Annotated in this window: 50 protein-coding genes, 2 tRNA genes and 2 pseudogenes (2 of these 54 running past the window's edge); 22 read left to right on the forward strand and 32 right to left on the reverse strand. The window is 66.1% G+C overall.

Translation table 11 applies throughout. From position 1 onward, the window contains the following. The 3 genes from ACFQEY_RS11660 to ACFQEY_RS11670 form a co-directional block, all read right to left on the reverse strand. Positions 1-1,682, reverse strand: the 5' portion of a protein-coding gene (locus ACFQEY_RS11660; protein ID WP_379768689.1) for a TRAP transporter permease. 1,021 nt of this gene lie to the left of the window's left edge; only the first 1,682 of its 2,703 coding nucleotides appear in the window; it begins with the start codon at positions 1,680-1,682; the stop codon falls past the left edge of the window. Positions 1,683-1,824: 142 nt separating this feature from the next. After that, positions 1,825-2,331: a DUF1850 domain-containing protein gene (locus ACFQEY_RS11665; protein ID WP_379768691.1), complete on the reverse strand. Its 507-nt coding sequence runs from the start codon at positions 2,329-2,331 to the stop codon at positions 1,825-1,827. A gap of 1 nt (position 2,332) precedes the next feature. Continuing rightward, the gene (locus ACFQEY_RS11670; RefSeq protein WP_379768693.1) at positions 2,333-3,409 is read right to left on the reverse strand and encodes a TAXI family TRAP transporter solute-binding subunit; all 1,077 of its coding nucleotides are present in this window, start codon (positions 3,407-3,409) and stop codon (positions 2,333-2,335) included. 166 nt (positions 3,410-3,575) lie between these two features. Here ACFQEY_RS11670 and ACFQEY_RS11675 point away from each other — a divergent pair. The 6 genes from ACFQEY_RS11675 (at position 3,576) to ACFQEY_RS11700 (ending at position 9,776) form a co-directional block, all read left to right on the forward strand. Further along, positions 3,576-3,649, forward strand: a tRNA-Lys gene (locus ACFQEY_RS11675). A 631-nt stretch (positions 3,650-4,280) separates the two neighbouring features. Beyond that, positions 4,281-5,114 carry an MBL fold metallo-hydrolase gene (locus ACFQEY_RS11680; protein WP_379768695.1) on the forward strand — a complete coding sequence of 278 codons (834 nt, stop codon included), beginning with the start codon at positions 4,281-4,283 and terminating at the stop codon, positions 5,112-5,114. A gap of 154 nt (positions 5,115-5,268) precedes the next feature. Then, on the forward strand, positions 5,269-6,840 hold the full coding sequence (locus ACFQEY_RS11685) for a hypothetical protein (protein ID WP_379768697.1): 1,572 nt from the start codon (positions 5,269-5,271) through the stop codon (positions 6,838-6,840). A gap of 119 nt (positions 6,841-6,959) precedes the next feature. Next, positions 6,960-7,865, forward strand: coding sequence for a hypothetical protein (locus tag ACFQEY_RS11690; RefSeq protein ID WP_379768699.1), 906 nt, complete (start codon positions 6,960-6,962; stop codon positions 7,863-7,865). A gap of 503 nt (positions 7,866-8,368) precedes the next feature. Continuing rightward, positions 8,369-8,749, forward strand: coding sequence for a DUF5805 domain-containing protein (locus ACFQEY_RS11695; RefSeq protein WP_379768701.1), 381 nt, complete (start codon positions 8,369-8,371; stop codon positions 8,747-8,749). Beyond that, positions 8,742-9,776, forward strand: coding sequence for a tyrosine-type recombinase/integrase (locus ACFQEY_RS11700; RefSeq protein WP_379768703.1), 1,035 nt, complete (start codon positions 8,742-8,744; stop codon positions 9,774-9,776). Before ACFQEY_RS11695 ends, ACFQEY_RS11700 begins: the two co-directional genes overlap by 8 nt. 341 nt (positions 9,777-10,117) lie before the next feature. Here the strand turns inward: ACFQEY_RS11700 and ACFQEY_RS11705 are convergent, their stop codons facing one another. Continuing rightward, positions 10,118-10,546 carry a universal stress protein gene (locus ACFQEY_RS11705; protein ID WP_379768705.1) on the reverse strand — a complete coding sequence of 143 codons (429 nt, stop codon included), beginning with the start codon at positions 10,544-10,546 and terminating at the stop codon, positions 10,118-10,120. Between the two features lie 170 nt (positions 10,547-10,716). On the opposite strand from ACFQEY_RS11705, the gene ACFQEY_RS11710 reads away from it, so the two are divergent. Continuing rightward, entirely contained in the window at positions 10,717-11,805 is a 1,089-nt protein-coding gene (locus tag ACFQEY_RS11710; protein ID WP_379768707.1) for a radical SAM protein, read from the forward strand. A 108-nt stretch (positions 11,806-11,913) separates the two neighbouring features. Here the strand turns inward: ACFQEY_RS11710 and ACFQEY_RS11715 are convergent, their stop codons facing one another. The 3 genes from ACFQEY_RS11715 to ACFQEY_RS11725 form a co-directional block, all read right to left on the reverse strand. After that, positions 11,914-12,831: a glycoside hydrolase family 71/99 protein gene (locus ACFQEY_RS11715; protein ID WP_379768709.1), complete on the reverse strand. Its 918-nt coding sequence runs from the start codon at positions 12,829-12,831 to the stop codon at positions 11,914-11,916. A 729-nt stretch (positions 12,832-13,560) separates the two neighbouring features. Continuing rightward, on the reverse strand, positions 13,561-13,995 hold the full coding sequence (locus ACFQEY_RS11720) for a hypothetical protein (RefSeq protein WP_379768711.1): 435 nt from the start codon (positions 13,993-13,995) through the stop codon (positions 13,561-13,563). A 173-nt stretch (positions 13,996-14,168) separates the two neighbouring features. Then, a tRNA-Arg gene (locus tag ACFQEY_RS11725) sits at positions 14,169-14,243 on the reverse strand. A 214-nt stretch (positions 14,244-14,457) separates the two neighbouring features. Here ACFQEY_RS11725 and ACFQEY_RS11730 point away from each other — a divergent pair. Together ACFQEY_RS11730 and ACFQEY_RS11735 are read left to right on the forward strand one after the other, a co-directional pair. Further along, positions 14,458-15,060 (forward strand): RAD55 family ATPase, encoded by a 603-nt coding sequence (locus tag ACFQEY_RS11730; protein WP_379768713.1) that lies wholly within the window; start codon positions 14,458-14,460, stop codon positions 15,058-15,060. 97 nt (positions 15,061-15,157) lie between these two features. Then, a complete protein-coding gene (locus ACFQEY_RS11735; RefSeq protein WP_379768715.1) occupies positions 15,158-15,580 on the forward strand; it encodes a CoA-binding protein in 423 nt (140 codons plus the stop codon). 71 nt (positions 15,581-15,651) lie between these two features. Here ACFQEY_RS11735 and ACFQEY_RS11740 read toward each other — a convergent pair whose 3' ends face one another. After that, positions 15,652-16,632 (reverse strand): PLP-dependent cysteine synthase family protein, encoded by a 981-nt coding sequence (locus ACFQEY_RS11740; protein ID WP_379768717.1) that lies wholly within the window; start codon positions 16,630-16,632, stop codon positions 15,652-15,654. 156 nt (positions 16,633-16,788) lie between these two features. On the opposite strand from ACFQEY_RS11740, the gene thrS reads away from it, so the two are divergent. Both thrS and ACFQEY_RS11750 read left to right on the forward strand, forming a co-directional pair. Continuing rightward, positions 16,789-18,765 carry a threonine--tRNA ligase gene (gene thrS / locus ACFQEY_RS11745; protein WP_379768719.1) on the forward strand — a complete coding sequence of 659 codons (1,977 nt, stop codon included), beginning with the start codon at positions 16,789-16,791 and terminating at the stop codon, positions 18,763-18,765. A gap of 84 nt (positions 18,766-18,849) precedes the next feature. Next, positions 18,850-20,022: a pyridoxal-phosphate-dependent aminotransferase family protein gene (locus ACFQEY_RS11750; protein ID WP_379768721.1), complete on the forward strand. Its 1,173-nt coding sequence runs from the start codon at positions 18,850-18,852 to the stop codon at positions 20,020-20,022. Between the two features lie 120 nt (positions 20,023-20,142). Here the strand turns inward: ACFQEY_RS11750 and ACFQEY_RS11755 are convergent, their stop codons facing one another. The 5 genes from ACFQEY_RS11755 to proC all read right to left on the reverse strand — a co-directional run bounded on the left by ACFQEY_RS11755 (position 20,143) and on the right by proC (position 25,454). Continuing rightward, positions 20,143-21,426, reverse strand: a complete 1,284-nt coding sequence (locus tag ACFQEY_RS11755; RefSeq protein WP_379768723.1) for an MFS transporter — start codon at positions 21,424-21,426, stop codon at positions 20,143-20,145. Positions 21,427-21,689: 263 nt separating this feature from the next. Further along, positions 21,690-22,427 carry an SDR family oxidoreductase gene (locus ACFQEY_RS11760; protein WP_379768725.1) on the reverse strand — a complete coding sequence of 246 codons (738 nt, stop codon included), beginning with the start codon at positions 22,425-22,427 and terminating at the stop codon, positions 21,690-21,692. A 61-nt stretch (positions 22,428-22,488) separates the two neighbouring features. Beyond that, positions 22,489-23,826 carry a glutamate-5-semialdehyde dehydrogenase gene (locus tag ACFQEY_RS11765; protein ID WP_379768727.1) on the reverse strand — a complete coding sequence of 446 codons (1,338 nt, stop codon included), beginning with the start codon at positions 23,824-23,826 and terminating at the stop codon, positions 22,489-22,491. Beyond that, positions 23,819-24,685, reverse strand: coding sequence for a glutamate 5-kinase (proB, locus tag ACFQEY_RS11770; RefSeq protein WP_379768729.1), 867 nt, complete (start codon positions 24,683-24,685; stop codon positions 23,819-23,821). Before proB ends, ACFQEY_RS11765 begins: the two co-directional genes overlap by 8 nt. Then, positions 24,675-25,454, reverse strand: a complete 780-nt coding sequence (proC, locus tag ACFQEY_RS11775) for a pyrroline-5-carboxylate reductase (RefSeq protein WP_379768731.1) — start codon at positions 25,452-25,454, stop codon at positions 24,675-24,677. The genes proB and proC overlap by 11 nt, the downstream gene beginning before the upstream one ends. Positions 25,455-26,362: 908 nt before the next feature. On the opposite strand from proC, the gene ACFQEY_RS11780 reads away from it, so the two are divergent. Next, the gene (locus ACFQEY_RS11780; RefSeq protein ID WP_379768733.1) at positions 26,363-27,214 is read left to right on the forward strand and encodes an alpha/beta fold hydrolase; all 852 of its coding nucleotides are present in this window, start codon (positions 26,363-26,365) and stop codon (positions 27,212-27,214) included. Between the two features lie 127 nt (positions 27,215-27,341). Here the strand turns inward: ACFQEY_RS11780 and ACFQEY_RS11785 are convergent, their stop codons facing one another. Beyond that, a complete protein-coding gene (locus tag ACFQEY_RS11785; protein ID WP_379768735.1) occupies positions 27,342-28,424 on the reverse strand; it encodes a glycosyltransferase family 4 protein in 1,083 nt (360 codons plus the stop codon). Positions 28,425-28,464: 40 nt separating this feature from the next. Next, entirely contained in the window at positions 28,465-29,328 is an 864-nt protein-coding gene (locus ACFQEY_RS11790) for a hypothetical protein (protein ID WP_379768737.1), read from the reverse strand. 188 nt (positions 29,329-29,516) lie between these two features. Here ACFQEY_RS11790 and ACFQEY_RS11795 point away from each other — a divergent pair, with 188 nt between their 5' ends. Continuing rightward, on the forward strand, positions 29,517-30,530 hold the full coding sequence (locus tag ACFQEY_RS11795; RefSeq protein WP_379768739.1) for a lysylphosphatidylglycerol synthase transmembrane domain-containing protein: 1,014 nt from the start codon (positions 29,517-29,519) through the stop codon (positions 30,528-30,530). A gap of 162 nt (positions 30,531-30,692) precedes the next feature. Here ACFQEY_RS11795 and ACFQEY_RS11800 read toward each other — a convergent pair whose 3' ends face one another. Together ACFQEY_RS11800 and ACFQEY_RS11805 are read right to left on the reverse strand one after the other, a co-directional pair. After that, entirely contained in the window at positions 30,693-32,345 is a 1,653-nt protein-coding gene (locus ACFQEY_RS11800) for a DUF2070 family protein (protein ID WP_379768741.1), read from the reverse strand. Next, positions 32,346-33,374 carry a glycosyltransferase gene (locus tag ACFQEY_RS11805; protein ID WP_379768743.1) on the reverse strand — a complete coding sequence of 343 codons (1,029 nt, stop codon included), beginning with the start codon at positions 33,372-33,374 and terminating at the stop codon, positions 32,346-32,348. Positions 33,375-33,641: 267 nt separating this feature from the next. Between ACFQEY_RS11805 and ACFQEY_RS11810 the strand changes: the two genes are divergently transcribed. Then, on the forward strand, positions 33,642-35,159 hold the full coding sequence (locus tag ACFQEY_RS11810; protein WP_379768745.1) for an NAD(P)H-hydrate dehydratase: 1,518 nt from the start codon (positions 33,642-33,644) through the stop codon (positions 35,157-35,159). Next, positions 35,152-35,646 carry a cyclic pyranopterin monophosphate synthase MoaC gene (gene moaC, locus ACFQEY_RS11815; RefSeq protein WP_379768747.1) on the forward strand — a complete coding sequence of 165 codons (495 nt, stop codon included), beginning with the start codon at positions 35,152-35,154 and terminating at the stop codon, positions 35,644-35,646. Before ACFQEY_RS11810 ends, moaC begins: the two co-directional genes overlap by 8 nt. A 15-nt stretch (positions 35,647-35,661) precedes the next feature. Here moaC and ACFQEY_RS11820 read toward each other — a convergent pair. Continuing rightward, positions 35,662-35,901: pseudogene (locus ACFQEY_RS11820) on the reverse strand (molybdopterin dinucleotide binding domain-containing protein); the annotation flags it as partial. 109 nt (positions 35,902-36,010) lie between these two features. On the opposite strand from ACFQEY_RS11820, the gene ACFQEY_RS11825 reads away from it, so the two are divergent. Then, positions 36,011-36,685 (forward strand): hypothetical protein, encoded by a 675-nt coding sequence (locus ACFQEY_RS11825; RefSeq protein ID WP_379768749.1) that lies wholly within the window; start codon positions 36,011-36,013, stop codon positions 36,683-36,685. A gap of 52 nt (positions 36,686-36,737) precedes the next feature. Here the strand turns inward: ACFQEY_RS11825 and ACFQEY_RS11830 are convergent, their stop codons facing one another. Next, entirely contained in the window at positions 36,738-37,931 is a 1,194-nt protein-coding gene (locus tag ACFQEY_RS11830) for a glycine cleavage system aminomethyltransferase GcvT (RefSeq protein WP_379768751.1), read from the reverse strand. On the opposite strand from ACFQEY_RS11830, the gene ACFQEY_RS11835 reads away from it, so the two are divergent. Then, on the forward strand, positions 37,930-38,703 hold the full coding sequence (locus ACFQEY_RS11835) for a S26 family signal peptidase (RefSeq protein WP_379768753.1): 774 nt from the start codon (positions 37,930-37,932) through the stop codon (positions 38,701-38,703). The two genes, ACFQEY_RS11830 and ACFQEY_RS11835, sit on opposite strands and share 2 nt — an antisense overlap. 153 nt (positions 38,704-38,856) lie before the next feature. Here ACFQEY_RS11835 and ACFQEY_RS11840 read toward each other — a convergent pair. The 4 genes and pseudogenes from ACFQEY_RS11840 to ACFQEY_RS11855 all read right to left on the reverse strand — a co-directional run. Beyond that, positions 38,857-39,351 (reverse strand): annotated as a pseudogene (locus tag ACFQEY_RS11840) (NYN domain-containing protein); the annotation flags it as partial. Positions 39,352-39,866: 515 nt separating this feature from the next. After that, the gene (locus ACFQEY_RS11845) at positions 39,867-41,009 is read right to left on the reverse strand and encodes a pyridoxal phosphate-dependent aminotransferase (RefSeq protein WP_379768755.1); all 1,143 of its coding nucleotides are present in this window, start codon (positions 41,007-41,009) and stop codon (positions 39,867-39,869) included. Beyond that, complete coding sequence (locus ACFQEY_RS11850) at positions 41,006-41,494, reverse strand: Lrp/AsnC family transcriptional regulator (RefSeq protein WP_379768757.1); 489 nt, start codon at positions 41,492-41,494, stop codon at positions 41,006-41,008. The genes ACFQEY_RS11845 and ACFQEY_RS11850 overlap by 4 nt, the downstream gene beginning before the upstream one ends. Before the next feature lie 156 nt (positions 41,495-41,650). Next, positions 41,651-43,048, reverse strand: coding sequence for an adenylosuccinate synthase (locus ACFQEY_RS11855; RefSeq protein ID WP_379768759.1), 1,398 nt, complete (start codon positions 43,046-43,048; stop codon positions 41,651-41,653). 296 nt (positions 43,049-43,344) lie between these two features. On the opposite strand from ACFQEY_RS11855, the gene ACFQEY_RS11860 reads away from it, so the two are divergent. Beyond that, positions 43,345-43,650, forward strand: coding sequence for a hypothetical protein (locus tag ACFQEY_RS11860; RefSeq protein ID WP_004045854.1), 306 nt, complete (start codon positions 43,345-43,347; stop codon positions 43,648-43,650). Positions 43,651-43,828: 178 nt separating this feature from the next. On the opposite strand, the gene ACFQEY_RS11865 is transcribed toward ACFQEY_RS11860, so the two are convergent. From ACFQEY_RS11865 to ACFQEY_RS11875, 3 genes are all read right to left on the reverse strand, one after another. Next, positions 43,829-46,132, reverse strand: coding sequence for a DUF7527 domain-containing protein (locus tag ACFQEY_RS11865; protein WP_379768761.1), 2,304 nt, complete (start codon positions 46,130-46,132; stop codon positions 43,829-43,831). Between the two features lie 179 nt (positions 46,133-46,311). Continuing rightward, positions 46,312-46,785, reverse strand: coding sequence for an NUDIX hydrolase (locus ACFQEY_RS11870; protein ID WP_379768763.1), 474 nt, complete (start codon positions 46,783-46,785; stop codon positions 46,312-46,314). Between the two features lie 98 nt (positions 46,786-46,883). Continuing rightward, complete coding sequence (locus ACFQEY_RS11875; protein ID WP_379768765.1) at positions 46,884-47,855, reverse strand: transcription initiation factor IIB; 972 nt, start codon at positions 47,853-47,855, stop codon at positions 46,884-46,886. Between the two features lie 314 nt (positions 47,856-48,169). Here ACFQEY_RS11875 and ACFQEY_RS11880 point away from each other — a divergent pair, with 314 nt between their 5' ends. Then, positions 48,170-49,345 (forward strand): M24 family metallopeptidase, encoded by a 1,176-nt coding sequence (locus ACFQEY_RS11880; RefSeq protein WP_379768767.1) that lies wholly within the window; start codon positions 48,170-48,172, stop codon positions 49,343-49,345. A 154-nt stretch (positions 49,346-49,499) separates the two neighbouring features. Beyond that, the gene (locus ACFQEY_RS11885; RefSeq protein WP_379768769.1) at positions 49,500-50,684 is read left to right on the forward strand and encodes an MFS transporter; all 1,185 of its coding nucleotides are present in this window, start codon (positions 49,500-49,502) and stop codon (positions 50,682-50,684) included. A 37-nt stretch (positions 50,685-50,721) separates the two neighbouring features. Here ACFQEY_RS11885 and ACFQEY_RS11890 read toward each other — a convergent pair whose 3' ends face one another. From ACFQEY_RS11890 to ACFQEY_RS11910, 5 genes are all read right to left on the reverse strand, one after another. Beyond that, on the reverse strand, positions 50,722-50,958 hold the full coding sequence (locus ACFQEY_RS11890) for a DUF7120 family protein (RefSeq protein WP_280585598.1): 237 nt from the start codon (positions 50,956-50,958) through the stop codon (positions 50,722-50,724). Positions 50,959-51,033: 75 nt separating this feature from the next. Continuing rightward, positions 51,034-51,636, reverse strand: coding sequence for a CDP-alcohol phosphatidyltransferase family protein (locus tag ACFQEY_RS11895; protein ID WP_379768771.1), 603 nt, complete (start codon positions 51,634-51,636; stop codon positions 51,034-51,036). After that, positions 51,633-52,265, reverse strand: a complete 633-nt coding sequence (locus ACFQEY_RS11900) for an adenylate kinase family protein (protein WP_379768773.1) — start codon at positions 52,263-52,265, stop codon at positions 51,633-51,635. The genes ACFQEY_RS11895 and ACFQEY_RS11900 overlap by 4 nt, the downstream gene beginning before the upstream one ends. Next, positions 52,262-53,356 carry a histidinol-phosphate transaminase gene (gene hisC / locus ACFQEY_RS11905; protein WP_379768775.1) on the reverse strand — a complete coding sequence of 365 codons (1,095 nt, stop codon included), beginning with the start codon at positions 53,354-53,356 and terminating at the stop codon, positions 52,262-52,264. The genes ACFQEY_RS11900 and hisC overlap by 4 nt, the downstream gene beginning before the upstream one ends. A gap of 172 nt (positions 53,357-53,528) precedes the next feature. Then, the gene (locus tag ACFQEY_RS11910; protein WP_379768777.1) at positions 53,529-54,272 is read right to left on the reverse strand and encodes a fumarylacetoacetate hydrolase family protein; all 744 of its coding nucleotides are present in this window, start codon (positions 54,270-54,272) and stop codon (positions 53,529-53,531) included. 216 nt (positions 54,273-54,488) lie between these two features. Here ACFQEY_RS11910 and ACFQEY_RS11915 point away from each other — a divergent pair, with 216 nt between their 5' ends. Next, complete coding sequence (locus tag ACFQEY_RS11915) at positions 54,489-55,211, forward strand: metal-dependent hydrolase (protein ID WP_379768779.1); 723 nt, start codon at positions 54,489-54,491, stop codon at positions 55,209-55,211. A 187-nt stretch (positions 55,212-55,398) separates the two neighbouring features. Beyond that, complete coding sequence (locus ACFQEY_RS11920) at positions 55,399-55,797, forward strand: OsmC family protein (RefSeq protein ID WP_379768780.1); 399 nt, start codon at positions 55,399-55,401, stop codon at positions 55,795-55,797. A gap of 42 nt (positions 55,798-55,839) precedes the next feature. Here ACFQEY_RS11920 and ACFQEY_RS11925 read toward each other — a convergent pair whose 3' ends face one another. Next, positions 55,840-56,562, reverse strand: the end of a protein-coding gene (locus tag ACFQEY_RS11925; RefSeq protein WP_379768782.1) for a PAS domain S-box protein. 1,497 nt of this gene lie beyond the right edge of the window; only the last 723 of its 2,220 coding nucleotides appear in the window; the start codon falls outside the window, past its right edge; its stop codon occupies positions 55,840-55,842.

The raw sequence follows: 56,562 nt of genomic DNA on the forward strand, positions 1-56,562 counted from the left end.
AGGAAGGCGACGCTGATCGCCGTGACGACTGTCGGCAGCGACGCCGCCGCCTCGCGCAACGCGGCGACGACGCCGAGGTTGACTGTCTCAGCGCCGTACAGCAATCCGACCGGCGTGGCCCCGGCGGCGTACAGCGAGACGGCGAACAACGCGTATCCGGCGGCGATTCCGCCTACGAGGTAGGGTCCGGTCCGCTCGTTGTACGCCGCTACCATCGCGATGAGCGCGACCGTCGCGGCGATCGTGAGCCACCCCGCGCGACCAACCGAGAGACGGGCGATCACGAGGTAGTACAGGAGGAGTCCGAGCGGAACGAGATAGAACCACCCGCGCCGCATGTGCGGCCCCATGTCCAGCAGTTCGGACCTATCCAACCCGCCGATCCCCTCCTTCGCGGCCTCGAAGTGGACCATCACCCACATACCGAAGAAGAAGGCGATCGCCGGCAGCGTCGCCGCGATGACGACGTCGCGGAACGGCGTCCCCGTGTACTCGACGATGAGGAACGCGGCCGCGCCCATCACCGGCGGGAGGATCTGGCCGCCGGAGGAGACGGAGGACTCGACGGCCCCGGAGAACTCGGGGGAGTATCCCGACCGCTTCATGAGGGGAATCGTCAGCGCGCCCGTCGTCACGGTGTTCGCGACGGACGAGCCGGACAGCATTCCCATGAATCCGGAGGCGACGACGCTCGCCTTCGCCGGTCCGCCCTTCCGCGTACCCGTGATCGAGTACGCGAGATCGATGAACCACTTGCCGGCTCCGGACATTTCCAAGAACGCGCCGAAGAGGATGAAGATGTAGATGAATCGGACCGACACCCCGACGGGGACGCCGAGGATCCCCTCGACCGTGTACCAGAGGTTCTGGACGATCTGCCCCCAACGCAGCTGGGAGGTGGCGAAGGTCCTCGCGACCGGGACGTCCCGCGGCAGGAGATAGCCGTACTTCGCGTACAACAGAAACAGGCTCACCAACAGGGTGAGAAGCAGGCCGAGCGCCCGGCGGGTGGCCTCCAGCACCAGCAGGATCGCGAGCACGCCCATCAGGTACGCGAGGGAGTACTCGGCGAGGAAGCCGACCTCCAGCGGGGCGAGCCACGAAACAACGTCGCCGAGGGTACTCGCGCCGGCGAGGCCACGAACGCGGATGATGTCCGTGATCTCGTCGTACTGCGTGACGTAGTAGATCGTCGGGAACGTCGAGAGGAGGATCAACACGAGGTCCGACGGGGTGATTCGCGTAGCGTCCTCGTCGACGAAGAGCCACCACGTCGCCGCCCGAAGGGTCTCCGCGGCCCGAGTCACCGGTGACGCGTCAAAACGCGCTTGTAACGCCGTCACGAACGCGTCGATACGACGGGTGACGGCACCGGTCCCCGCCGAGCCGGGGAACAGGAGAAACGCCATCACGAGCGCGAAGTTGACGTGGATCGCGCGGATCTGTAACGACGCGAGCGCTCCGAGTCGAACGGTGCCGTACCCGGGAACTCCGAACTCGAAGACGAATCCTCGCGCGCCGAGCCACAGCTGGAACGCCGAGAAGGCGATCCCGACGAGCGCGACGGCGACCACGGCGGGTCCCGTCAGCGACCGTCGATTGTCGATCTCCTCGAATACCTGATCGGCAGCTTCACTCCCTTCTGAATCCGGTTCGACCGCGTCTGATGTGTTCGTCGTCACAGTTGTGTCATCCTCCGGAGTGTCGCACCGCGTCGTCGATTCGCATTGGCTTCGCCGTCCGAGCCGGGGTCCCGCGAGTACCGCCGAGAGGGGCCGCACCGTCCCGGGAAACCTCACGACTACCGTGCCGTCCCGAGAGCCCTCACAACCTGGGTGCAAGCCGACGTTCCACGGTCAGCTCGACCGCGCCGTTGTCGCTCATCGCAGCGATGTCGTACCGATCGTCGCCGATCAGCAGGTCGTGGTCGGCGACCGCTCCCGTCTTGAGATGCAGTGTCGGATACTCTCCCGACGGAGGGTGATATACATATCGACCGTCGACGACCGTCACGTCCGCACGCGAGGGGAGCCCGGCACCGAACGAACTGAACTCCATCCGTGTCATGACGAGCGCCCCGCCGGACGGAACATACACGTCGCGGACGAGCGTCTTCTCGACGCTGTGGGTGTACTCGATAACGATCTCCGTCTCGCCGTCGACCGGCGCAGTCAGTAGTTCCGTGCCGTTCTCGTCAGTCACGACGAGCGTCTGATCGCCGGCAACGGTGTCCGCCGCGCCGACCGCGAACGCCAGCCCCGTCGCGATCGCGACAGCCGCCACGAGGAGAACCCCGACGCGAGCCGATCGCGTCCGCGACCGAAGCGTCACGTTACTCGAAGTAGCGGGCCGCGCCCTCGTGCAGTTCGATGGACATGCCGTCCTGTGCCGAGTCGACCGTGATGAAGTCGGTCTTGATGCTCAGCTGGTCCAGGTTGTCGAAGATGGCCGCGGTGACCTCCTCGACGGTGTCGGCGGAGAACTCCTCGCGGGTCGCGATCATCGCCTGTACCGAGACGGTGGTGACGTCCTCGTCGATGCCCTCGTAGGTACCGGCGGGAATCGTGTCGTCCGCAAACCAGGAGGCGTCGTCACGGGCCGCCTGCCGCTCCTCGTCGGACATGTTGAGGATCTGGATCTCCGTCGTGGTCGCGAGTTCCTCGACTGCGCCGACGGGCCAGCCGCCGACGACGAACGCCGCGTCGACGTCGCCGTCACGGAGCTGGTTGGCCGCCTGCGTGAAGTCGGTGTTCTGCTCTTCGAAGTCGTCGGTGGTGAGCCCGCCCGCGGATTCGAGGATCTGGAGCGCGTTCACCTGCGTTCCGCTGCCGAGGTCGCCCGTGTTGACTCGCATCCCTTCGAGGTCCGAGAGCGCGCTCACGTCAGCCTCGGGGTTGAGGAGCACGTGGATCGTCTCGGGGTACAGCGTCGCGACGCCCCGGAGGTTCTCGATCGGAGCACCCTCGAACGCTTCGAGGCCCTCGCCGTTGCGCGCGAAGTAGCCGATGTCGTTCTGAATCATCGCGAAGTCGGCGTCGCCGTTGCCGAGACTCCCGACGTTCTCGACGGACGCGCCGGTGGAGGAGACCTCGACCGGATAGTCGGTCTGGTCCTCGATGACGCTCTCGAACTCGCCGGACAGCGGGAAGTAGGTCCCGCCCGTGCCGCCGGCGTGCCAACGGATGACTTCGCCGCTTCCACCGTCACTTCCGTCACTTCCGTCGCTACCGTCGCTTCCGTCACTTCCATCGCTACCGTCGGAACCGTCGCTGCCGTCGTCACCGTCGCTGCCGTCGTCACCGTCGCCGCCGTTGTCCGAACAGCCTGCGATTCCGACGACGCCGGCCGCGGCCGCCCCGCGAAGGAGGGTCCGACGATCGATCCGATCTTCGATTGGGTTGTCTGACATACGACACGTAATACACCCCGGGAGTTGATAACCATTTCCCCATACGGCGATACGATTTCGATCGTGGGATTTATACCGGGAATACGTACCGGGTTGTCAACATTGCACATCCACTCCGCCGCCGAATGAAAAGGCCTTTTAGGGCGACAGCGGAACGATTGGGTGAGGGCCGGTAGCTCAGTTAGGGAGAGCGACGGACTCTTAATCCGTCGGTCGCGTGTTCAAATCGCGCCCGGCCCGCTCCCTATATATACCGTTTTTCACCATATACTGACAGGTTTCGGCGTTTTCGCGCCGTCTCAGGGGTCGGGATCGCGAGTAACGTCGAGCGATTTCTGGAGTTCGCGAATCGATATTACGTGAGATTTTTCATACGTGAGGGATGGATGTCGCTTGCGACTATTTATATATCGTTGGGGGCGCGGTGAACACCGCCAAAGCTAGGCCTCGCGGCTCACTCCGTTCGCCGCGTCCAGCGAGAATCGACAATTCTCTGGCAGCGAGGGACACAGTCCCTCGGGCAACCGGGCTTCGCCCGGTGACAGCCGGACGCAGTCCGGCGACGGCGAGGCGGAAGCGTCTCTGGCAGCCGGCGGCTCCGCCGCCCGCGACGCCACCGCACCGCACGTTCCTTCATAACCAGTCGTCGCTGCCGCGTTCTCCTCTTTAGAAACTACGTCGTTGGCGGCGGCCTGCTACCACTCTCGTACGCTATCGCCGCGATTTCGAGAGTCAATTCCGCCGCCTAAGTTTCTATATAGCGATATACGGTGTATCCGTCCGCGTTCGGGCAGTTATCTGTTGGTAGAAACACGACGGAATTTGTCGCGAGTCCGGAACGATTACCTCGCGCGCCCCCGACGCGTCGGACATGACAGGCTCCGACTGGGGCGACTGGCTGCCGCGCGCGGTCGCGGACGCCGACCCCGAAACGGTGGCGCTATGGTACCTCGGCTGTAACGGCTTCGCGATCAAGGGGAGCGAGGGGACGGTCCTCTGGATCGACCCGTACGTCGGCACCGGCGATCCGCCGCGAACCGTCCGAATGATCCCGATCCCATTCGATCCCGCCGACGTCGACGTGGCCGACGCTGTGCTCGCGACGCACGAACACACCGACCACGTCCATGGCCCGTCACAGGCCCCGATCCTCGCGGCCACCGACGCCGACTTCATCGCGCCCGACGACTCGCTCACGGTCGCCCGTGAGGAGGAATGCTGGACCGATGAGTGGGACGTCGAGGCGGACGCCTTCCTAGAAGTGACGGAGGGCGACGAACTGCGGATCGGCGAGTTCACCGTTCACGTCGTCGAAACGCAGGACGCGGACGCGACACACCCGGTCGGGTACGTGATCGAGCACCCCTCGGGAACCGTGTTCCACGCCGGCGACAGCAAACCGTCGGACTCGTTCCCGGAACTGGCCGAAGCGTTCGACGTCGACCTCGGAATCCTCGCGTTCGGTTCTGTCGGTACGGTTCCCGACAAGGAGACCGGCGAGCCGATCCGGACGAAGTGGTACAGCGACGAGAACGAAATCGTCGAGGCCGCGACCGATCTCGAACTCGACCGCCTCGTCCCGACCCACTGGGACATGTGGAAGGGGCTGACCGCGGACCCCACGGCGCTTCACGAACACGTTCGAAGCTTCTCGCACCCGAACAGGCTCGAGATGGTCGAGATCGGCGATCGAATCGACCTGTGAACGCACGAAACCCGCACAACTGAGCGGCGGATCGTCACAAATCGACGCGGGTTCGTCACGGAACCGTCACAGATTGTCGTGCCGCGGCTGCGGTGGTTATCAACGCCGAAACCCGGCCCGTGGATTTTAAGCCCCTGCTCCGGGAGGAGTCGGTATGAGCGAACGGACGGCAGAAGCGGCGACGACCGTCGACGAGGACGGCATCCGCGTCGAGAAGTCTTTCACCGACGACGCGTTCCCCGTGCCCGCGGTGATGTACGAGCTCTCCTCGACCCGCGAGGACCCCGTACGAGTGCGCATCGTCGACCGTATTCCGGAGGCGTTTCCGATGGATCGAATCGGATTCCACCCGGATTACGAGAGCGAAAACTGGACCGCGTATAAGGATCACCGCGTGGAGTTCGAGCGCGTACTCGACCCGGGCGACGCGGTCGAGACGGTGTTCGGGATCCGCGACGACGACCCCGACCTCGACGGGTTCCTCGGAACGCCCGTCATCGAGCACGTCCCGGTCGGCGAGGAGATCGAAGACGTCCTCGGTACGGGCGACACTGACGCCGTCAGAGAGGTGCTGGCGGGGGATCGCGCCACACTCCCCGGCATGGAGGAGCCGCTCGACGCCGAGGGTGGCGAATCGACACCGGACGCGACCGACGCAGTTGAGACGGCCGACGACGCCAGCGGCCGCGACGATTTCGACCACGACGACGACACCGATCAAGAACCGTCGGAAACACCTTCGCCCCGGACCGTCCCCGAGTCCGGAACGGCTGCCGTCACGCCTCGGGCGGACGATGGAGCGGACGAAGCTGAACTCGGTGCGGAGCCCGAACCCGACGTGGAATCCGAACCCGATGACGGCTCCGCTGATCAGCCTACCAGCGCGCCGGTAGCGACTCCGCGGTCCGGCCTCGCGGCCGAGCTCGCCGCGGAGATCCGGTCCGGCGAAGCGGACGAGTCGGATCTCGCGACGCTTCGGGCCGAACTCGACGTCGGCGTCCCCAAGAGCGTCGACGTTCGGATCGCCCGGCTACAGTCGAGCGTCGCCGACATCGAGGCGTACGCCGACGCGCTTGCAGAGTTCATCGACAGTGAAGGCACGGCACGAGAGATCCTCGACGACCTCGACGAGAAAGTCGACGCGGTCGAGTCCGAGATGGCTACACTCGACGACCGTCTCGATGCCGGGGAGGAAGCGCGCGAGGACCTGCGCGAGGACGTCTCCCGGGTCGACGGGTCGGTCGAGTCGATCGCTTCGGGTGTCGACGATGTCACGGATCGGGTCGATGACGTCTCACATCGCGTCGAGGGGGTGGAAACGGACGTCTCGTCGGTCGACGACGCGGTCTCGGAGGTCGAAGCGTCGGTGGGCGAGATGGCCGACGACGTCTCTCGCATCGACGAAGAGACGGCCGACGTCACCGCAGCGATCGATGATCTCGGCGATGACGTCGAAACGCTGTACGAGGAGGTCGACGACGCCGCGGCCGGGCTCGAAGCGACCGAAGCCCGCGTCGAGGACGTCGAGTCGCGGCTCGGCCGCTTCGACGAGGAGTTCGACGATCTGTGGGACGACCTCGCGGAGGTCGACACTCGCCTGACCGACATCGAGGATCGACTCGGCGAAGACGTCGACGACATCCAGGCGGAACTCGACGGAATCCACGATCACTTGGAGGAGCTTGAAGCGTTCAGAAAACGACTCAACGAGGCTTTCGGACCGTAAATCGAGCGCTCAGTGTGTGATCACGGTACCGAACTTACGGTACTTTTCGAGGGAACCGTCGTCAATTCGACCCAACGGAAAGCGCAACCCGTTTTAGCCGCGGCGACGCACCTCTGATAATGAGCGAACCGGTGCCGGTCGCGGTCCCCCGAAAGGGCCGCCCACTCGAAGCGGTCCTCGAACGGATCGCGACCGTCGGTGACGACGACCGGCTCGACCGACTCGCGGACCGCGTCAGCAACACGCTTCGCTACGAGAAGGCCGTCACAAAAGGGTCCGTCGAGGCCGAAAACGGGCCCTACGAACGATTATCCGAGTACTCTCACCCCGGCGAGCCGAACAATCCCGAATTCACGCTGATGCGCGACAACCGCGACGGGAAACCCCGACGGATCGTCTTCGACGCCGCCACCGTCGACCTCGGCGACGTCCGGCTGAAGCTCGTCGGCCGTGAGGAGCCCTTTCGGGCCCTCCGAACCCACGAGTTCGCGCTCGGATTCGACTCCGCGGACCTCGTTTTGGAAGAAGTCGTCGGGATCCGTTCCGACGGACTCGGGACTATCGCCGACGTAAACGACAGGATCGACCCCGTCGACACGGACGTCCGCGTCGTGAACGGGCTTGGAGATACCGTGTACCACACGTTGATGGGCCGTCCCGAGCATATCGAGCCGGGCGACGACCTCGATCGCGACTTCTGTAACACCTACGAGGGGCCGCTCTGTATCTCACCGCGATACGAACGACTCGTCACGGCCGTGTTGGGAACAGACGCGCTCGACGGCGTCGAGTTCGTCTATCCGGACGCGCACGAGGAGGAGGAAGCCGCCATCGCGCGGGCCGGACTCGGTGTGTACCTCACCGTGACGGGATCGACCGCGCGCGAACACGGACTCGTCGTCGGCGAACACCTGTTTCCCAGCGAGACGGTGTTGATGCGGAACGCCGCCGAGCGTGCCACCGCCGTGGAGCGCGCGCTCGGGACGCTGGAAGTAACCGAGCCGACCTCGGAGATCCGAATCTAAACAACCGAGTTTCTATAGCGGAATGCCATATACTCGTTGGATACTCGACCCGTTCGCGGTCGCGGTCGAGACTGATCCGGATTGTGAGTGCAGAAACTGACTCGGGATGGGTGCCGCCCGGACGCCGTCGGCCACCACCGATCGCTGATGGCTGTCGACTTCCGCCGGCAAGTCCGAACAGGCGAGAGGTATCGGCGGGTCGAGCCAAGCCCCCGTACAGTCGTTGGATCGAAGAGTACCTCGCAACTGCGGTCGTTTCCTGACTGAACCCACCGGCAATCACTCGTCACGGCCGCCGACCGATCCGAGCGGACTCGTGCCGCACTACTCACCGGAAGAATATGATCTAGTATTATATCCCGAGCGGTATCTGAAACGGTACTAGAATACTAGATATATTCATCATTGCCAGCAAACTACGGCCATATATCTCGGGATAAGGTCACTTATCCAGAAATGTGGGATACATTGAAGTCGGCGGCTCGTGAAGTCTCGCTCGAACGATGAGCGACGATAGGCGATCGGTGAAAACGTACGTGCCCGCCGAACAGAAGGAACGGTGGCAATCCCACGCCGACGATCTCGGGATGTCCCAGAGCGAGTTCGTCAGAACGATGGTACAGGCCGGACGTCGGGGGTTCTCGATCGCGGAGTCATCGGATCCTACCGAACCATCGTCTGGGGAGTCCGACCCCGGGGGTGAGGACCTCGAAACGGAGGTCGAAGCGGCTCTCGCCGACGGCCCCCTCTCGTGGGAGGAGCTCGTCGACGCGATGGTCGGTGACTTCGAGGACCAGTTGGAGGAGACGCTCGACGCCTTACAGGAGCGAGACCGCGTCCGACACCGCGGCCGAGAGGGCGGGTACACACTGACAAATGAGTAGTACCCGAGCCGCGTCCGACGTCGACGACCCCATCGGGTACTTCATCGAGGACCTGACGTACCACGGAAAGACGGAACGAACGCGAGAGTCCTACGAGCGCGTTCTCAGGCGCTTCGAGACGTTCTTGCACGCGGAGACGACGCCCGGGACGGCGACTCATCGGGACTGCATGGCGTTCGTTCACTCGCTACGCGGGGAGGTGGCCGATAGCACGGTAGCGACGTACGCCGCCTATCTACACCGGTTTTACGGATACATGACGGAGGTCGGCGCGTTCGAAGGAAATCCGATGACGCTCGTGATGGAGGAGATGGACGAGACGGTCGATAAAGATCCTGCGCGGCGCGACATCCCGATCCCGACGATGCGCGCGTTCGTCGCCGGGATACGCCATCCGCTTCACAGAGCGCTCGTCGTGACGCTGTTGAAGACGGGAATGCGTGTCGGTGAGTGCTGCAATCTCGATCTTCGGGATCTCTCGATCGAAGACGAGGAGTTGAACGCGGCGTATCCGGTGGGGGAACGACCGGTCCTCGCGGATCGACCGAATTCGCTGTACGTGACCTCCGAGGCGACGGTCGGTGAGACGGTGAACGGCGAGGTTCGAACCGCATCCAACAAGCGGAAGCGAGGGACCGTGATTCCGATCGACGACGAACTGTCGCGGACGCTGAAGCGGTGGCTCGCTATCCGCCCCGACAGCCCCTCGCCCGCCGAACCGCTGTTCGTCGGCACCGCAGAGAGGTGGGGGAAGCGACTCGATCCGCAGGCGGTCAGACACGTGGTCGAGCGATACAGCCGCGAGGAAGGATGGTACCGCACGGGAGGAGGTGCCGCCGAAAACGTCACACCCCACTATTTCAGGCACTTCTTCACGACGCACCTCCGGGATCGGACGGGAGATCGCGGGGTCGTCAAATACCTTCGCGGCGACGTCGCCGACGACGTGATCGACACCTACACGCACAACTGGGGCGATCAAGTCCGAGAAACGTACGTGGAAAACGTCTACCGACTGCTAGCGTAGTGTCTCGGATCGATTTCGAGTAAGTTCCAATACTGTTGTTCGAAAATAGTCAGTATTCGATGTCGGACCTGCACCTAATAAATACTATGTCGCTATATACAATATCCTATCGGCCAACGATCAGGGAGAACGCTGCGGGTGACGGATCTGTCTGCGCTGAGTCCGGTGCGCTCGACCGATCAGATCCGGACGTAGCGAGCAATGTCGACGCCGACACGGCTCACCGAGGCGGAACCACGACTTACCGAGGCGGAACCACGACTTACCGAGACGGAAAGACAAAATCTGGTGACGGGTTGACAACGTATCGGACGAAAGGTGGAGTAATCGCCGAGACGAGCTTACCGCACCAGCGTCGTGGGCACGTTCGTCTGTCGTACGACCGCCTCGGCAACGCTCCCGATCAGGAGCCGTGAGAGGCCCTCGCGACCATGGGTACCGAGCACGACGTGGTCGAAATCGCCCCGATCGGTGTATTCGACGAGTCGACGGTCCGCCTCACCGATGAGGAAGGTAACGGAAATATCCCGTCCGTCGGCAACGTCGCGGATCGTCTCGAACACCGACCGTGCGGTTTCGTCTCCGATACCGTCGAGGTCGTCGATATCGACCTCGTACACTTCACTCGTGTCCGCCGGAAGCATGTCGAGCTCTGGGTAGGCGACGTGAACGACGGTCACGTCCGCGTCCGAGAAGGTATCGAGGGCGAATTCGAGCGCCTCGCGACTCAGCGGCGAGTTGTCCATCGCGACGAGAACGCTGTCGACCATGGGGAGTGTTCGACGAGAAACGGTATCAAACCGCGGGGCGACTGACGGTGGACCGATCGAGTTGCGATCGCGGGCCGGAACCGTGCTGCGGCGAGGTCCCGACGTGCTGATCGCGTGCCGAACACGTTCGGGAGATCGGTCAACGTGGAGGGAACGGTACGGAGAATCAGATGTTCGACACCGTCGACACGGATCGACGACCGCTGGTCCTGATCTGGGAGGTGACGCAGGCGTGTGGGCTCGCCTGTCGACACTGTCGTGCGAACGCGAAGCCCGCGCGCCATTCCGACGAGTTGACGACGACCGAGGGGAAGCGTCTTCTCGAAGACGCCGCCGAATTCGGTGACGGTCAGCTCGTCGTCCTTTCCGGCGGCGATCCGCTCGCTCGGGACGACTTACTCGAACTCGTCGCGGCAGGAGACGAGTTGGGCCATCGGATGACTATCACGCCGAGCGGCACCGCGTCGCTGACGCCCGAGCGGGTCCAGTCACTCTCTGACGCGGGGGTCGAGCGAATCGCGCTCAGCCTCGACGCCGCGACCCGCGAGAGCCACGATCGGTTCCGTGGCGAGGAGAGCTTCGAAAGCACGATGGCGGCGGCCAAAGCCGCCGGAGAAGCGGGGCTCCCGCTCCAGATCAACACGACCGTCTGCGCGGAGACGGTCGAAGCGCTCCCGGACGTTCGTGACCGGGTTCGCGAACTCGGTGCGGTCCTCTGGAGCGTATTCTTCCTCGTTCCGGTCGGCCGCGGTCGGATCCTCGATCCCATTTCGCCGGCGCGAGCCGAGGCCGTGATGGAATGGCTTCACGGCGTCGCCGTTGAGGAGCGATTCGGCGTCAAAACGACCGAAGCCCCCTTTTATCGGCGGGTCGGGCTGCAAGAAAGTGGCAACGACTCCGCGATCCGTCGACGCGGGGGCATCACCGCGGGGCGCGGATTCGCCTTCGTGAGTCACGCGGGGGAGACGTACCCGTCCGGGTTCCTGCCACGGTCCGCCGGCAACGTCCGCGAGCGGTCCGTCGTCGATATCTACCGCAACGCGGACCTCTTCGAAAATCTCCGGGAACCGGACCTCCTGCGTGGGAAGTGCGGGGCCTGCGAATTTCGGCAGGTGTGCGGGGGCAGCCGGTCGCGCGCCTTCGCGACTACCGGCGATCCGCTTGAAAGCGATCCCCTCTGTCCGTACGTGCCCGAAGGATACGACGGCGAGTTGCCGGCGGCGACGACGGAGGGAGAAGCCGGCGTTCGAAACGTGTGAGAGCGTTCGGTGCGGGTTCTATGACCCGGTTTCGGATCGATTGGTCGCTGGAAATCAGTGAACGTGCGGATCCGCCAATCACGGTCGTTCCGACCGGAAGAGATTTGCTCACGAATCCTCCGTAACAAACGACTTCACCACCTCCAGATATTCCGTTTCGTAGTCTTCGTTTCGATACGAGCCCGGCTCAATTTGATGGCCCTCACCCCAGTCATTGAAGGAGGCGACATCGACTCGATCCGTCGTTCCATAGTTGTCTGCGACGTCGAACATGGCTTCCAAGTGACCTGGGCTCCGCGGGATGTATCTATTACTACCCCAGCACTTGTTTTGCCGATCGTCGAATCCGGGTTGAACAACGGGGATGAACTCAATATCGAGGTCATCGGCCAGCGCTTCATAGCCGGCAAAATTCTCCTCTTGAAAGGCAATGTGTGCACCTTGCGAGACCGTTTCGTTTGCTGGATTGTCACCAGTCCAATTCGAAACCGCATCGAACGCACGGGCCAGGGAAACGTTGGTCTCCACCCATTCACCCTCTTTGACGTTCGAATAGGTTCGGCCCAATCCACCGAATCCACCGATCAGGAAGGGTTCCGTTCCGTCGACAGTTAATTCCTGACGGAGATATCCTCCGAAGGCTTCGAAATCGTCCCACTCCCGTTCGATAAACTCTTTTACCGCCGCGGACGCGTCGTTGCCTCCCCACGCGGCCCACGAGATGTTCCAGAATTTGACCGTTGGTCTATCGTCCCGTTCCGCGTAGTTTTCCTGCTCGAAAAAGTCGTCCCGTATCGTTCCGAGACACGCATCGAGCTGTTCGCGTAACGTATTGCTCCCTCGCTGTTGCATGGAATTCGAAATGACGTACATCGCTTCGAGCGGCGTCTCTTCGAGGAGCGTATTACTCCGGGTTTCAAGGAAGGGACTCGTTTGTTCTGGTTCGTAGATGTCGAATTGGAGACGTGAGATCCCGAAGCCTTGCATGAGGTCGCCGTGGCGGTGTAACGCCGCTTCAGTTCCCATATCGTATCGACCCACGGCCGGTGTCCCGACGGCGCAGTCCCTCCAGAGAGATTCCGGAGAAAAGAAGGGCATATAGACGGCACCAATTTCCGTTGACCAATCCTGGAGTGGCTCAAACTCCCTCGTATACCCACTCCCGCCGTCCCCTCCCATCGGGATGGGCAAAGAATCCCCCGTACACCCAGCCGTCGATGTCAACCCACCTCCCGCAACCGCTGCTAACACGGAGCGGCGAGTGACAGATGTTTCCGTGCAAACCATACGCTCACGATCCTACCCGTCATTAAAAATCCTACTCCCTGCGAAAATCAGATAAGCATCCCACCGGTGGTTGTTTTCTGATCACTTATTATATTTCAGACACTTCTGAACAGTTGGTTCAGTGATCATTTGGAGGAAGATACGTGGTTCCGTACTGCGTCTATTCCCTCCATTCAACACCCATTTGTCTCAGTTTCTGCGGATTTCAACGAAGTCGATAATCTACAGGTAATCATCCGGTTCCTCGGACGGCAGGACCTCGACGAACACGAGGAGATCTACGACGAACTCGCGACCGAATAGGACGCAATCCGACGCCGACTGCTTGCAGCGTTCACCAGAACATCACGGATCAGATACGGTACGGTGGCGTCTGTGCATGTGAGACCAAAATTAGAACACGACGACTCGGTGTACGACGAGCCACAACCGTCGACATCGTCGAGGGCCTCCTGGCGCTGTTTCATTTTATCCTCCTTCGACCGAACGCTCTTTCGTGGAACTCTGCCGAACCAGACGCTCCAGCATCACCTCTACGGCTGCGATCAGCGGCTGGGATCCGCGTGAAACGGTTTCCTCGACGGCTTTCTCTTGTGTCTCACCAGCTTGGCCGGTACGGGGTACGGCTTCAGACTCTTCGAACACTTCATCACGAAGCTTCCGACCGTGGACGGTCGAGAGGGGTTCGATGATTCGATCCTCGTAGCGATCGATGATTCCGGAAACTCTATCTTGGACAATCAGGTGATCGGCCGGCCGCTCAGGGGAGTCGAGCGCGTGCCCGTACTCAGTCCCGGAAATCTGGGTGCTGGTACGTCTCTGTCCGCAGACGGGACACCAGAACTCGCCCGGACCATCAGCAGTCAGATGACATTCAGAGTTCGAACTCGTCCCGAGGCTCACTGCAGATCACCCTGATTTGCGGAGCAAATCGGACGACTGCGAAGGGCCGTTTTTCGGAACGAATTGGTCGCTAGAAAATCAGCGAATTTGAGAAACGCGATTCCGCCGAAATGGGAGTCGTAGACGACTCTAGCGGTTAGTTTTATTTTACTCCGTTTCGACTTAATTTCGGATGGGCGCTGCAGGATTTGAACCCGCGACAGCTTGGTCCGAAGCCAAGCACTCTATCCAGACTGAGCTAAGCGCCCGTGCTCCACGCTATTCCGCTGAAGATGTTAAGTCCCGCGATCCGAAATCGGGTGGGCGCGAACGCGGCGCGTCCGTCGCCCGTCGGCCTCGCGGGCGATCAAAAAGAATATTATTCGGACCGGGTATGGTTTCCGTAGTAGATGTGTCTTGGTCGCACGGCATTGCAGCCGAACGAGTGGCCCGAATCTTTCTCGCCGTCGCCGAGGTACCTCCATGTATGACCTGAGGCCACACTTCGACGAGGAGGTCGAACCCGGAACGAACCTCCTGCTCACCGGGCCACCACTCACCGGAAAGCGGTCGCTGATGATGGACCTGCTGGCTGACGGGACCGAGCGCGGAGACGGCGCAATCGTCGTGACGACGAAGGACGGCGGCGATCGCGTGCTGAAAGACTACGCGAAGCGAACTCCGTACGAGGGCAAGCCCGTCGCCGTCGTCGACTGCGTCACCCGCCAGCAGGGGGTGAACGACGTCCGCGAGTCCGACCGGATCAAGTATGCCTCGTCGCCGGTGGACATGACCGGAATCGGGATCAAGCTGTCGGAGTTCCTGCAGGCGTTCGACGATCGCGGGATCGAACGAAACCGCGTGATGGTCCACTCGCTGTCGACGCTGTTGATGTACTCCGACCTCCAAACCGTGTTCCGGTTCCTCCACGTGTTCACCGGACGGATCCAGAGCGTGAACGGCCTCGGGTTGTTCAGCATCGACTCGACGTCACACGACAACCAAGCGATGAACACCGTCAAGCAGCTCTTCGACGGCGTCATCACCCTCTCCGAAGACGGCGAGAGCGACATTCGATTGGCCTGAGCGAGTCGAGCTCGAGAACGGTATTTCGTTCGCGGAGGTGAGTCATTTCGTTCGCGGAGGTGCGTCGTTTATTTCTCCCGGGCGCGTACGATGAGGTATGCCCATCACCGACGACGAGGGGATCGATCGACTGCTCGACGCCGAGACGATAGCCGTCGTCGGCTGTTCGACGACGCCCGGAAAGGCGGCTCACGACATACCGGCGTACCTCCAGCGGTACGGGTACCGGGTGATTCCGGTCAACCCGTTCGCGGACGAGATCCTCGGCGAGCCCGCGTACGACGACCTCGCCGCCGTGGACGAGGAGATCGATCTCGTGAACGTGTTCCGTCCGAGTGAGGAGGTTCCGGCCGTCCTCGACGCCGTACGCGAACGACACGCCGAACGGGGGGATGCCGATGCGGTGTGGCTCCAGTTGGGTATCAGCCACGACGAAGCGGCCGCCGCCGCGGAGGCCGACGGGATCGAGGTCGTGCAGGACCGTTGTATGAAAGTCGAACACGGTCGGCTGCGGAGGTAGGCCGCAATCCGACCGCAATTCGACAGAGAGAAGCGATCCGCGTCAGACTACGCTCCCCACTCTCCGCGAGATCACCCTTCCCACTCCTCGAAGGATCGGTACACGCCCTTCGAGAGGTATCGCTCCGAGGAGTCCGGGAAGACGGTGGCGACGGAGTCGTGAGGGGCCGTGATCTCGCCGTTCCGAATCCCGCGGGCGACCCGCTTGGCGGCGATCGCGTTTGCGGCTGACGACGAGGCCACGAGGTGCCCCTCCTCGGCGGCGAGCCGGGCCATCTCCTCGTGGACCTCGCGGTCGGGGATGGCCCGGATGTCGTCGACGAGGTCGGGATCGAACAGTTCGTTGGTGTCGATGTCGTGCGTGCCGATCCCCTCGGTCTTGTACGCTTCGTGTTCGACCTCTTCGCCGAGGAACTCGCGGTACGCGGAGCCGGCGGGCTCGACGGCGACGACGTGAGTATCGGGATGTCGCTCACGGAAGTAGCGGGCCATTCCCATCAGCGTGCCGCCGGTGCCGCAGCCCGCGACGATCGCGCCGACCGCGCCGTCGAGCGCCTCGTCGACTTCGGGAGCGGTGGTCTCGTAGTGGGCCTCGACGTTGAGCGGGTTCGAGAACTGCTGAGGGACGACCGCATCGTCGAGCTCGTCGGCGATCTCGCTGGCGCGGTCGATGGCGAATCCCATCCCGTCCTCGCTCGGGGTGTTGACCACCTCGGCGTCGAGCGCGCGCATGAGCTGCTGTTTCTCCACCGAGAACCGCTCGGGGACGACGAACACCGCGTTCAGCCCCAGCTGCTTTGCGGCGACCGCGAGCCCGATCCCGGTGTTGCCCGCGGTCGGCTCGACGACGGTGCCGCCCTCCCCCACGTCGCCGCGTTCCAGCATGCGTTCGAGCATGTACTTCCCGATGCGGTCCTTGACGCTCGCGCCGGGATTGAACGACTCCAGTTTCGCGTACACCGGAACCGCGTCCGGGGAGTCCCGTACCCGGACCAGCGGCGTCTCCCCGATCGTCTCCAGCACCGACGACAAGGGCTCCCGATGGGTCGTCATGTTCCCGCAATCGTTGCCGGATGGTTTGTGTGTTTCCATGACCGCGACGGCGCTTCGTGTCGATGGGCGCGGCGGGAATCGTCGGAGGCGGCGGGAATCGTCGGAGGTGGCGGGAATTGCCGGGGGCGGATGCGCTACCGCGGATCGAACAAACTTATGCCCCTCGTCCGGTTCCGAAGAGGTATGAGCGAGACCGATGCGCAGGCCGACGTGACGGTCGTCCTCCCGGACGGATCAGAGTTGAACGTTCCGGCGGGGTCGACAGTCGAGGACGTCGCCTTCGAGATCGGCCCCGGGCTCGGTCGCGACACCGTGGCGGGGAAGATCGACGGCGAACTCGTGGAAAAGCACGCGACGGTCCACGACGGCGCGCGGATCGAGATCGTCACCGACCAGTCCGACGAGTACCTGACGGTGTTGCGCCACTCCGCGGCGCACGTCTTTGCGCAGGCGCTCCAGCGGCTCCATCCCGAGGCGACGCTCACGATCGGCCCGCCGACCGACGAGGGGTTCTACTACGACGTGACCGACGTCGACCTCGACGAGGACGACCTCGACGCCATCGAAGCGGAGATGGACGAGATCATCGCGGCGGACTACGACATCGAGCGCGAGGTGCGTTCCCGCGAGGAGGCCAAAGAGATCTACGCCGACAACGAGTACAAACGGCAGATCCTCGACGAGGAGGCCGACGATGAGGAGGTCACCTTCTACGTGCAGGACGGCTGGCGAGACCTCTGTCAGGGCCCGCACGTCGAGTCGACCGGGGAGATCGGCGCGGCGACCCTCCTCGAAGTGTCGGCGGCGTACTGGCGCGGCGACGAGGAGAACGACACCCTCACGCGGGTGTACGGGACGGCGTTCGCCTCCGAGTCCGACCTCGAAGCGCACCTGGAGATGCGCGAGCAAGCCCAGGACCGCGATCACCGGAAGATCGGCCAAGAGATGAACCTCTTTTCGATCCCGACGGTGACCGGTCCGGGGCTCCCGCTGTACCACCCGCCGGGCAAGACCGTGCTCCGCGAGCTGTCGAACTTCGCGAACGAGCTCAACCGCGAGAACGGTTACGAGGAGGTCGAGACGCCCCACGTGTTCCGGACCGAGCTGTGGAAGCAGTCCGGCCACTACGAGAACTACAAGGACGACATGTTCCTCCTCGACGTCAACGACGAGGAGTACGGTCTCAAGCCGATGAACTGCCCGGGCCACGCGACCATCTTCGACCAGCAGTCGTGGTCGTACCGCGACCTCCCGCAGCGCTACTTCGAGAACGGGAAGGTGTACCGGAAGGAGCAGCGTGGCGAACTCTCCGGCCTGTCGCGCGTCTGGTCGTTCACCATCGACGACGGCCACCTGTTCGTCCGGCCCGACCAGATCCGCCAGGAGATCGAGTCCGTCATCGAGATGATCTTCGAGGTCGTCGAGACGTTGGATCTGGACGTCGAGGTCGCCTTGGCGACTCGCCCCGACAAATCCGTCGGTGGCGACGAGATCTGGGAGTCCGCAGAGGAGCAGCTCCGCGAGGTGCTCGAATCCGGCGGCTACGACTACGACGTCGAGCCCGGCGACGGCGCTTTCTACGGCCCGAAGATCGACTTCGGCTTCGAAGACGCGCTCGGCCGGGTTTGGGACGGTCCGACGGTCCAACTCGACTTCAACATGCCCGAGCGGTTCGACCTGACCTACACGGGCGAGGACAACGAGGAGCACCAGCCGGTGATGATCCACCGGGCGCTGTACGGCAGCTACGAACGCTTCTTCATGGTGCTCATCGAGCACTTCGACGGGGACTTTCCGCTGTGGCTCGCGCCCGAGCAGGTCCGCATCCTTCCGGTCTCCGACGAGACGCTCGGCTACGCGCATCGCGTGAAAAACGCGCTGGCTGACGCCGGCTTCCGCGTCGAGGTCGAGGACCGCGACTGGACGGTCGGCCGGAAGATCCGCGCTGGCCACGACGACCGGCTCCCGTACATGGTCGTCGTCGGCGACGACGAACAGGAGGCCGGGACCGTCTCCGTCCGCGATCGCTTCGAGAACCAGCGCGGCGACGTCACCCTCGACGCGTTCGTTGAGCACCTCGTCGACGAGCGGGACGACAAGCGGACGGAGCCGGACTTCGTCGACGCGTCGTGACGGGCGAGCGGAAATTGTGCCATTGAATAGCACGGGGTCGACCGTTCCGCTGCGCTTTTGACGGTCACCGCCGCGATATCCGGTATGAGCGAAACGCCGCAGATCGATACACCGGTCGAGCGGGCACCGGACGTGGGGGAGCTGACGCCGCCGGACCGGACGCTGATGGGTCCCGGTCCGAGCGACGTTCACCCGCGCGTGCTCCGCGCGATGAGCACGCCACTCGTCGGGCACCTCGACCCGTCGTTCGTGGAGATCATGGACGAGGTCCAGGAGCTGCTTCGGTACGCGTTCCGGACCGACAACCGGTGGACGATCCCGGTCTCCGGAACCGGCTCCGCGTCGATGGAGGCCGCGATCGGGAACCTCGTCGAACCGGGCGAGACGATGTTGGTTCCGACGAACGGCTACTTCGGCGGACGGATGAAGTCGATGGCCGAGCGCGCCGGCGGCGAGGTCGCCGAGGTGGATGCGCCGTGGGGCGAGCCCCTCGACCCCGTCGACGTCGAGCGCGCCTTCGACGAGCACCAGCCGGACGTGTTCGGGTTCGTCCACGCGGAGACGTCGACGGGCGTCCTCCAACCGAACGTCCCCGAACTGACCGACATCGCGCACGCTCACGACGCGCTGGTGATCGCCGACACCGTCACGTCCCTCGGCGGCGTGGAGCTTCGCGTCGACGAGTGGGACGTCGACGTCGCCTACTCCGGCCCGCAGAAATGCCTCTCCTGTCCGCCCGGTGCGAGCCCGCTCACGCTCAACGACCGCGCGATGGACAAGGTGCTCGACCGCAAAAAGGAGCCGCGCTCCTGGTACCTCGACCTCTCGCTGCTCGAAGGGTACTGGGGCGACGACCGCTCGTATCACCACACTGCGCCGATCACGAACGTGTACGCGCTGCGCGAGGCGCTTCGGCTCGTCGCCGAGGAGGGGATCGAAGCCCGCTGGGACCGTCACCGCTCGATCGCCGGCGACCTGAAGGAGGGCCTCCAGAACCTCGGATTGGAGATGAACGCCCCCGACGAGTACTGGCTTCCGAGTCTGAACGCGGTTCGGGTTCCCGACGGCGTCGACGACGGCGCAGTCATCGAGTATCTGCTCGACGAGTACGACCTAGAGATCGCCGCCGGGCTCGGCGATCTCGCGGGCGACGTCTGGCGGATCGGTTGTATGGGCCACTCGGCCCGCCCGAAGAACGTGGAATTCCTCTTGGCCGCGCTGGAAGACGCGCTGGCCGAGCAGGGATACGACGCGTAGTTCCGTCCGCTCCGCGAATCTGATTTCTCCCGCCGGGTGCGATCCGAGGGGTCGTCCCGTGACGACGGGTGTCCCACGCTCTTCGCGTCGGACACTCATTGCGCCGCCAGCGATGCGCGTTCACCACGTTTTCAGCGCCGCTCGCCCGTGATCGCGTGCGAGCACCGCGAGGAAGGTGACAGCGCCGGTGACTGCGAACGCGCCGCCGACGTAGAAGACGGACGCCATACGTACCTCGACCATGAGCCAGCCGGCGATGAGGGGCCCAGCCACGGATCCCGGCCGCCAGATCAGCTCGCGGACGCCGAAGCTGGAGGCGACGCCGCCGTCATCGGTCCCCTCGTCCGCGAACAGCGCCATGCTCGCGGGCTCGCGGAAGGAGTCGGCGACGCCGAGCAGTCCGGAGAGCGCCACCAGCGGGAGGTACGCCGAAGGCAACTCCCCGAGGAACGGCACCGTCAGATCGGCACCTACGATCTCGCCGACACCCGGCGCGAACGGGATGAGAAGCGCGATCACGCCGTACGCCCCGCCGCCCGCGAAGACGAACTGCGAGCGCCCGTAGACGTCCGAGAGTCGACCGGTGAACAGCTGTCCGACCATGTTCGCCGCCTTCTCGACGGTGACCGTGATCGCGACCGCGGTCGCGCCGACGGCGAGCCCGCCGGACGCCGTCGCCGTCCCGGCGTAGATCGGAACCCACGTCCGGACCATCGTCACCGCGAAGGCGTACTGGGCGCGGAACGTCGAGATCGTGACGATCCGGCGATTGACCGCGAGATCGGAGAAGGGGAAGCCCTCGACGCGGGTCGGATCCGGATCGAGGACGAGCCACGTGATCGTCCACGCGAGCACCATCAGGACGGTGATGACCGCGAACACCGCGTCGAATCCCACCGCGTCGTAGATCACCCCGGCACTGAGCCCTCCGACGATCGAGGCGGCGAAGGAGGCGGCGTTCGCCTTGCCGATCTTGTCGGCCCGGGTACCGAAATCGGCGATCTGGCCGACTAGCGAGAGCGTCATCAGCCCTGCGCCCGTGACGACGACGCCCTGGAGTCCCCTGACGAGGACGAACGACCCCGACGAGTCGACGAACGGGAAGAGGGCGTAGACGACCGCTCCGGAGCCGAGGACGAAGAGCAGGACGAGCCGCTTGTCGAAGCGATCGCCCGCCCACGCCAGCGGGACCACGGCCGCGGTCTGTGCGAGCGTGAATCCCGAGGTGTACATCCCGATGATGAACCCGGCGGAGATCGTGACGCCGAGGACCGTCGTCGCCTGCGGGTCCAGCTCGTTGATGTACGTCGGTAGTAGCGTCAGGAGCGTGACGAAGCCGAACCCCTCGGCGAATCGAGCGAGGTAGAGGGCCCAGAACTGGGACCGCGCGTCGGCATTGCTCACACCGAATGGGCGCGAGGGGCGAAAAAAATCGGTTTCGATTCGACCGGTCTCACTCCCCGCACCGGGATTTTTGTCGACGCGGCGCGTTCGCGCGGGTATGGGCGATCCAGCCTGCGATCGTCGGTTCTGTCCCGAGTGCGACCTCGCCGTTTCGCGGAGTGACGACACCTGCCCTGAGTGCGGCGCGCCGATCGATCCCTGACGCTCCGCGACGCGCGGACCGCAGACTCGCGCGAGTGCACGACTTCAACACCACACATCCGCTACAGCGTCTCGGAGTACTTGTCCCGCCGGTAGAGGTCGATCTCTTGAGCGGACGATCCGGTTCGCGTCGCCGCGAAGGCGACCGCGTCCGCGATCTCCGACGGCTCCGTCACGGTACCGGGCTCGAAGCGCTCCTCGAACGGTTCGCCGTCCTCGCTGCCGAACTCGGTTCGGACCTCGGAGGGGTTGATCACGCTCACGGCGACGCCCTCGTCGCCGACCTGCGCCGCGACGCTGTGGGCGAACCCCCGGACCCACCACTTGGTCGCGGCGTAGACCGGATTGAACGAGCGGGGGAATCGCCCCGCGAAGCTCCCGATGAAGACGAGCGTTCCCTCGCTCTCCGTCACGTGCGGGAGCGACTCGCGCGTCAGGAAGAACGTGCCGTCGACGTTCGTCTCCTGCATCGCGAAGTACTCCTCGTCGGTCATCGTCGCCACGTCGCTTCCGCGGCCGACCCCGGCGTTGGCGACGACGACGTCGAGTCCGCCGAACGCGTCGACGACCGCCTCGACCGCGGCCTCCGAGGTCGCTCGATCACGGACGTCGCCGTCGACGACGAGCGTTCGAGCGTCGTACGCGGCTTCCAAATCCTCCGCGATCGATTCGAGCGTCTGGCGGCGGCGGGCGAGCAGGGCGACGTTCGCGCCGCGCTCCGCGAGCGCGTGCGCGGTCGCCTCGCCGATCCCGGAACTCGCGCCCGTCACCAGTGCCGTCTCGCCGTCGAGTGTCGTCATGTCCGCGAAGTCGGCGAGGGCGAGCATAAAAGGTCGCGTCGATTCGGAAGGGGGCGTTCGGCTAGCGCCCGCCCACAGTCCACTCGTCGTCGAGCTCGCGGTGCGTGAACGGGAGCGCGTCCTCGCCGCTGTAGCTCGCGACGAGGTGACCGTCTCCCTCCAGGTAGTACTTGTACGTGGTCAGCCCCTCCAGGCCGACCGGACCCCGCGCGTGCACCTTTCCGGTCGAGATGCCGACCTCGGCTCCGAGCCCGTAGCGGTACCCGTCGGCGAACCGCGTCGAGGCGTTGTGGAAGACGCTCGCGGCGTCGATACCGGTCATGAACGCCTCGGCGGCCGCGTGGTCCTCGGTGACTATCGACTCTGTGTGCTTGGAGCCGTGCGCGTTGACGTGCTCGACCGCCTCGTACACGTCGTCGACGAGCGCGATCGACAGTTCGAGGTCGCCGTACTCGGTGTCCCAGTCGTCCTCGGTCGCCGCGCCGACGTCGACAATCTCGCGGGTGGCGGCGTCGCCGCGAAGCTCGACGCTCGCGTCCTCGTACCGCTCGACGAGGTCGGGAAGGAGGTCGGGGGCGACGGACTCGTTCACGAGGAGCGTCTCGACCGCGTTACAGACGGCCGGGTACTGAACCTTCGCGTCGAAGGCGACGTCCGCGGCCATCTCGAGGTCGGCCGCCTCGTCGACGTACACGTGACAGATCCCCTCGGTGTGTCCGAGTACGGGGATCTGCGTGGCGTCCTGGATGTACGAGACGAACTCCGATGAGCCCCGCGGCATCACCAGATCGACCTGGTCGTCGAGTTCGAGCAGTCGATCGACCTCCTCGTGGGCCTCGACGAGCCCCGCCCACCCGTCGGGGAGATCCGCGGTCGCGTCGCGGATGACATCGTAGAGGGCTCGGTTCGACTCGCTCGCCTCGCTCCCGCCCTTGAGGATGACGGCGTTACCGGACTTCAACGCGAGCGCGGCGATCTGAACCAGCGCGTCCGGCCGCGACTCGAACACCGTGGCGACGACGCCAATCGGGACCGAGACCCGGAAGAGGTCGAGCCCTTCGTCCAGCTCGCGAGCGGCGAGGGTCCGTCCGAGGGGGTCCTCCTGTTCGGCGACCGACTCGACCATCTCGGCGATGTCGTCGAGCTTCGCCGCGTCGAGCTTCAGTCGGTCGACGAGCGCGCGCGAGTACTCCCCGCGTTCGAGCATCGCCTCCGCCTCCTCGACGTCCCGCTCGTTGGCCTCGAGGATCGCCGTCTCGCGGTCGCGGAGCGCGCCGGCGATCGATCGGAGCGCGTCGTTCCGCGTCACGTCGTCGGCGTTGGCGAGCCGGAGCGCCGCGCGCTGCGATCGGCTGACCAGTTCGTCGGTGTCGCGTTCGATCTCGCTGGAGTCACTCATCCGTCTCACCGGTGGTTGGGACGAATAGCGTCCCCGTCGGTTTACCGGCTGCGATCCGCGCCAAGACGTCCCGATCGGCCGAACCGGCGATGATCGCGGGCGTTCCGCTCTCCGCGACGTCGCGGGCCCCCTCGACTTTCGTCTGGATTCCGCCGAAGTCGGTCGTCGTGCTGTCGCCGATGATCCGGCGGACGTCGTCGTAGTTCCCGCCGACGGCCTCGATCACCTCCGCCGCCTCGTCGCGCTTCGGATTCCCCGTGTACACGCCGGACACGTCGGTGAGGGTGACGAGTAGGTCGACGTCGAGCGCAGCCGCGACGGAGGCGGAGAGCATGTCGTTGTCCCCGATACGCAGCTCGTCGGTCGCGACCGCGTCGTTCTCGTTGATCACGGGGACGACGTCCCACTCCAGCAGGGCCTCGATCGTGTTCCGAAAGTTCGTGAGCCGATCGGGCGCATCGAGGTCCTTCCCGGTCACCAGGATTTGCGCGACCGACTGATCGTACCGGTCGAAGCTCTGGGTGTAGTGTCTCATCAGGAGGCTCTGCCCCACCGTCGAAAGCGCCTGACTCTCCTCTATGACGCCCGCGTCCCGATCGAGGTGCGTCTGCCCGAGGTGGCCGATCCCGGCACCCACAGCGCCCGAGGAGACCACCACGACCTCTTTCCCCTGTCGCCGTAGGTCCATCACGTCGGCGACGAGCTTGTCCAGCTTCACGCGATCGAGGCGCGACTCGTCGTCGGTCAGCGAGTTCGTTCCCGCCTTGACCACCACCCGATCCGCCTCGGCGGCCTGCGTCCGCGCGCTGGCGACCGCTTCGGGGTCGAGATCGGCGACGGCCGCCGTCTCACTCGTCATCGAAGGCCTCGGCCAACTCCCGCGAACGCTCCTCGGCCGCGGCCACGGCGTCGACGACCGCGGCGTCGGCGTCACTGTCCCAGAGGACCTCCATTCCTTCGATGGTCGTCCCCTTCGGCGAACACACCGCGTCGATGAGCTCGTCCACGCTCCGGTCGTCCCGCAGGACCGTCTCCGCGGCTCCCTTGAACGTCTGCGCGGCGAGCGTCTCGGCCTGGTCGGGATCGAGTCCACCCTCGACCCCGCCTCGCTTCATGGCGTCGATGAGGTAGAAGGCGAAGGCGGGGCCGCTCCCGTTGACGGCCGTCGAAACGTCCATCAGCGACTCGTCGATCTCGACGAACTCCCCGACGTCGTCGAGCATCGCCCGGACCTCGTCGGTGAGTCCCTCGGTGGTCGCCGCCGCCGCCACGTCGCCCGTCTCGGCCCCGAGATTCGGCATGATCCTGACGACCGTCGCGTCGGTCCGCTCAGCGACGAACCCGCGGGGAAGTCCCGCCGCGAGCGTCACGAGCTGCTGGTCGGGCGAGAGATCGAGGTCGCCGAGCACCGCCTCGGCGACGTTCGGTTTCACGGCGAGGACGACGACGTCGGCGTCCGTGACGCCGGCGGCGGTGTCGTCGGTCGTCTCGTCGGCGGCGTCCGCGACGCCGGCGAGGGCGTCGGGGTCGAGATCGATGGCGGTCAGGTGGTAGGAGTCAGTTCGGGCGAGCCCCCGAAGCAAGGCACCGCCCATGTTTCCGCAACCGATTACGCTTACGCGAGTCATGTTACCTGCAGAAAGTGGGTTCAGGCTCATACCAACTGCGGTTTTGGAGACGATTGCCGACAGTCGCCGCCGGGGATTTCCGCGAGTTGTTTTCTAGGGGATCTCAATTGGATTCACTCGCTCGGCTCCGTTGGAACCCCATTTATCAGACGATTTTTCGCTCGAAATAGCGGGTCACTGATCGGTACCGCTTGATCGATTACGGGAGTGGGTATTGCAAACCGCCGATAGCGACGCGGTATTTAAATGGATGAATGCGGCAGCGACAACTGCTTCTAAATGACTGAAGCGGTGGCGCGCCTCTGAGCGCTCGCTTTTAAGCGAGCGCGAAGAGCCCGCGAGGTCGCCGGACTACGTCCGGCTGCCAGAGAATCTCGGATTCTCGCTGGACGCCGCGAGCGGAGCGAGCGGCGAGGCTGGGGAGGCTGGGGAGGGGTGAGGTGCGGTGCAGTTGTGGTGGGGAGGACTCAAAGGGGCAGCCACGAGGGCGAAGCACACCGAAGTAAGGACCACAGGGAGCGAGCAACGCGAGCGACTGAGGACCGCAGCGAGGTGCGCGAGCCGTCGCGGCTGGGGCTTTGGACGTGTTCACCGCGCTAGCAACGACTTATAAACAATCACCGCCAGTAACACAGCAGTTCACCGCACCAGTAACGATATATAAACAGCCGCCGGCAACACCACGCGTTCACTTATAAACGATCACCTCAACACAATGCGATCCTTACTCCCGGTATCGCTCGTCGGTGTTCCCGTATTGACCGCAGGCAGATCAACAGATGTCGGCTCAAGCGCGAAGCTTCGTCGTTCGCTCCCGAGGCCGCTCACTCCGCATCCGGAATCACGGTAACCCGTCGATAACTATCCGATACTGTGGAGAGTCCCTCATCAGTAAGTGGTAACTCACGATGCCAACCATTCGAACGAACGGAATAGAGACGTACTACGAGCGACGAGGTGACGGACGCCCGATTGTCTTCATTCACGGCGCGATCATGGACCACCGCATGTGGGCGACCCAGGTGGACGCGCTTGACGACGAGTTCACAACAGTCGCGTACGACGTCCGGGGGCACGGTCGAACAGGCGGATCAGCGGTGCCGGCCTACAGTGTCGCCCTCTACGTTGAGGATCTGGACGCGCTGCTCACGGCCCTCGGCTTCGAACGGCCCGCGCTGTGTGGGCTCTCACTCGGGGGCTGCATCGCGCAGGCGTACGCAGAAACGTACCCCGAGAAGGTCTCTAGCCTCGTGTTGGCCGACACGTTCACGCAAGCGCCTCTCGGCCTCGCCGGGCAGCTCCTCTTTACGAATCTCCGAGTCTTCGCCGCCCTCGATCGCGTCATCCGGTACAAGTCGCTCAACCGCTTTCAGATGCGCCTCGGCAATTTCGTCAAGCCCGGAGTCGCGGGCGAGGGCGGGACCGTTCAGGAACTCATCGACGCAGGTGCGACCATCTCTCACGCGGAGTTCGTCAAAATCGTCAACTCGCTCGTCGCCTTCCCCCGCGGTGGCAACGTCGAACTCTCGCGGATCGATGCACCGACGCTCATTCTCTACGGTGAGAACGAGCCGTCGCTCATGCGCAACCACGCCGTACTGATGGGCGAGTTGATCCCGAACACGAAATCGGTCACCGAGATCCCCGATGCCGGACACGCCTCGAACATCGACAATCCGGTGTTCTTCACGGAGGCGGTGCGGAAGTTCCTTGGTGGTCTGGGCGACGAGAGCACGTTCAACGAATCGGAGAAGTCGTGACTTCGGGAGGCCGTCAAACGTAACCGAAGTCACTCATTCCTCGAGCTTCTCAGCAGGGGTTTCACCATGCCCCACCGGAGTCGCTCTTCGATCGCCGGTTCGTCCAAATCGGGACGAGACCGAGCGTTCACGCGAGCCGATCGTACAGCGAGCGGTACCGGTCGGCGATCGCGTCGAGCGAGAACGACTCGCTGCGGGCCGCCGCGTTCGAGCCCAGCCGTTCACGGAGCTCGGGGTCCGTCAGCCGGTCTATCGCCGCCGCGAACGCCTCGACCCCGGAGTCCGCCTCATTCTCAGAGTTGGCATCGACGGTCGATTCCGGGCCGGCCCCGGTCGATTCGGTCGGTTTCGAGCCGGTCCCGGTCGATTCGGTCGCCGTCGGATCAACCTTCAGACAGTCCTCGCCGTCGTTCAGCCACGAGAAGGTCTCGATGTCGCGGACGACCACCGCCTTCCCGGCGGTCATCGCCTCCAGCAACGCGATCCCCTCGTTCTCCTCGTGGGTCGGGAACAGGAACACGTCGCCCGCGGCGAACGCGCCGCGAACGTCGTCGACGTACCCGGTGAACGTGCAGTTATCGGGTGATTCCTCGATGAGCCGCGTGGTCTCTCTTCCCTTCAGCGAGAGGTCGAGCGGGCCGAACCACGCGAAGTCGACGTCGGGCCGCTCGCGGGCCAGTTCGACGAACGTCTCCAACCCCTTCCGCTTGATCACGTGCCCGACGAGGAAGACCGTCGGCGGGTCGAGGTCGTAGCGCTCGCGGTACTCGGCCTCCAGCGTCTCGAACCCGTCCAGCTTCTCGCGGTCGACCCCGTTCGAGATCACGGTCGTCGGGGCGTCGGTGTACGCCTCGATCACACCGCGGTTGTACTCCGACGGGCAGACGAGCGCGTCGGCGAGCCCGTACGCGCGACTGAGGTAGGGCTTCAGGGGCTTCGCGAGAGCGTTGGTAAAGCGGAAGCTGTCGCCGAAGTCCTCCGCGGTGACGTGGGTGTGCGCGACGACCGGTACCCCGCGATCGCGAGCCCGCTTCGCGTACCACACGGATCGGGGACCCATCAGGTTGCAGTGGAGCACGTCGGCGTCGAGCGTCGGCTCCGTGGTGTATTCGACGCCGACGCGGTCGAGCATCTTGCGCTGGTGAACGACGGACTCGCGGATGCCGCCGGTGACGCGGTCCTCGAACTCGAAGTAGTGGCTGACCTTCATCGTGGTGCCGTCGAGACCCGCCGGACCGCAACGACGTCGCTCACTCGACTTCCAGCCACGGGACCTCCATGAGCGGCGGGATGTGCGTCTCGATGTGGTGTTCCCACACGCCCTCCTCGCCGAACGCTTCGCCGTGGTCGGCGGTCACGACGACCGTCCCGTCGAGCTCCTCGACGAGCTCCGCGACGGACTCCAAGGCGATCCGGAGGTTCTCCTCGTAAAGGCCGAGGGCGGCGACCCGTGTGCCGTCTTTGACGAGGTCGGTCGGGTCCAGCTCCAACCAGAGCCCCGCCTTCTGCGCGAACTCGCTGTCGTCCAGTCGGCTCTCGATCTTCGGACGGACCGAATCGCTGAGCGACGAGAGGAGACCGCCGTCGTCCGCTCCGTCTGCGTTGGCTTCCTCCTCTTGGCGTTTGATCCCCTTCTGAATCTGTTTCAGCTTCTGGCCCTTCCCGCGGGAGAGGTACGGCGCATGCGGCTGCATGTAGTGGAGCACGGTCCGGTCCGCGCGCTCGACGGCGTCGCGGTTGTTCCGGTACGCCTCCCCGAGGCTCTCCGGAGGGACCGTCCCGAGGTCGTCGTCCCAGCCGGTCTTCCAGACGTCGTGGATGTCGTTGATGTGCTCCGACGCGGTCCACTCGTAGTCGCAGCTCGCGCCCCACTTCAGCTCGTTCAGCGGGATCCCGAGGTCGTTGATGAACGGGTTTCCCGAGAAGTACGCGATGTCGTGATCGCCGGTGAAGGTTCGATAGGCCCACTCCGGCGTCGAGGAGCCGACGCTCCAGCGCTTTTCGAGGTCGCCGTCGAGGTACTCGTCGTACACGTCCTCGAACACGTCGTACCGGCAGGCGTCCAACACCAGACAGTAGTCCCACTCCGATTCGAGGAACCGCTGATCGTCCATGGATTACGCGAGGGTACCCGACCGACGGTTGTATTCTTGTTGGTGCCGCGTCGCCCCCGGTTCGACGACTGGGCCTCCTCCATTCGACGACTGGGCCTCCTCCGTTCGACGAGCGCGTCTCTCCGGTTCGGACCCCAGCCGACCGCCGCGATCAGACGTTTCAAGTTAGACAGCGACGCAGGGAGCCCATGGACGGGAGCCATCGCCGGGGGTTGGTGGTCGGCGGGATCGCGGCGGTCGCGATCCTCGCCATACTCTTCGTCGTCGTCGGCGCTGGCAGCGTTGTCGACACGTTGCTTTCGGCAGACCGCTCGCTGGTCGCGGCGACGTTCGGCCTGGCGCTGTGCTGGCTGATCGCGTGGAGTCTCATGCTCAGGACGGTCCTCGGCTCGCTCGGCGTCGAACTCCCGGTCACGACCGCGTTTCTCGTGTACGCCGGTGCCGTCTTCGCCAACAACGTCACCCCGTTCGGACAGGCGGGCGGCGAACCCGTCGCCGCGGCGCTCATCTCGCGGGTCTCGGGCTCGCGGTACGAGACCGGGCTCGTCGGGATCGCGAGCGTCGACGTGCTCAACGTCGTCCCGTCGATCTCGCTGGTCCTCCTCGGCGTCGGGTACCGCGCGACGACGGCCGCGGTCGGCGAGCGGCTGGAGGTCGCCGTCGGGGTCGCCGTCGGCCTGATCGCCGCGATCGTCGCGGCCATCGCGCTCGGCTGGCGGTACCGCCGGGGCGTTCTGGATCGTGTGCCGAGCGCCGTCGCCGGCGTCTTCGGACGGTTGGAGCGGTTCGACGCCGAGTCGCTCGAAGCCCGGCTCGCGGATCGGTTGCGGAACTTCTTCGAGGACATCGAACGCGTCGGAACCAGCCGCGGTCGGCTCACCGTCGCCGTCGCGCTCTCGCTTACCGGCTGGGTATTTCAGGCGGCCGCCCTAACGACGGCGTTCGCGGCGGTCGGCCATCCGATCTCACCCGCCATTCCGCTGTTCGTCGTCCCGCTGGCGTACGTCGCCGGGGCGACCCCGCTTCCGGGCGGGCTCGGGGGGATCGAGGCGGCGTTCGTCGCGCTGCTCGTCCCGACGACCGGCGTCCCCGCGTCCGCGATCACCGCGGCCGTCCTCGTGTTCCGCGGGGCCGTTTACTGGATGCCCGTGGCCGTCGGCGGCGTGTCGGCGTCGACGCTCGGCGTCCGCGCGGTCCGGTGAAGCGGGGAGCCCGGGAGCGTTGATTACTTATAAGGGTGATCGCCACGCCGTCAACGATCACTGATAAGCGAACGACTCGGTGGTCGGAGAGAGTCACCGTGTCAACAACGGCACGCGCACGGGTTAGCTTTCGAAACGTACGGCAAACACCGACGAACCCGATCAGAAGAACAGCCACAACACGAGCAGCACGTACAGCGCGACCAGCGCGATGATCGTCAGTCGAATGAGGATGTTGACGCTGAAGACGAGCCCGTTGTAGTCCGTTTTGAGCAGTTTCAGCGGGCGCGTCTTCCTGCTGGTCAAGCCAATCGTCGCGGGCGCGACGGCGGCCCGCGCGTCCTCGACGGCCTCGGCCATGGCGTCGGTGTCCGATCGGGTCGTGTTCGCGAGCTCGTGGATGGAGGCGTGGGTGTCCGTCGAGAAGACGAGTACCTCGTCGAACTCCTCGCGGTACTCGGCCGCCAGCTCACGCACGTCCGGCGTGATCCCGTTGGTGTCGATCCCCATCGTCAGGATGTCCTGTCCGTCGACCGATTCGACGATGGCAACGACGTCTTGCGTCGAGCATCGGACCTCGAACCCCGCCGCGTAGTCGTGTAACGGTTCCTCGGCGAGGCGCTCGCGGAAGTCGTCGAAGTGGGCTTTCAGCCGATCGGCCTCCGCGGAGCCGTACAGCACCTCCTTTTCGGGACCGTCTTGCAGGTCGTGTTTGTGGAGGTCGACGAGCAGGAGGTTCTCCGCGTCGACGTCGCACGTGAAGACGCCCGTGTCGTAGTCGTCGATCCCCTCGCCGTGAAGGAAAACGACCTGCTTGTCGCCGAACCGGCGGCCGTAGAACTCTATCTCTCCGTAATCCGCGTGGATGAGCCGCGACGCGCGGGCGACGCCCTCGGGATCGCCGACCGCGTCGAGGATCGTCTCGGCGTCGCCCGGGTTCGAGAGATCCTCCTTGTGCGTGCACGGCACGTGCAAGAAGAAGCCGCTCCCGTCGTCGCGGTCGTTCAGCGCGTTGATGACGTTCCCGCTGAGCTGACCGCCGCCGAACCCGCCGAGCGGCCCGGGGTGGACCCACGGAGCTGCGAGCGTCAGCCGCTCGCCGTTGTCGATCGCGAGCGTCTCGACCGAGGGCCGGGATTCGACGCCGAGATCGAGGGACGCGCGGTCGTTCTGCAGGATTCCGGAAGTGAGCTCGAACGCGGAGACGTCCGTGTTGCTCCTGATCAGGTAGTCCACGATGCCGAGCACCAACACGAGGAACGCCGCCGCGATGAGCAGCGAAGCGAACGCGAACACGTGACGGTACGTCGAGAACCCGAGGTCCCCTCCCGCGAACGCGTAGAAGGCGGCGATGAGCGCCGCCGGCTCCGCGAGCCCGACGACGAGGATCCGCTTGTAGCGGTCGATCCCCGTCGAGACGACGAGGACGAGGATGTTGATCAGGTAGATGGTGATAAAAAGGAGCCAGACGATGCTCCACGCGTTTCCGACGTCGTTGGCCCCCGAGAGGACCAGCAGATAGACGAACAGGACGAGCTGGTTGACCAAGGCGAGAAAGAAGCTCCACGTTCGCGGATACCGGGGGAGGACGCGGTGAAACAGCTCCCCGGCGAACAGGAAGGGAAGCAGGAAGAGGAGGACGGCGACGGGCAGGACCGTCGACAGGTCCGGGTCGAGCGGCGTGAACGCCGAGAATGCGATGAAGGCGATCGCGCTGTACGCGACGCTGAGTCCGACGAGCGCGGGTATCTGAACCGAGAGTGACGGAACCCTGAACACCAGTCGCTGGAAGACGTCGACGTTGTCAGCGCCCATCTACGACACCCCGTAGATGTCTTCGAGTTCGTCTATCGTCCGCGTCACGGAGAAGCGCTCGACCGCCTCCCGGGTCGGCCTGTCGCCGTCGATGCAGTCGATCACCGCGCGCTTCATGTCGTCGAGATCGCCGTACTCGAACCGTGCGCCGTTGTCGTCGCCGATCGTCTCGTCGAACGGCGGGACGGCGGCCGCGGCCACCGAGGTCCCGCAGGCGTTCGCTTCGAGCGTCGACAGCCCGAGGGTGTCGCAGGTCGAGGCCGTGACGAACACGTCGAGCGCGGCGTAGAACGCTGGCAGGTCCTCGCGCGGCAGGAAGTCGCGGAACGAGACGTTCTCCGGCGCGTCGCGTTCGAGGGCGTCCCGAACCGGCCCCTCGCCCACGAGTTCGAACCGCAGGTCCGGCAGCCGCTCGGCGAGCCGGAGGATCTCGTCGACGTTCTTCTTGCGCGTCATTCGCCCGCTGTAGCCGACGACGGGGGCGTCGGATCGAAAGAGCGGGTCCGTCGGTCGGAACGTGTCCATCTCGATGCCGACGGGCAGCTTCCGCGGCTCCACGGCTCGCCTTATCCGCGACGTCGACGCGGTGACGCAGTCGAACGACTGGAGCAGTCGGTTCTCGTACGCGACGTACAGCCTTCCGGCGGCGGCCGCGAGCAACTCGGACCGAAGCCCCTGCACGAAGTAGTCCTCGACCGGTGTGTGGTGGGTGTACACCGACTTCACGTCGTGCGTCTTCGCGTACCGACGTCCCAGCAGTCCAGTCGCCGCCGGGCCGTGACAGTGGACGACGTCGAGGTCGGGGAGCGTGGAGAGGCGTCGATACGTGGGCAGGCGGTACTGTCGGTAAAAGGGATTCGGCAGCGACGGAACGGGGATCTCTGTGTCGTCGGGGTCGTAGCTGCTCGCGGGGTAGATGATGTACACCTCGTGACCGCGATCTCGGAGCCGGTCCCGCCACGCGCGGATGGTGTACGTCACGCCGTCGATGCCGGGAAAGTAGCTGTCGGTGAAAAATCCGATGTTCATGCGAGGATCCGTCGTCCGCGTGTCGTCGACCGGAGGTGGCTCCCGTCGGAGCCGTAGAGACGGTTCTCGGGGGAACGGCGAGCGACGGGCGGTCGCCTCGACCCGACGCGATCCCCGTCGCCGATCGGCGGAACGCGATCGGACCGTGTCGAAGCGGTGGAGTGTGCAGCGAGATGCACGGGTTCTGGTTCGCGGATTCCCCTCCGAAAAGCTTCAACATTTTCATTCCCCCGCACGCTTAATCGGCGGGGCCGCGAACACCGGTTCATGATCACGACCGACCGGATGGCCGCGGTGGACGCCAACGCCGCCGCCCTCGGCGTCCCTCGCAAACAGCTGATGGAGTCGTCCGGAAACGCCGTCGCCCGCGCGGTTCGCGAAGTCGCCGACCCGGGCGCGACCGTCGCGCTGTGCTGCGGACGGGGGAACAACGGCGGCGACGCGTTCGTCGCCGCGCGGTTCCTCTCGGCGTACGACGCGACCGTCCACCTGCTCGGCCGACCCGAGTCGATCCGGACTGACATCGCGCGGGAGAACTGGACGGCGCTGGAGACCGCCGAGATCCCGACCGAGGTCGTCACCGACGCCGCCGACCTCGCGCTCGGCGATCCGGACGTCGTCGTCGACGCGATGCTCGGATCGGGTGCGACCGGCGCGCTCAGGGAACCGGAACGGACCGCGGCGCGGCTGATCAACGAGAGCGACGCCGCGGTCGTCGCCGTCGACGTGCCTTCCGGAATCGACGCCGACACGGGTGAGCCGACCGGGAGCGACGCCGACGCGGGTGAGCCGACCGGGAGCGACGCCGATACGAGTGAGCCGAGCAAGATCATAACCGATTCCGGGATCCACGTCGACGCCGACCGCGTCGTCACCTTCCACGACGAGAAGCCCGGCCTCGCAGCGCTCGACGCCGAGGTGACCGTGGCGGACATCGGCATTCCCGCCGCCGCCGAGCGGTTCACCGGTCCCGGCGACCTCCTCGGGCTCGCCCGTGACCCGAACTCGCACAAGGGCGAGAACGGCGAAGTCCTCGTCGTCGGCGGCGGACCCTACACCGGCGCGCCGTCCTTGGCCGCTCGGGCCGCACTCAGGGCCGGCGCAGACCTCGTCCGCGTCGCCTGTCCGGAGACCGTCGCCCGCGAGGTGCAGGGGTTCTCCGCGGACCTGATCGTCCGCGAACTCCCCGGCGATCGGATCGGCCCGAACCACCTCGACCGGGTTCGCGACCTCGCCGACGCCAACGACGTCGTCGTGCTCGGGCCGGGGCTCGGCGACGGCGACGGATCCGCAGAGTTCGTCCGTGAGTTCCTGACCGCGTACGGGGGGCGGGCGGTCGTCGACGCCGACGCGCTTCGCGTCGTCCCCACGGTCGAGACCGACGCCGAACTGATCTGCACGCCCCACCAGGGCGAACTGGTCGGAATGGGGGGCGAGACCGCAGACGATCCCAATGAGCGAGCGGCGCTCGTGCGGTCGTTCGCCGCCGAGATCGGCCACACGCTGCTCGTGAAGGGCGCGTACGACGTGATAGCCGGAGGGGGAAACGGCGACGAGGTCCGACTGAATCGGACGGGGAACCCGGGGATGACGGTCGGGGGAACCGGCGACGTTCTCGCGGGCGCGGTGGGCGCACTGGCGGCACAGACCGACCCTTTCCGGGCCGCGGCCGTCGGCGCGTACGTCAACGGGACCGCCGGCGACCTCGCCGCGGCCGAGAACGGCTACGGGCTCGTGGCGACGGACTTAATCGACCGGCTTCCCGAGGCGATGCGTGATGAGTGAGGAGCACGCGGACGACCTGACGCACACGACGGAATCGGGCGAGGTTCGGATGGTCGACGTGGGGTCGAAGCCGGACGCGAGCCGTCGCGCGGTCGCACGCGGCGAGATCCGGCTGACGCCGTCGACGATCGCGGCGGTCGAGGACGACGAGGTCGGGAAGGGGGACGTGCTGGCGACCGCACGAATCGGTGCGGTGCAGGCCGTGAAACACACCTGGGAGACGATCCCGATGTGCCACCAGATCCCGATCATCAACGTCGACACCGACTTCGCGATCCGCGAGGACCGCATCGAACTGACGGTCGCAGTCGAGACGACCGGAAAGACCGGTTGTGAGATGGAGGCATTAGAGGGCGTCACCACCGGACTCAACGTCGTCTGGGACATGGTGAAGGCCGCTGAGAAGGACGCTGACGGCCAGTACCCGGACACGCGAATCGCAAACGTCGAGGTATTGGACAAGGAGAAACGAGAGATAGATACCTAGTCGGTCGTCGAATTGTCAGGTGGCGTCCGCGGCCGAGTCGCCCTCGGAGCCGTCGCCGCTATCGGAGCCGCCGTCGCTATCGGAGCCGCCGTCGGAGACGGTGACCGCGATGTCCGCGGCCGCGGCCTTGTACTCGGGGATCTTCGCCCGGTCATCGAGCACGTCGTTCGTGCGTCTGTTCGCGGAGACCGCTGCGAAATGCGACGTCGTCCAGACGACGCCCGCCTTGATGTCCTCAGTCACCTGCGCGCTCACCTGGGCGTGCGATCATATGTCATGATCTTCGCCGCGCGTCGCATGAGTGTGTCGGTGGCTCCGGTCTCGTCCGCCGAACCATTTTATCGGCGGCGGGCGTTCGCCCGGCATGGACCTCACGCCCGCCGAGGTCGAGGACCGCGTCGCCGGCTACGTCGAGGCGTACCGCGAGTCGGCACCGTTCTATCCGGTCGAAGCGGAGGCGATCGGGTCGCTTCCGGACGCGTACCGAACGGGCGACTACGGAAAGCGGGACATCGAATGGGTGGTCCGCTGGTACTTCAGGCGTCGCGTGGAAGCGATCGACCACGACGAGCGTCGGGCCGTCGAAGATGCAGTCGCCGACGCCGACCGCCGAGAGATCCGAGGACGGATGTGGGACGCGATCGACGCCATCGACGATGCGGAAGCGGACGATCCCGTCCCCGACGATGCGGAAGCGGACGATCTCGACCCCGATGATGTGAAAGTGGACGAAACCGCCGCCGCCCACCACCGAGCCCTCGACGCGCTCGCTCACATCCCGGGCGTCGATACCGCCGTCGCCTCCGGGCTCCTGTGGTTCCTCGACCCGGATCGGTACTTCGTCGTCGGCGACCGGGAGTGGCGGGTCGTCGCCGCGCTGACCGATCTCGACGACGAGTGTCCCGACCCGATGACCGTCGAGGCGTACGACCGGTACCTCGCCGCGGTTCGGACGCTCGCGGATGAGCTCGACGTCGACCACTGGAAGCTGTACATGGTGATCCAGCGGGTCCACGCGGCGGAGTTCTCGGATAGCTGATCGCAGGGGGTGCGGACGACCGTGAGCTTCGCGATCCGGACCGCATGAGAACCTACCGGTCGAGGAACGGTGGGATGACGACCTCGGCGCGCTTCTCGTCGCCCCGCACGACGACACTCACTTCGGCACCGGCCTCGACGTGGCTCTCGTGGAGGTAGCCGAGGCCGATCGGCTCGTCGAGGGTGGGGCTCATCGTGCCGGAGGTCAGGTGTCCGATCCGCGTGAGGTCGCCGTCGGTGACGGCGTAGCCGCCGCGGGGAACCCCGCGATCGAGCAGCCGAACGCCGACGAACAGCTCGTCGACGCCCCCCTCCTTCTGCGCTTCGAGCGCGTCGCGACCGACGAACTCCGTGTCGAGTTTGACGGCGAACCCGATGCGCGCCTCGTAGGGGGTTCGGGGCTCGTCGTCGGGGTCGAAGTCCTGTCCGGAGAGGAGGTAGCCCATCTCGGTGCGGAGGGTGTCGCGCGCTCCGAGCCCGCACGGCTGGGCGTCGAACGCGGACCAGACGGTCTCGACCGCCTCCGTGGGACACACGATCTCGAAGCCGTCCTCGCCGGTGTAGCCGGTCCGCGCGACCCAGCTCTCGACGCCCGCGACCGCCGCGACGGTCGCCTCGAACTTCGAGAGGTCGACGACGCGGCCCGTGGGCGTGGCGTCGTCGAGGGCGTTCGGCGCGTCCGGACCCTGCACCGCGAGCATGGCCCAGTCGTCCGTCGCGTTCGCGACCGCGGCGTCGAGCCCCTGGTCGTCGCGGTACCCGACCCAGCGGTCGTACATCTGCTCGTCGTGGCCGGCATTCGGGACGAAGAGGTACGAGGGATTCCCGGACGGAGCGTCGAGCCCCGCGTCGGACTCCGCGCCGAGACCCGCGTCGAATTCCGTGAGGAGGTCAGCGAGCGCGGCCGCGCCCGTGCCCGCCTCGACCCCGTCGGGGAGGCGGTACACGACCGTGTCGTCGAGCATGACACCGTCCTCGTTCGTGATCGCGGCGTACTGGGAGTCCCCCGGATCGAGGGCAGTCACGTCGTTGGTCGTTAGCCGATTCACGAGGGTCGTCGCGTCGGGTCCCGACACCTCGATCTCCCCCATGTGCGAGACGTCGAAGATCCCGACCGACTCCCTGACCGCGGCGTGTTCCTCGCGGATCGAGTCGAACTCGACGGGCATCTGCCAGCCGCCGAAGTCGGTGAACTTCGCGCCGCGCGCGTCGTGCGTCTCGTGGAGAGGAGAAAGTCGATCCGTCATGGGAGATCCTCTTCCGGCCGGACCTAAGGTCTTGCCATCGTCGCCCTCGGCGGGGGATCGAGCCGCAATCGGCGACACCCTCAAGCCGATCCCACCCTCCGGTATCGACGTGAACAGGGACCTCACCGGACTGCTCGCGCCCGCCGCCGCGGTCCTCCTCCTAGTGTTCGTCGTCGCCGCGGTCACGGGCGCGTGGCCCCCGTTCGTCGCCGTCGAGAGCGGGAGCATGGCTCCGGAGATCGAGCGCGGCGACCTCGTGGTCGTCACCGCGACCGACCGGTTCCCGTGGAGCGGGCTCGTCGGTCACGCGGATCCGGGCGCACCGACCCGCCTCGGCGACGCGGGGGACGTCGTCGTGTTCAGTCCGCCCGGAGACGGTCAGCGACCGATCCTCCATCGGATCGCGTTCTCCGTCGCCGAGGGCGAGGACTGGACCGGCCGGGCCGACCCCGCGTTACTCGACGGCGACTGCGCCGACCTGGCTACCTGTCCGGCCCCGCACGACGGCTACGTCACCTACGGTGACGCGAACGGCGAGTACGACCAGAGCGCGGGGATAGCTCCCGTCGTCCGCCCGGAGTGGATCCACGCCAAGGCCCTGTTCGCCGTCCCGGACCTCGGCTGGTTTCGGGTCGGCGTCGACGCCGCGATCGCCCGGATCGGGCTCTTCCCGACCGCCGTCGGCTTCGGCGGCTTCGCAGCGCTCGCCGGGGGATTCGGAGCCGTCCTCCTCGGTCGCGTGGGGCGGAGGCGCGGCGGAGAGCGCCCCTGACCACCTCGCCGGTCACTCGGACGGCGACTCGGAGGGCGCGTCGGTGACCGTCCGGTCTGCCGCTGCCGGAGCACCCCGGTTCTCCTCGTCGTCGCCGCGTCCCGCGTTGCCGCCTTCCTCGTCGCCAGCGGTGGCGGTGTGTTCCGCGTCGCCAGCGGTGGCGGTGTGTTCCGCGTCGCCGTGTTCGCTCCCGTCACCACCGGCGTCGTCTTCGAGCGTCACCGAGTTGGTCGCGGCGTTTCGCAGCGCGTCGGACCGGCCGAACTCGCCCGGTGCGATCGCGAGCGTCCGGATCCCGTACCCGTTCGCCGTCTCGACGACCGGCTTGAAGTCGGTGTCGCGCGAGGCGATCGCGAGGATTGACATCCGCCCTTCCGCCGCGAATCGGGCGGCGTCGACCGCGAGCTTCACGTCGACGTCGCCGCTCGTGACGATCACCTCGAAGCCGCGGGCCTCCGCGGCCTGTATCAGTCCCGGCGTCGCGTGCTCGTCGAGGTAGAGCCTCGTCGTCACGAGCGGCCCCTCCGCCTCCGCGGCCCGTCTCACGTCGTCGAGATCGACGTCGAACTCCTCGCGCAACACGTTCGGCCCGTCGACGAACAGCGCCACGCCGCCGGCGTCCGCGTCCGTCCTGCCGCCTTGCTCCATGGCCGGCGTTCGCGAGCGCCGGAAATAGGTGTGGTGATCCGCGGGCGACACGAGAGACGACGGCGGAGGACGCCCTCGGCGCGATTCGAGGAGTTCGATGCGGCGTCGGGCGCGGCACACACCCGTCCCCGTTTTCGATCCGCGTCAGCGCTCGCGTTCTGCCGACATCGCCGGACTACGTCCGGCTAGCAGCCAGAATCCGAATGATTCTGGCGACATCCCGAAAGTCGGAGCGTTTCGGGCGATAGCGAGCGTGCGCCCTCCTCGCGGCTGGGGCTTTAGAGGTGTTCGTCGCGTTATCAATCACTTATAAGCAAATTACGCCAGAGACTCGGCGATTCACCGCCCCAACAACGATAGATAAACAACCGCCGACAACACCACTCGTTCACTGATAAGCGATCTCCCCAACACACTGAGATCCCCACTCCCGCAGTCGATCAAGCGACGGGTCTGACGGTGGCCGGTACCCGTCTTGGGTGGTCTCCGATCGACTGAGCTCCGGCCGCGTCCTGTCACTCCCGTCCGTCGACGAACGTCGCGATCCGATCGGTCGCCTCCTTCAGCTCGCGCATGGAGGTCGCGTACGAGACGCGGAGGTGTCCCTCGCCGCCCGTGCCGAAGACGGAGCCGGGGACGACGGCGACGCCCTGCGCCTCCAGCAGCTCCTCGGCGAACGCCTCGTCGTCGCCGCCGCAGTCGGGGAACGCGTAGAACGCGCCGCCCGGCTCGAACGTGTCGAGACCCATCTCGTTGAATCGCGAGACGACGAGCCGCCGGCGGCGGTTGTACTCGTCCACCATCTCACGAACTTCGTCGTCACAGCTGTCGAGCGCCTCGATCGCCGCGTACTGGGGGGTCGTCGGAGCCGACAGCATCGTGTACTGGTGGACCCGGTTCATCGCGTCGACGGCGTCGCTCGGGCCGAGCGCGTAGCCGAGCCTGAGCCCCGTCATCGCGTATGCCTTCGAGAAGCCGTTAACGACGACGGTCCGCTCGCGCATCCCCGGCTGGGTCGCGATAGAGGCGTGGTCGGCTCCGTACGTGAGCGCGGCGTAGATCTCGTCTGCGATCACCCGGAGGTCGTTGTCGCGGCAGAACGCGGCGACCTCGGCGTACTCCTCGTCGGTCATCGTCGCGCCCGTCGGGTTGTTCGGGTAGCACAGCACGAGCAGATCGGCCTCCGCAGCCCCTGATGCCTCCAGCTGCTCGCGGGTCACCGCGAAGTCGTCCGCGGCTAGCGTGGGTACCGTCAGCTGCTCGCCGCCCGCCAGTTCGATTCCGGGACCGTACGAGATGTACGTCGGTTCGTGGACGGCGACCGTATCGCCGGGGTCGACGAGCGCCCGGAGCGCCAGATCGACCGCTTCGCTCGCGCCGGTCGTCACTATCGCCTCCGCGGCCGGGTCGTACGACTGTCCGTACCGCTCGTGGTGGTCAGCGATCCGCTCACGAAGGGCGGCCATCCCGCGGTTCGACGTGTAGGAGGTCTTCCCCCGCTCCAGCGAGTCGATCGCGGCGGTGCGGGCGGCCCACGGCGCGGAGAAGTCCGGCTCGCCGACCCCGAGCGAGATGACGTCGTCGCGCGCCTCCGCGAGTTCGAAGAACTTCCGGATCCCGGACTCGGGGAGGTCGCTCGCGCGGTCCGATAGTCTCATGGCGAGATCGAGAGCCGGTCGTCGTCGTCGCCGTCCTCGAACCGGACTCCGCCGTCTTTGTACGTCTCCATGATGTAGTGGGTCACCGTCTGGGTGACCTCGGGCATCGGCGCGACCTGCTCGGAGATGAACCGGGAGACGTCCTGCATCGTCTCGCCGAGCACCTCGACCGCGAAGTCGTAGTCTCCCGAGACGAGGTGTAACGCGTCGACCGCCGGGAACTTCGCGATCCGATCCGCGACCTGATCGTACCCGGTCTCGCGGTCGAGTTCGACGTTGATCTCGACGACGGCCCGGATCTTCCCCTCATCGACGCGGTCCCAGTCGACGACCGCTTGGTAGCCGTGGACGACGTGGTCGGCTTCGAGCGCCGCGATGGCTTCCGCTACCGCATCGGCATCGAGGCCCGTCTGGGCAGCGATGTCGTCGATGTCCTCGCGGGCGTTCCGCGCCAACACGTCGAGTACCTCGCGCTCGGCGTCCATACCTCACGATCGCACGGGGGCGGTTTATGAGTAGCGACGGGCGCAAGACGGGCGAAGGGTGGGCAGACGATCCTGCGGACGGCAGACGATACGGTCGACAGCGGACGATACGGTCGACGGCGGACGATCGGTGAATCGGTGGGGACTCGGTGGTCGCTACTCGTCGAACGGGTTCGTCAGCTCGACCGTCTCCTCGCGATCCGGGCCGACGCCGACGGCGTAAACGGGGGTGTCTATCTCGTCGGCGACGAACTCCAGGTACTCGCGGGCTCCCTCCGGGAGTGCATCGTAGCCGTCCTCGGCGACCGCGGTCGAGTCGAACTCGTTCCACGTGTCCAGCGTCTCGAACACCGGCTCGCAGCGCTCCCACCGCTCGGTCGTAGTTGGGACGGTGTCGATCTCTTCGCCATCAAGCTCGTAGGTCGTACACACCTTCAGCTCGTCGAGTCCGGCGAGGACGTCGACGTGGTTGACCGCGACGCCCGTAAATCCGGAGACGCGCGCTGCGTGGCGTAACATCGGGAGATCGAGCCAGCCGATCCGCCGCGGCCGTCCGGTGACCGTCCCGAACTCGCCGCCCTTCTCGCGGATGTCGTCGGCGAGCGCCTCCTCGTCGGCGTCGCCGTCGAGCTCGGTCGGGAGCGGCCCGGAGCCGACCCGCGAGAGGTACGCCTTCACGATGCCGACGACCTCTCCGTCGCCGACCGTGGTGACGCCGAGCCCGGAGCCGACGGCGGCTCCGCCGGCAGTGGGGTTCGAGGAGGTGACGAACGGGTAGTTTCCGTGGTCGACGTCGATGTGGGTCCCCTGTGCGCCCTCGAAGAGGATCCGATCACCGGCCTCGTGACGACGGTGGAGGTAATCGGAGCAGTTGACGGTCATTCCCTCGTCGGCGAGGCGTTCGCCGATGGCCGTGAACTCCTCGTGGAGCGCGTCGACGTCGAACGCCTCGGCGCGGTCGTCTCCGTCGCCGGATTGCGTCCGGCTGTCAGAGGCACGTTTCGCCTCGCTATCGAAGTCGAGCCCGTACACGTCCTCGACGAGCGCGCGTTTCTGCGGGACGACGTACTCGAGCTTCTCGCGGAGCACGTCGGGCGCGAGCAGATCGGCGACCCGAATCCCCCGACGTCCGGCCTTGTCCTCGTAGGTCGGGCCGATGCCGCGCCCGGTCGTGCCGACTTCGTCGCCGGCGTCGTCGTCGGCTTTGACCTCCTCTTCGATCCCGTCCAGCTCGCGGTGGTACGGCAGGATGACGTGCGCTCGGCGCGCGATCCGGACGTCCGGATCGAGTCCGCGCTCGCGCAGGTCGTCGATCTCGGTGAACAGCGTCCGCGGGTTGACGACGCAGCCGTTTCCGAGGATACCGACCGTTCCCCGGACCGCTCCGCTCGGTACCAACGAGAGTTTGTACTCCGTGCCGCCTTCGACGACGGTGTGGCCGGCGTTGTCGCCGCCCTGATAACGGACCACGACGTCCGCGTCCCCTCCCCACCGGTCGACGAGCGCGCCCTTACCCTCGTCTCCCAGCTGGGAGCCGACGATGGTGAGTGTCATACGAACCGTCAGTTCCGGGCGGGAGGTAAAACCGATTACGGTACACGGACGGGATCAATCCATGAAGCTGGATCGATACCGTCCGTATATCGGACAGATATGGTTATTCGTGCTGACTCGACGGACGCGAGGCGGAACCGGTGGGCCCGATCGACGGAGGCAGCGAGTCACCCGCGCTCCGCGGTTCCGCGATCGAACACGTTAACTACTGCCACGTCAAAGCGTCGGATCGAGCGACCCGGTGGGCGTCCCCGACAGCAACTTTTAAACCGGGGCATGACGAGTTAACATGTGCCATGATAGATCGACTAGAGAAGGAGGTAGACATGTTGGAACGACACCTCCAGGTTCTGCGGATGGTCATCGAAAACGAGCCGATCGGCATCGTCAAGATGTCGAACGAGACGGGTTACCCGCACCACAAGGTGCGCTACTCGCTGCGCGTGCTCGAGGAGGAGAACCTCATCGAGCCCTCCAGCCAGGGTGCGATCACGACGGAGCGAACCCACGAGTTCGTCGACGAACTCGACGAGAAGCTCGACGAAACGGTCGACAAGCTCGGGTCCATGCGGATCGACGACGCTGCAGAGCTCGAGAACTGAACTGATTTGGTTTCACGCGACCGCATTGAGCCGCGTTTTCTGCGTTCCGCGGTGAGCCCCGCGTTCTTCGCGTGGTCGTGAGCTCCGATCTCCGCACTCCGTCACACTCGTAGCCCCCGCGCTTCGTCGTGTTCGTAGCTCTCGCGCCCGCGCCGATCCGGAGACGGTAGCGCCCCGCTTAGAGGTCGGGAACCGTCATGTGGAACCCGCCGTCGCGGGCCTCGACGAGACAGAGGTGGTATCCTCGCTTGCGAGAGAGCTTCACGAAGCTCGCTCGCTTGGACCGACTGAACAGTCCGCCGCCGACGGCGTCGCTCGCGGTCTCCAACGCGCCCGGCTCGAAGAAGCTCTCCGTCACCGCGAACGCCGCCGCGAACGGCTCGTTCGACTCGGCGATGTCGCGGCCGTTCTCGACGAGCGATTCCAGGGTCCCCTCTGCGGTCGGGTCGCGGCTGTCGTTGAGGTCGGCGACGAAGAGCGGATTTCCCATCCGGTCGCGCAAGACGAGATCGAAGGTCCGCTGTTCCCGGGTCTCCTCGCCGTTCTCGCGGATCGCGATCGACACCGATCCGCCAATCTCCGCGCGGTCGACCTCGGGGAGCGCGTCGTAGAGGTCGCGGAGCACGCTCTGGTTGCCGGTGCCGCTCACCTCGAACGGGAGGTCCTCGACGAGCCATCGGGTGAAGCCGTACTCGATCGTCTCCCGAAGGAACTCCTCGTACGGTCGCCCGTCCACGACGAGCCCCTCCGTCTCGAAGCTCGTGTGGTGTTCGATCCGGAGGTTCTCCCGGAGCGCCTCGCGGTCGACGGTGCCGCCGTGGGCGTCCTCCAGCGTCGCGCCGCCCTTGGAGTCGTACCTGACGAAGAGGTTCGTCCCGCTCCGCGCCTCCGCCGGCGACAGCGTCCGTTCGCTCTCCGGAAGCCTCTCACGGGCGTCCGAAAGCTGCTCGCGCAGTCGGTCTCGCTCCTCGCGAAGCGTCGAGACCTCGGATTCGAGCCGATCGATCTCGGTCGCGAGGTCGTCGCGTTCGCTCGCTATCTCGTCGCGTTCCGCCGAGAGTTCGTCGCGTTCCGTCTTCGCCTCGTCGAGGGAGGATTCGAGCTGACGAACCCGTTCTTCTGCCCGCCCGATCGTCTCCGGCTTCGTCGAGCGCTGGGAGACTGCAGACCGGTTCCGTCCGCTCTGTCCGGTCGAACGGGGCTCCGGCGACTCGGCGTCGCGCTCGCTCCGTCCGTCCCCTCCGGTCGAACGGTTTCCTCCTGTCGAACGCTCTGAATTGCGAGATCGCCGCGAATCTCGCGACTCCCGCGAATTACGCGAGCCGCGACCTGACGCGTCGGCGCGTTCCTTCGACCGCTCGCTCGGAGGATCGCTGGCCTCGGACGGATCGAGCGCCGGGATAGACTTCTGCTCGCGCCACTGCGCCTCCTCGGAGAACACGTCGTCGTTTTCCGGGTGCCTCGAAGCGTCGCCAGCGGGACGCGACGCGGAATTGTCGTCGGATGCGGCCGCTTCGGCGTCGATCGAATTGGCGGACCCGGACGAGCCCGTCGGACCGGGCGGTTCGTTCCGATCGGCCGCGTCAGTCTCGATCGATGCGGCGTCCGCCGGCTCCGGATCCGGCTGTTCGGTCGCGGCGACGACGTCGCGATCCGCCCCCTTGACGGCGGACGGCTCGCCACCGGGATCCTCGTCGTCCTTCGATCCGCTCGGTTCCGGCTCGGATTCACCGGGTTCGCCAGATCCATCCGATTCGTCGGACTCGACGAATTCACTCGAGACACCCGAATCGTCGGATTGTCTCGATTCGTCGGATTCACTCGATTCGTCGGATTTATCCGGCCCACTCGATTCGTCGGCCGCACGATCATCGTCGCGATCGCCGTCGCCGGACCCTGTACCGGTCGGAGCCGACGCGTCGGCGGATCCGGTCTCGGTCGCTCCCTCGGGGAGCTCTCGGACGTTCAGATCGACTTCGTAGACGGTGTAGATCCCGACCTCGTCGTCGGCGAGGTCGAATGCGTCGTCGCCTGTTTCCAGCCGGCGCGAGTTCCCCACGTAGGCGGCCGCCATCGACTCGCCGGCCGTGTACGTGACGTAATAGTCGCCCGAGAGCACGTTCTCCGACAGTTCGACGTATCCGGTGAACCCCCCCTTCGAGAGCTTGCGATCGGCCTCGGAAAGCGGCGTGTCGTTCGTGTAGTACTGCGCCCGCGGTTCACCACCCTGTTCCTGCATCGCGAACAGAACAGGAAGCGCCTCGTTCGGGGCCTCGTAGACCGTTCCCGACGCGTCCGCGAATCCGTCGAGGTCGCCGTCGACGACACCGATCACGCGACCCTCGAACACGAACAGCCACGCGGTGCCGTCGGTCACCGCACCGGAGAACTCCCGGTCGACGAGGCCGTTCAGCCCGCCGAACCCGTCGGAGAACGCCCGGGCGTCCCACCCGGTGATCTCCGCTCTTCGCTGTGCGTCCATTCTTGCGTTTATGTCGCCTGCAGCGACCCAAATAGCTTCCGGACCGTGAGACGGCCGTCTGACGCCTGACGACGGCTGGTTCCGTCGATCGACGGGAGTACGGGATCGACGGGAGCCTGGGAGCGACGGAATCGGTGAAATCAGCGGAATCGACGGCGACGAGGTGGCCGGCGATACCGCTACGCGTCCTCGACCGTCGAGATAGCCTCGCGACCGAGTTCGATCACGTCGGTCTGGAGGTCGCTCGATGCGAGTTCGTCGGCCGAATACCAACGCCAACCGTCGGCGTCGACTTCGTCGTCGCCGCTCGGCGCTATCGCTCGGGAATCGACGCGGGCGTAGTACAGGTGGTCGACGTGCTGGTGGCCGACCGAGCCGTCCTCGTGGACGTTGATGTCGTGTAACATCAGGTGGGCTGGCTCGGGGATCCCTCGCGTATTCGGACTCGTAATCGGCGACTCGCTCGCGACGAGTTCCGCCTCCAATCCCGTCTCCTCCCGGACCTCGCGGAGTGCAGCCTCGTGGGGGAGTTCGTCGCGGTCGATGTGGCCGCCGGGCGGGAGCCGGATCCCGAGTCGCTCGTGAGCGTGGAGCGCGGTCGCACCGTCGTTGACGACGAACACTGTCGCCGTGAAGTGGCGGGTGGTTTCCATGTCCGCAGCTTGCGCTCCTCAGGCTTGGACGTTCGGAAACGGCGTCGCATCCGGAGCGAACGGAATTCGCTTTCGAGGGGCGAAAAAACGACCGCCGTCTAGTTCAGCGCGACGTCGTCCTCGGCCTCCAGCAGCTCGTGGTACCGGTTCCGGATCGTGACCTCGCTGATGTTCGCGACCTCGCTGACCTCGCTTTGCGTCACCTTCTCGTTGACCAGCAGGGCGGCGGCGTAGACGGCCGCGGCGGCGAGCCCGACGGGCGATTTGCCCGAGTGGATCCCCTGCGCCTTCGCCGTATCGAGAAGGGATCGGGCCCGCCGCTCCGCCTCGTCGGAGAGCCCGAGATCGGAGGCGAACCGCGGGACGTAGCTCTCCGGGTCCGCGGGCTGAATCTCCAGTTTCAGTTCGCGGACGACGTACCGGTACGTCCGCGCAATCTCGTCCTTCTCGACGCGAGAGACCGCCTCGATCTCGTCGAGGCTTCGGGGGGTCCCGGCCTGTCGAGCGGCGGCGTACAGCGAGGCGGTCGCGACGCCCTCGATGGAGCGGCCGGGAAGGAGGTCCTCGCTCAGCGCGCGGCGGTAGATGACGCTCGCGGTCTCGCGGACGTTGTCGGGGAGGCCGAGGGCGCTGGCCATGCGGTCGATCTCACCGAGCGCCTGCTTGAGGTTGCGCTCCTTGGAGTCGCGCGTGCGGAATCGCTCGTTCCACGTGCGCAGCCGCTGCATCTTCTCGCGCTGGCGGCTGGACAGCGACTTGCCGTAGGCGTCCTTGTCCTGCCACCCGATGTTCGTGGAGAGCCCCTTGTCGTGCATCATGTTCGTCGTCGGGGCTCCCACCCGCGACTTGCTGTCCTTCTCCTTCGAATCGAACGCGCGCCACTCCGGCCCGCGATCGATCTCGTCTTCTTCGACGACGAGCCCGCAGTCGACACACACAGTCTCGCCGTGTTCCGTGTCGGTCGCGAGCTGGCCGCCGCACTCCGGACAGCGCAGCTCCTCGTCGGCCGATTCGGTTTCCGACTCGTCGTCGACGCGCTCCGTCGTGTACGTTCGAACGTTTTCGCTCATTGGTTAGGTCACGTGGAGGGAACGGTGAACCGAGAGACGCATCTCGGCCGGGGTATCCTCACGTACAGGTATGGACCGAACACACATAAACGTTTTCCTTATTCCTATTGATGAAAAACACCGTAGGAGCCATTCACATCGGGAAATGTCGACGTTTAGATGTCCACCTATCGGGTCGGTATCATCCGATGATTCCGTTCATCACTCGGGCGAACGCTTCTATATATATATTCCGTGCCGATTCCGGATCCTCTCGCGGCCGTTTCGGTTCCGTGATGGGGAACCGATTTGAGTATCGGCCGAGCAGCGTGCGTATGAACCGATCACGGCTCGACGCTCGCCTCGGCGACGTCGGAACCGACGGCTATCTGCTCGACGCGTCAAAGGACGACGCGAATCAGCTGTACCTCTCCGGATTCACCGGCCCGGATCCGTTCTTGAGTCTGTACGTCGACGGCTCGATTCACCTCTTAGTTTCCGGGTTGGAGTACGGTCGAGCCCGGTCCGAGGCCGCCGCCGACACGGTCGAGCGCCACGCCGACTACGACTACGAGTACGGCGGTCGCGACGAGCGCTACGACATGTACGCCGCGTTCGTCCGAGACAAGGGCGCGGTATCGGTGTCGATGCCGCCGCGCGCGCCGGTCGGCACCGCCGACGCGCTTCGCGAACGGGGTATCGACGTCGCGGTCGACGAGGACGACCGCCTCCAGGACGTCCGGGCGGTCAAGACCGACGCGGAGATCGAGCACATCCGCGAGTCCCAGCGCGCCAACGAGGCGGCGATGCGCGCCGCCGAGTCGCTGCTAGCGAACGCGGACGTGGCCGAAGAGACCGACGACGCGGACCCCGGAACGCTCCTCCACGGAGACGAACCGCTCACCAGCGAGCGCGTCGCCGAGGAGATCGAGGTGACGCTCCTGCGGCACGGCTGCGCGCTCGACCAGACGATCGTCGCCGGCGGCGCGCAGGCGGCGGACCCTCACGACCGGGGCTCCGGTCCGCTTCGGGCGAACGAGGCGATCATCGTCGACATCTTCCCGCGGTCGAAGGCGACGAAGTACAACGCCGACATGACCCGGACCTTCTGCGTCGGCGGGCCGAGCGAGACGCTCCGGCGGTGGTACGACCTGACCGAGCGCGCGCTCGTCGCCGCGCTCGACGCCGTCGAACCGGGCGCGACGGGAGACGACGTTCACGCGGCCGCCTGCGAGGTGTACGAGGGCGCGGACCTGCCCACATTCCGAACCGACCCCGAGACCGAGACGGGGTTCATCCACTCGACCGGCCACGGGATCGGCCTCGACGTCCACGAGTCCCCGCGGCTCGCGAGCGGCGGCGGCGAGCTGGAGCCGGGGCACGTCGTCACCGTCGAGCCCGGGCTGTACGACCCGGACGTCGGCGGCGTCCGGATCGAGGACCTCGTCGTCGTCACCGAGAGCGGGTACGAGAACCTCACGGAGTACCCGATCGAGTTCGTCGTCGACTGAACCGACTACGGGCTGGGAACGCCGCTTTGGAGGCGATGGTCGAAGAGAAGGTGCCGAGTTCGAGGATCGCATCGGGGCGTGACGTCCCGACCGATCAGCCGGGGAATCGGGCCGTGATCGGAACCCCCTTTTCCGCGGCCGAGCAACGCAGAGCGTGAACTGGCGGTACAAGCACACGGCGCTCGCGCTCTGCACCCTCGCGTTCACCGCGACGATGGTGGCGCGACTCGTCATCAGCCCGCTCGTCCCGCGGATCACGGCGCAGTTCGGCGTCACGAACGCGACGATCGGGCTGGCCCTGTCGGGGATGTGGCTCGCGTACGCGCTCGCGCAGTTCCCGTCGGGCGTCCTCGGCGACAAACACGGCGAGCGGCCCGTCATCCTCGCCGCCGTCGGCGCGACCGCGGTCGCCTCCCTCCTGATCGCCGCCTCGCCGTCCGTGTCCGCCTTCACGCTGTTCACCGTGGTCCTCGGTGCGGGTGCCGGACTCCACTACTCGGTCGCCACAACGTTCCTCGCGAAACAGTACGACGACATCGGCCGCGCCATCGGCGTCCACGTCGCCGGCGGACCGATCGCGGGTCTCGCCGCGCCGCCGCTCGCGGCGATCGTGGGGTCCCGGTACGGCTGGCGCGCCGGCATCCTCCTCGGCGTCGCGGCCGCCGTGCCGGTGTTCCTCGTGTTCGCGTGGCGGGTGCGTCCGACGGAGCCGGTCCGGCCGGATCAGGCCGTCCGCGAGCGGTTCGCGCTCGGTCCGCTCGTCGAGTTGCTCTCGCGGCCCCCGATCCTCTACACGACCGCGCTGGCGACGTTGGGCGCGTTCTCGTGGCAGGCGACCGCCTCGTTTCTCCCGACGTTCCTGGAGGTCGGCGGCGGGCTGTCCACGGCGCTGTCCGCGCTGCTGTTCTCGCTGTACTTCCTCGTCCACGGCGGCACCCAGCCGATAACGGGATCGCTCTCGGACCGGTTCGGGCGCGACGCGACCGCGATGGGAACGATGAGCGCGGGCATCGCCGGGTACGGGCTTCTCGTCGCGACCGCGCGGTTCGATCTCGGGCTCGCACCGACGATCGTCGCCGTCGGGCTCGTCGGGATCGCGATGTCGTGGGGTGCACCGGTCCAGTCGCGGTTCATGGACCTGCTCTCGGAGGCGGAGCGCGGGGCCGGGTTCGGGCTCGTCAGGACGGCGTACATGATGCTCGGTGCGACCGGAAGCGTCGTCGTCGGGACGATCTCCGACGTCGCCGGATGGGCCTCCGCGTTCGGACTGCTCGCCGGCGTGATGACGCTCGGACTCGCCGCGCTGCTCGCGAATCGCTTGTTGGGACTGGGGTACTAGCGGGCAGCGCCGCGCAGAAGGTGACCGCTCCGCGTCGCTAGAGTCGGTCGTCCTCGAGGCTTCCGGGGTCCTGTGCGGTGTCGAACATGTTGTTCTCCGCGCCGTCGAGCATCTCGTCGCGGGGCTCGTCGTCGACGACGCTCACGTTGTACGCCTCGATACCGGAGGCGATGAGATCTTCTGCGGCCTGCTCCTCGGAGACGAACTCCTGGTCGGCGAGCTGTTGGAACTCCGCGTAGACGTCGTCCGAGAGGTTGAGTTCGAAGGTGGGCATACCCCCTCGTTCCGGCCGGACGCTTTTAAGCGTTCCTTCGTCGGCGATGACGATCGCGTAACGGACACCGATCGCTTATAAATCGGACCACGCGCCGAGGAAGCGCTGGAGGGCGGTCAGGTGACCGACCGCGGCGAACACGGCGAGCAGGAGGCCGACGACGTTGAGTCCGGCGACGACTGGTGCCGGGTACACCGACGCGACGAGTCCGACGATCCCCATCAGGGCGAGGCGGTCCGCGCGGCCAAGCAGCCCGCCGTACTCGCGGCCGATGCCGACCGCCTGGATCTGCGTGCCCATGTACGAGGTCATCAGGACGCCCGTGACGGCGAAGAAGCCGAGCGCGTACGACCCTATCCCGGCGGTAAACCCCGCAATGACCGCGATGTCGGCGTAGCGATCGAGGACGTGATCGAGCAGGTCGCCGCCGTCGGAGGAGACCTCCAGGTGGCGGGCGAGCGCGCCGTCGACGAGGTCCAGCCAGCCGTTGAGAAGGACGCACACCGCACCGAGCGCGTAAAAGAGCGGCTCGCCGACCGCGAACGCAGCGGCGGCGGCGACCGCGGCCCCGAACGCGAGGACGCTCACCTGGTCCGGGGAGAGTCCGAGCCGAGCTGCGGCGTGCACCCACGGTCTGAGGAGGCGGTTCGCCACCGATCGGTACTGATCGAGGGTCATCTATCGTGTCGTCCGTCGCGGCCGGTTCCCATATAATCGATGAAGTCGACGGTCCCCGCGCTCGGCTCGCGATCGCCCTCGATCGTGGCGCGGATCGCACCCGCGACCGCCTCGGGATCCCGATCGGTGGTGTCGATCTCGTAGACGTTCTCGATCCCGTGTTCGGCGACCGCCTCCGAGAGGATGACGTCGAGCGCCTCGCTCTCCGCGTTCTCGCGAGCCTTGCGAGTGAGAGCTCGAGACGGTTCCTCCGGCTCGGCAGGTTCCGCGGCAGTCGCGTCCGACTCCCCTCGCTCTCCGAGCCGCGTCTCGATCGTTTCGGGACGGCATCGCAACACGACGACGCGATCGACGTCGAAGCGATGTGCGAGGTGTGAGTCGAGCACGCCCGACCAGTCGCCGAGGTGCTCCCGGACCGCGTCGAGGTCGGCGACGAGTGTGTCGCGGTCCGCGTCGCGCTCGGTCCAGAGGGCGTCGTCGCCCTTGATCCGGTCGTTGAGGTGGATCACGTCGTACTCGTCGTCGAGGAGGGCGGCCGCGGTCGTCTTGCCCGTTCCGGGGGTGCCGGTGACGGCGACGCGGACCGACGCGGAATCCGAGTCCGCATCGGCTCGATCCGGGTCGCTCACGCCCGAACACCGAGCCCGAGGTCCGCGAGCGTCTCGTTGAGCGTTTCGACGGCCTCGCGCGTTTCCTCGCGGGTGCCGGTCGAGATCCGGACGTGGTTCGGGAGGCCGAACGAGGTGCAGTCCCGGACGATCACGCCGCGGTCCTGTGCTGCGTCGGTCACGCCCGTCGCGTCGCCGACCTCGGCGAGCACGAAGTTGCCGGCCGATTCGACGGTGGGCGCGTCGATCTCGTCCGCGATGTACTCGCGCGCCCATCGCGCCGTCTCGACCGACTGCGAGACGTGGTCCTCGTCATCGAGCGCCGCGATCGCCGCCCGACACGCCAGTTCGCTCGCGGCGAACGGGGTGTTGACGCGGGCGTACGCCTCGCCCCACGCCTCCGGAACCACGCCGTATCCGATCCGGAGCCCCGCGAGCCCGTACGCCTTCGAGAACGTGCGCAGGACGGCCACGTCGTCGCGCTCGTCGACGAGCGGGATCGCGCTGTCGATCTCGGCGAACTCCCCGTAGGCCTCGTCGACGACGACGAGCGTCTCCTCCGCGGTCGCGTCTGCGATCGCCTCCACCTCGGCCAGCGGCATCGTCGAGCCCGTCGGATTGTGCGGGGAGGTGACGTAGACGATCCGCTCGCCGGCGTAGGCCGTCAGGACCGCCTCGGCGTCCTGCGCGAAGTCGTCGCCCGGATCGAGTTCGTACTCCGAGACCGCGCCGTGGTGGTACCGGGCGGACATCGCGTAGTAGGCGAATCCCGGGCTCGGGACGAGCACCTCGTCACCGGGATCCAGCGCCGCCCGCGAGAGGTAGTCGATCGAGCCGTCCGCGCCCGGCGAGACCCACACCTGCTCGGGCGTCACGTCCCACTTCTCGGCCAGCTTCGCGGTGAGGTCCGTGTGCGATGACTTCGGGTACTGGTGGATCCGGTCCGCGCGCTCGCGGATCGCCTCGACGGCCGCGGGGCTCGGGCCGTGAGGGTTCTCGTTCGACGAGAGCTTGATCAGGTCGTCGGGGTCGATCCCGCGGTCGCGGGCGACCTCCTCGACGCCCCGCCCGGGCACGTACGGCGAGTGATCGGAGAGATCCCGTGGTTGCATGGCGATCCGTCCGGGACGGCCGGTCTTAAGGGTGGCCGAACGGGCCGACCCGTCCGCATCGGCTTCCCTCGTTCACCGGAAACGCGGTGTGCGAACGAACCGCAGTACGAGGAGGATGGACGGCCGATCGGTGAGTTTCTTTTAAGCGCTGCGGTGGGATCCGTCGCCGCGCTCAGGGCACTCGCACGTCGTGTTCGAGCACGCCGACGCCCTCTACTTCGACCTCGACGGTGTCGCCGTCGGAGAGGGGACCGACGCCCTCGGGGGTACCGGTCGCGATCACGTCTCCCGCCTCCAGCGTGAGGTAGGTCGTAATCTCCTCGATGAGCGTCGGCACGTCGAAGATCAGGTGCTCGCGGTCGCTCGACTGCTTCGTCTCGCCGTTGACGCGAAGCTCGACGCTCGCGTCGGCGGGCACCTCGTCGGGGGTCGCGAGTACCGGGCCGAGCGGGGCGGCGTTATCGAATGCCTTCCCGCGTACCCAGTTCTGCTCGCGGTTCTGGTCGTCTCGGTTCGAGATATCGTCCATGCAGGTGAACCCGGCGACGACGTCCATCGCGTCGTCGGCGTCGACGTCCTTGCACTGTTCGCCGATCACGACGGCCATCTCGGCCTCCCAGTCGATCCGGTCTTTCCCCTCGGGGACCGTGACGGTGTCGCCGTGACTCGCCAGCGCGTTCGGCGGCTTCAAGAAGAGCAGCGGGCGGTCCGGTACGTCGTTTCCGAGCTCGGCCGCGTGTTCCGCGTAGTTGCGCCCGATGCAGACGATTTTCGTCGGCTCCGTCGGCGGGAGCACGTCGATCTCAGGATCGTCGAGCGCGTACTCCTCGCCGGCGAAGGCGACGGTGTCGCTCGCGGGGTCGTAGGTGCCTTCGCGGATCGATCCGGCCGGGTCGCGGAACCGTGCGCGGTGCATGATCCACCGATCGAGCGGCGCGTTCAAAGCGTTGCCGGACGGGACAAATCCCACAGGTGCTCGCCCGAGCGGAAGGGTGCTCGCCCGAGCGGAAGGGTGCGCGGACGAGCGGAAGGGTGCACGGACCGACCTGTGGCGACTGCGGGATCGGGACGTCGATTGCGGATCCGCGGCGTCGACTTTTATTACGGCTCGCCGAGATGTAGGACTCGTACTATGGAACTCACCTGGCACGGACATTCGACGTGGCACGTCGTCGTCGACGACACGGAACTGTTGATCGACCCGCATTTCGACAACCCGAAGACCGACGTCGACCCGGAGGAACTCGATCCGGACTACCTTCTCCTGACGCATGGTCATACGGACCACATCAGCGACGCCGACCGTTACGAGGGCGCGACGGTGGTGGCAACCCCCGAACTGACCGGCTACGTCCAGGACACCTTCGGTCACGACAGCGCCGTCGGCGGCATGGGGATGAACATCGGCGGCACGGTCGAGTGCGGCGACGCGTGGGTCACGATGGTGCGGGCGGACCACTCGAACGGCATCGACACCGGCTACGGAACCTCCGCCGGAATGCCCGCCGGGTTCGTCATCGGCGACAAGAAGCCGACGCAGGAGTCCGACCCAGACTGCACCACGTTCTACCACGCCGGCGACACGGGACTGATGTCCGAGATGGTCGACGTGATCGCCCCATATCTCGAACCCGACGCCGCCGCGCTCCCCGTGGGCGACCATTTCACGATGGGTCCCGCGGGCGCGGGTATCGCCGCCGACTGGGTGGGTGCCGACGTCGTGTTCCCCATGCACTACGACACGTTCCCGCCGATCGAGATCGACACCCGTGAGTTCGTCAACGAGGTGAAGGCGGCCGGGGCCGCCGCGGAACCGATCGTCCTCGAAGGCGACGAGACGTACGTCTTGGAGTAGTCGCCGGGCGAACCGTCGCCGAGCGAACCGCCGTCGAACGGTCTCGGAGCCACCGGCGGCGGGGGCGGCACGGGACGACGGCCATGTTTCACGCTGCTCGACGCGTCCGACGTTCGTGCCGGGCTCCCGGAAGCGTCGTCGCGTGTCGGCAACCTTTACCTGAGGGGGGACGAACCGGGAGGTGTTCATGTCCGACATCGAGACCACCACCGTTTCCGAGGAGGGGTACGCCTGCACCAGTCAGGTCGGCGAGTTCGACCTGCAGATCGACGCGACCGACGAGACCGGCCCGAACCCGAACGCCGCGCTCGTCGCGACGTACGCCTCCTGTTTCCTCCCGGCGTTCCGCGTCGGCGGCAGCCAGCGCGGCGAGGAGGACCTCGGAACAGTACAGATCGACGCGAGCGCCGACCTCGACGGCGACGACGACCTCACGGCCATCGCGTTCGACATCCACGTCGAGGCCGACCTCGACGACGACACCGCAGCCGACGTCGTCGAGCGCGCAGAGGGGATCTGCCACGTTCACAGCGCCCTGCGCGACGAGTTACACGCCGACATCAGCGTCTACCCCGGCGCGTTCTAAACTCTCCTCGTCCGCACGCGGTCCGCTGTTTTTTCGGCCCGGCTACGGCCGTTCGACGCCGGTGAACTCGAACCGAGCGCCGCCGGACTCGCTCTCGCTGAGCGACACCTCCCAGCCGTGCGCCTCGGCGATGCGCTTGACGATGGCTAGCCCGAAGCCGGTCCCGGTCTCCGTGGTCGAGTATCCGCTCTCGAACACCTCGTCGCGGCGGTCCGCGGGAACCCCGGGACCGTCGTCGGTGACGTAGAACCCGCCTGGCAGGTCACCGACGACGACGCGGTCGCCGCCGTGCTCGGCCGCGTTCCGGAAGAGGTTCCCGAAGAGCCGTTTGAGCCGTCCGGGATCGGCGAACACGTCGCGATCGATGTCGACGTCGACGTCGATGGTACTCGCCGAATCGCTGCCGTCCACGTGCGACTCCGACGCGGAGCCGCTCTCGATAGAGCCAAATTCGTCGGCCGCGTATCGGGCCACCAGTTCGTCGACCGCGATCGGGTCGACTGACTCCACGGTATCGCTCTGGCGTGCGAGCGTCAGGACGTCATCGATCAGCCGCTCCATCTCGTCGATCGCGCTCTCACACCGCTCGAAGTACGCCTCGTCTCCCGTCTCCCTGGCGAGGTGAAGGTACCCCGAGAGCACGCTCAGCGGATTCCGGAGGTCGTGTGAGACGATCGACGCGAACTCGTCGAGCCGCTCGTTCTCGCGTTCTATCCGTCGCTCGTACGCCTTCCGATCGGAGATGTCCCGACTGCTAGCGAGGAA

This window comes from Halorubrum trueperi (assembly GCF_042662525.1).
Classification (GTDB): domain Archaea; phylum Halobacteriota; class Halobacteria; order Halobacteriales; family Haloferacaceae; genus Halorubrum; species Halorubrum trueperi.

Excerpts from the sequence above, each read along its gene's own strand:
- ACFQEY_RS11670 (WP_379768693.1), bottom strand. The coding sequence starts at position 3,409 with ATGTCAGACAACCCAATCGAAGATCGGATCGATCGTCGGACCCTCCTT.
- ACFQEY_RS11680 (WP_379768695.1), top strand. The coding sequence starts at position 4,281 with ATGACAGGCTCCGACTGGGGCGACTGGCTGCCGCGCGCGGTCGCGGAC.
- ACFQEY_RS11685 (WP_379768697.1), top strand. The coding sequence starts at position 5,269 with ATGAGCGAACGGACGGCAGAAGCGGCGACGACCGTCGACGAGGACGGC.
- ACFQEY_RS11690 (WP_379768699.1), top strand. The coding sequence starts at position 6,960 with ATGAGCGAACCGGTGCCGGTCGCGGTCCCCCGAAAGGGCCGCCCACTC.
- ACFQEY_RS11695 (WP_379768701.1), top strand. The coding sequence starts at position 8,369 with ATGAGCGACGATAGGCGATCGGTGAAAACGTACGTGCCCGCCGAACAG.
- ACFQEY_RS11700 (WP_379768703.1), top strand. The coding sequence starts at position 8,742 with ATGAGTAGTACCCGAGCCGCGTCCGACGTCGACGACCCCATCGGGTAC.
- ACFQEY_RS11705 (WP_379768705.1), bottom strand. The coding sequence starts at position 10,546 with ATGGTCGACAGCGTTCTCGTCGCGATGGACAACTCGCCGCTGAGTCGC.
- ACFQEY_RS11710 (WP_379768707.1), top strand. The coding sequence starts at position 10,717 with ATGTTCGACACCGTCGACACGGATCGACGACCGCTGGTCCTGATCTGG.
- ACFQEY_RS11715 (WP_379768709.1), bottom strand. The coding sequence starts at position 12,831 with ATGGGAACTGAAGCGGCGTTACACCGCCACGGCGACCTCATGCAAGGC.
- ACFQEY_RS11730 (WP_379768713.1), top strand. The coding sequence starts at position 14,458 with ATGTATGACCTGAGGCCACACTTCGACGAGGAGGTCGAACCCGGAACG.
- ACFQEY_RS11735 (WP_379768715.1), top strand. The coding sequence starts at position 15,158 with ATGCCCATCACCGACGACGAGGGGATCGATCGACTGCTCGACGCCGAG.
- ACFQEY_RS11740 (WP_379768717.1), bottom strand. The coding sequence starts at position 16,632 with ATGACGACCCATCGGGAGCCCTTGTCGTCGGTGCTGGAGACGATCGGG.
- thrS (WP_379768719.1), top strand. The coding sequence starts at position 16,789 with ATGCCCCTCGTCCGGTTCCGAAGAGGTATGAGCGAGACCGATGCGCAG.
- ACFQEY_RS11750 (WP_379768721.1), top strand. The coding sequence starts at position 18,850 with ATGAGCGAAACGCCGCAGATCGATACACCGGTCGAGCGGGCACCGGAC.
- ACFQEY_RS11760 (WP_379768725.1), bottom strand. The coding sequence starts at position 22,427 with ATGACGACACTCGACGGCGAGACGGCACTGGTGACGGGCGCGAGTTCC.
- ACFQEY_RS11765 (WP_379768727.1), bottom strand. The coding sequence starts at position 23,826 with ATGAGTGACTCCAGCGAGATCGAACGCGACACCGACGAACTGGTCAGC.
- proB (WP_379768729.1), bottom strand. The coding sequence starts at position 24,685 with ATGACGAGTGAGACGGCGGCCGTCGCCGATCTCGACCCCGAAGCGGTC.
- proC (WP_379768731.1), bottom strand. The coding sequence starts at position 25,454 with ATGACTCGCGTAAGCGTAATCGGTTGCGGAAACATGGGCGGTGCCTTG.
- ACFQEY_RS11780 (WP_379768733.1), top strand. The coding sequence starts at position 26,363 with ATGCCAACCATTCGAACGAACGGAATAGAGACGTACTACGAGCGACGA.
- ACFQEY_RS11785 (WP_379768735.1), bottom strand. The coding sequence starts at position 28,424 with ATGAAGGTCAGCCACTACTTCGAGTTCGAGGACCGCGTCACCGGCGGC.
- ACFQEY_RS11790 (WP_379768737.1), bottom strand. The coding sequence starts at position 29,328 with ATGGACGATCAGCGGTTCCTCGAATCGGAGTGGGACTACTGTCTGGTG.
- ACFQEY_RS11795 (WP_379768739.1), top strand. The coding sequence starts at position 29,517 with ATGGACGGGAGCCATCGCCGGGGGTTGGTGGTCGGCGGGATCGCGGCG.
- ACFQEY_RS11800 (WP_379768741.1), bottom strand. The coding sequence starts at position 32,345 with ATGGGCGCTGACAACGTCGACGTCTTCCAGCGACTGGTGTTCAGGGTT.
- ACFQEY_RS11805 (WP_379768743.1), bottom strand. The coding sequence starts at position 33,374 with ATGAACATCGGATTTTTCACCGACAGCTACTTTCCCGGCATCGACGGC.
- ACFQEY_RS11810 (WP_379768745.1), top strand. The coding sequence starts at position 33,642 with ATGATCACGACCGACCGGATGGCCGCGGTGGACGCCAACGCCGCCGCC.
- moaC (WP_379768747.1), top strand. The coding sequence starts at position 35,152 with ATGAGTGAGGAGCACGCGGACGACCTGACGCACACGACGGAATCGGGC.
- ACFQEY_RS11825 (WP_379768749.1), top strand. The coding sequence starts at position 36,011 with ATGGACCTCACGCCCGCCGAGGTCGAGGACCGCGTCGCCGGCTACGTC.
- ACFQEY_RS11835 (WP_379768753.1), top strand. The coding sequence starts at position 37,930 with ATGGGAGATCCTCTTCCGGCCGGACCTAAGGTCTTGCCATCGTCGCCC.
- ACFQEY_RS11830 (WP_379768751.1), bottom strand. The coding sequence starts at position 37,931 with ATGACGGATCGACTTTCTCCTCTCCACGAGACGCACGACGCGCGCGGC.
- ACFQEY_RS11845 (WP_379768755.1), bottom strand. The coding sequence starts at position 41,009 with ATGAGACTATCGGACCGCGCGAGCGACCTCCCCGAGTCCGGGATCCGG.
- ACFQEY_RS11850 (WP_379768757.1), bottom strand. The coding sequence starts at position 41,494 with ATGGACGCCGAGCGCGAGGTACTCGACGTGTTGGCGCGGAACGCCCGC.
- ACFQEY_RS11855 (WP_379768759.1), bottom strand. The coding sequence starts at position 43,048 with ATGACACTCACCATCGTCGGCTCCCAGCTGGGAGACGAGGGTAAGGGC.
- ACFQEY_RS11860 (WP_004045854.1), top strand. The coding sequence starts at position 43,345 with ATGATAGATCGACTAGAGAAGGAGGTAGACATGTTGGAACGACACCTC.
- ACFQEY_RS11865 (WP_379768761.1), bottom strand. The coding sequence starts at position 46,132 with ATGGACGCACAGCGAAGAGCGGAGATCACCGGGTGGGACGCCCGGGCG.
- ACFQEY_RS11870 (WP_379768763.1), bottom strand. The coding sequence starts at position 46,785 with ATGGAAACCACCCGCCACTTCACGGCGACAGTGTTCGTCGTCAACGAC.
- ACFQEY_RS11875 (WP_379768765.1), bottom strand. The coding sequence starts at position 47,855 with ATGAGCGAAAACGTTCGAACGTACACGACGGAGCGCGTCGACGACGAG.
- ACFQEY_RS11880 (WP_379768767.1), top strand. The coding sequence starts at position 48,170 with ATGAACCGATCACGGCTCGACGCTCGCCTCGGCGACGTCGGAACCGAC.
- ACFQEY_RS11890 (WP_280585598.1), bottom strand. The coding sequence starts at position 50,958 with ATGCCCACCTTCGAACTCAACCTCTCGGACGACGTCTACGCGGAGTTC.
- ACFQEY_RS11895 (WP_379768771.1), bottom strand. The coding sequence starts at position 51,636 with ATGACCCTCGATCAGTACCGATCGGTGGCGAACCGCCTCCTCAGACCG.
- hisC (WP_379768775.1), bottom strand. The coding sequence starts at position 53,356 with ATGCAACCACGGGATCTCTCCGATCACTCGCCGTACGTGCCCGGGCGG.
- ACFQEY_RS11910 (WP_379768777.1), bottom strand. The coding sequence starts at position 54,272 with ATGCACCGCGCACGGTTCCGCGACCCGGCCGGATCGATCCGCGAAGGC.
- ACFQEY_RS11915 (WP_379768779.1), top strand. The coding sequence starts at position 54,489 with ATGGAACTCACCTGGCACGGACATTCGACGTGGCACGTCGTCGTCGAC.
- ACFQEY_RS11920 (WP_379768780.1), top strand. The coding sequence starts at position 55,399 with ATGTCCGACATCGAGACCACCACCGTTTCCGAGGAGGGGTACGCCTGC.